Origin of the sequence: Streptomyces sp. NPDC006879, from assembly GCF_042869595.1 — a bacterium.
In the GTDB taxonomy this organism is placed as follows: domain Bacteria; phylum Actinomycetota; class Actinomycetes; order Streptomycetales; family Streptomycetaceae; genus Streptomyces.
The window spans coordinates 90,033-145,187 of record NZ_JBIAGC010000008.1; the positions used below are offsets into that span (position 1 = coordinate 90,033).

Annotated in this window: 55 protein-coding genes (2 of these 55 running past the window's edge); 30 read left to right on the forward strand and 25 right to left on the reverse strand. The window is 70.5% G+C overall.

Annotated features, from left to right (window positions below; all coding sequences use genetic code 11):
* From ACFYMC_RS09115 to ACFYMC_RS09135, 5 genes are all read right to left on the reverse strand, one after another.
* On the reverse strand, positions 1-473 hold the 5' portion of the coding sequence (locus ACFYMC_RS09115) for a hypothetical protein (protein WP_388521120.1). It extends 19 nt beyond the left edge of the window; only the first 473 of its 492 coding nucleotides appear in the window; its start codon is at positions 471-473; its stop codon lies beyond the left edge, outside the window.
* 156 nt (positions 474-629) lie between these two features.
* Positions 630-3,035, reverse strand: a complete 2,406-nt coding sequence (locus ACFYMC_RS09120) for a glycoside hydrolase family 65 protein (RefSeq protein ID WP_388521122.1) — start codon at positions 3,033-3,035, stop codon at positions 630-632.
* Positions 3,032-3,787, reverse strand: a complete 756-nt coding sequence (locus tag ACFYMC_RS09125) for an HAD family hydrolase (RefSeq protein ID WP_388521125.1) — start codon at positions 3,785-3,787, stop codon at positions 3,032-3,034. The genes ACFYMC_RS09120 and ACFYMC_RS09125 overlap by 4 nt, the downstream gene beginning before the upstream one ends.
* Entirely contained in the window at positions 3,784-4,464 is a 681-nt protein-coding gene (locus ACFYMC_RS09130; RefSeq protein WP_388521128.1) for a helix-turn-helix domain-containing protein, read from the reverse strand. The genes ACFYMC_RS09125 and ACFYMC_RS09130 overlap by 4 nt, the downstream gene beginning before the upstream one ends.
* Before the next feature lie 21 nt (positions 4,465-4,485).
* Positions 4,486-5,559: a zinc-dependent alcohol dehydrogenase family protein gene (locus ACFYMC_RS09135; protein ID WP_388521131.1), complete on the reverse strand. Its 1,074-nt coding sequence runs from the start codon at positions 5,557-5,559 to the stop codon at positions 4,486-4,488.
* A gap of 551 nt (positions 5,560-6,110) precedes the next feature.
* On the opposite strand from ACFYMC_RS09135, the gene ACFYMC_RS09140 reads away from it, so the two are divergent.
* A complete protein-coding gene (locus tag ACFYMC_RS09140; protein ID WP_388521134.1) occupies positions 6,111-6,764 on the forward strand; it encodes a CBS domain-containing protein in 654 nt (217 codons plus the stop codon).
* A 211-nt stretch (positions 6,765-6,975) separates the two neighbouring features.
* Here the strand turns inward: ACFYMC_RS09140 and ACFYMC_RS09145 are convergent, their stop codons facing one another.
* The 4 genes from ACFYMC_RS09145 to ACFYMC_RS09160 form a co-directional block, all read right to left on the reverse strand.
* The gene (locus ACFYMC_RS09145) at positions 6,976-7,185 is read right to left on the reverse strand and encodes a DUF2180 family protein (protein ID WP_388521137.1); all 210 of its coding nucleotides are present in this window, start codon (positions 7,183-7,185) and stop codon (positions 6,976-6,978) included.
* Positions 7,186-7,449: 264 nt separating this feature from the next.
* Complete coding sequence (locus ACFYMC_RS09150) at positions 7,450-8,421, reverse strand: slipin family protein (RefSeq protein ID WP_388521140.1); 972 nt, start codon at positions 8,419-8,421, stop codon at positions 7,450-7,452.
* A gap of 140 nt (positions 8,422-8,561) precedes the next feature.
* Positions 8,562-10,133: an MFS transporter gene (locus ACFYMC_RS09155; RefSeq protein ID WP_388521142.1), complete on the reverse strand. Its 1,572-nt coding sequence runs from the start codon at positions 10,131-10,133 to the stop codon at positions 8,562-8,564.
* 423 nt (positions 10,134-10,556) lie between these two features.
* Positions 10,557-12,809 (reverse strand): hypothetical protein, encoded by a 2,253-nt coding sequence (locus ACFYMC_RS09160; RefSeq protein ID WP_388521144.1) that lies wholly within the window; start codon positions 12,807-12,809, stop codon positions 10,557-10,559.
* Positions 12,810-13,013: 204 nt separating this feature from the next.
* Here ACFYMC_RS09160 and ACFYMC_RS09165 point away from each other — a divergent pair, with 204 nt between their 5' ends.
* From ACFYMC_RS09165 to ACFYMC_RS09175, 3 genes are read left to right on the forward strand one after another with little or no spacing between them, the layout of a single operon-like run.
* Positions 13,014-13,154: a hypothetical protein gene (locus ACFYMC_RS09165; RefSeq protein WP_388521146.1), complete on the forward strand. Its 141-nt coding sequence runs from the start codon at positions 13,014-13,016 to the stop codon at positions 13,152-13,154.
* 3 nt (positions 13,155-13,157) lie between these two features.
* A complete protein-coding gene (locus tag ACFYMC_RS09170) occupies positions 13,158-13,718 on the forward strand; it encodes a PRC-barrel domain-containing protein (RefSeq protein WP_388521149.1) in 561 nt (186 codons plus the stop codon).
* Positions 13,718-14,149 (forward strand): PRC-barrel domain-containing protein, encoded by a 432-nt coding sequence (locus ACFYMC_RS09175; protein ID WP_388521152.1) that lies wholly within the window; start codon positions 13,718-13,720, stop codon positions 14,147-14,149. Before ACFYMC_RS09170 ends, ACFYMC_RS09175 begins: the two co-directional genes overlap by 1 nt.
* Positions 14,150-14,318: 169 nt before the next feature.
* On the opposite strand, the gene ACFYMC_RS09180 is transcribed toward ACFYMC_RS09175, so the two are convergent.
* Complete coding sequence (locus ACFYMC_RS09180; RefSeq protein ID WP_388521155.1) at positions 14,319-15,602, reverse strand: cation:proton antiporter; 1,284 nt, start codon at positions 15,600-15,602, stop codon at positions 14,319-14,321.
* A gap of 435 nt (positions 15,603-16,037) precedes the next feature.
* Here ACFYMC_RS09180 and ACFYMC_RS09185 point away from each other — a divergent pair, with 435 nt between their 5' ends.
* Positions 16,038-18,116: a discoidin domain-containing protein gene (locus ACFYMC_RS09185; RefSeq protein ID WP_388521158.1), complete on the forward strand. Its 2,079-nt coding sequence runs from the start codon at positions 16,038-16,040 to the stop codon at positions 18,114-18,116.
* A gap of 87 nt (positions 18,117-18,203) precedes the next feature.
* Positions 18,204-18,815, forward strand: coding sequence for a TetR/AcrR family transcriptional regulator (locus ACFYMC_RS09190; RefSeq protein WP_388521161.1), 612 nt, complete (start codon positions 18,204-18,206; stop codon positions 18,813-18,815).
* Positions 18,816-18,964: 149 nt separating this feature from the next.
* Here the strand turns inward: ACFYMC_RS09190 and ACFYMC_RS09195 are convergent, their stop codons facing one another.
* The gene (locus ACFYMC_RS09195; protein WP_388521163.1) at positions 18,965-19,219 is read right to left on the reverse strand and encodes a hypothetical protein; all 255 of its coding nucleotides are present in this window, start codon (positions 19,217-19,219) and stop codon (positions 18,965-18,967) included.
* A 590-nt stretch (positions 19,220-19,809) separates the two neighbouring features.
* Between ACFYMC_RS09195 and ACFYMC_RS09200 the strand changes: the two genes are divergently transcribed.
* The 4 genes from ACFYMC_RS09200 (at position 19,810) to ACFYMC_RS09215 (ending at position 21,530) form a co-directional block, all read left to right on the forward strand.
* Complete coding sequence (locus ACFYMC_RS09200; protein WP_388521166.1) at positions 19,810-20,205, forward strand: pyridoxamine 5'-phosphate oxidase family protein; 396 nt, start codon at positions 19,810-19,812, stop codon at positions 20,203-20,205.
* The gene (locus ACFYMC_RS09205) at positions 20,202-20,630 is read left to right on the forward strand and encodes an ATP-binding protein (RefSeq protein ID WP_388521169.1); all 429 of its coding nucleotides are present in this window, start codon (positions 20,202-20,204) and stop codon (positions 20,628-20,630) included. Before ACFYMC_RS09200 ends, ACFYMC_RS09205 begins: the two co-directional genes overlap by 4 nt.
* A 106-nt stretch (positions 20,631-20,736) precedes the next feature.
* A complete protein-coding gene (locus tag ACFYMC_RS09210) occupies positions 20,737-20,958 on the forward strand; it encodes an alkylphosphonate utilization protein (RefSeq protein WP_388521171.1) in 222 nt (73 codons plus the stop codon).
* A 182-nt stretch (positions 20,959-21,140) separates the two neighbouring features.
* On the forward strand, positions 21,141-21,530 hold the full coding sequence (locus tag ACFYMC_RS09215) for an ArsR/SmtB family transcription factor (protein WP_388521175.1): 390 nt from the start codon (positions 21,141-21,143) through the stop codon (positions 21,528-21,530).
* A gap of 105 nt (positions 21,531-21,635) precedes the next feature.
* Here ACFYMC_RS09215 and ACFYMC_RS09220 read toward each other — a convergent pair whose 3' ends face one another.
* Entirely contained in the window at positions 21,636-22,514 is an 879-nt protein-coding gene (locus ACFYMC_RS09220; protein WP_388521178.1) for a universal stress protein, read from the reverse strand.
* 310 nt (positions 22,515-22,824) lie between these two features.
* Here ACFYMC_RS09220 and ACFYMC_RS09225 point away from each other — a divergent pair, with 310 nt between their 5' ends.
* The 3 genes from ACFYMC_RS09225 to ACFYMC_RS09235 all read left to right on the forward strand — a co-directional run bounded on the left by ACFYMC_RS09225 (position 22,825) and on the right by ACFYMC_RS09235 (position 27,286).
* A complete protein-coding gene (locus ACFYMC_RS09225) occupies positions 22,825-25,179 on the forward strand; it encodes a phosphoketolase (RefSeq protein WP_388521181.1) in 2,355 nt (784 codons plus the stop codon).
* 298 nt (positions 25,180-25,477) lie between these two features.
* Positions 25,478-26,119: a DUF4389 domain-containing protein gene (locus ACFYMC_RS09230; protein ID WP_388521184.1), complete on the forward strand. Its 642-nt coding sequence runs from the start codon at positions 25,478-25,480 to the stop codon at positions 26,117-26,119.
* A gap of 177 nt (positions 26,120-26,296) precedes the next feature.
* Positions 26,297-27,286 carry an Acg family FMN-binding oxidoreductase gene (locus tag ACFYMC_RS09235; protein WP_388521187.1) on the forward strand — a complete coding sequence of 330 codons (990 nt, stop codon included), beginning with the start codon at positions 26,297-26,299 and terminating at the stop codon, positions 27,284-27,286.
* A 39-nt stretch (positions 27,287-27,325) separates the two neighbouring features.
* Here the strand turns inward: ACFYMC_RS09235 and ACFYMC_RS09240 are convergent, their stop codons facing one another.
* Positions 27,326-28,147 carry an ABC transporter permease subunit gene (locus ACFYMC_RS09240; protein ID WP_388521190.1) on the reverse strand — a complete coding sequence of 274 codons (822 nt, stop codon included), beginning with the start codon at positions 28,145-28,147 and terminating at the stop codon, positions 27,326-27,328.
* Positions 28,144-29,058: an ABC transporter ATP-binding protein gene (locus ACFYMC_RS09245; protein WP_388521193.1), complete on the reverse strand. Its 915-nt coding sequence runs from the start codon at positions 29,056-29,058 to the stop codon at positions 28,144-28,146. The genes ACFYMC_RS09240 and ACFYMC_RS09245 overlap by 4 nt, the downstream gene beginning before the upstream one ends.
* A 174-nt stretch (positions 29,059-29,232) precedes the next feature.
* Here ACFYMC_RS09245 and ACFYMC_RS09250 point away from each other — a divergent pair, with 174 nt between their 5' ends.
* From ACFYMC_RS09250 to ACFYMC_RS09270, 5 genes are all read left to right on the forward strand, one after another.
* On the forward strand, positions 29,233-29,664 hold the full coding sequence (locus ACFYMC_RS09250; protein WP_388521391.1) for a BlaI/MecI/CopY family transcriptional regulator: 432 nt from the start codon (positions 29,233-29,235) through the stop codon (positions 29,662-29,664).
* Between the two features lie 4 nt (positions 29,665-29,668).
* Positions 29,669-30,595 (forward strand): M56 family metallopeptidase, encoded by a 927-nt coding sequence (locus ACFYMC_RS09255; protein WP_388521196.1) that lies wholly within the window; start codon positions 29,669-29,671, stop codon positions 30,593-30,595.
* 127 nt (positions 30,596-30,722) lie between these two features.
* Positions 30,723-31,286: a TetR/AcrR family transcriptional regulator gene (locus ACFYMC_RS09260; protein ID WP_388521198.1), complete on the forward strand. Its 564-nt coding sequence runs from the start codon at positions 30,723-30,725 to the stop codon at positions 31,284-31,286.
* Positions 31,287-31,326: 40 nt separating this feature from the next.
* Positions 31,327-32,364 (forward strand): NAD-dependent epimerase/dehydratase family protein, encoded by a 1,038-nt coding sequence (locus ACFYMC_RS09265; RefSeq protein WP_388521201.1) that lies wholly within the window; start codon positions 31,327-31,329, stop codon positions 32,362-32,364.
* Complete coding sequence (locus ACFYMC_RS09270; RefSeq protein WP_388521204.1) at positions 32,361-32,936, forward strand: peroxiredoxin-like family protein; 576 nt, start codon at positions 32,361-32,363, stop codon at positions 32,934-32,936. Before ACFYMC_RS09265 ends, ACFYMC_RS09270 begins: the two co-directional genes overlap by 4 nt.
* Positions 32,937-33,134: 198 nt before the next feature.
* Here the strand turns inward: ACFYMC_RS09270 and ACFYMC_RS09275 are convergent, their stop codons facing one another.
* Entirely contained in the window at positions 33,135-33,590 is a 456-nt protein-coding gene (locus tag ACFYMC_RS09275; RefSeq protein ID WP_388521207.1) for a tellurite resistance TerB family protein, read from the reverse strand.
* A gap of 268 nt (positions 33,591-33,858) precedes the next feature.
* Positions 33,859-34,077 carry a hypothetical protein gene (locus ACFYMC_RS09280; protein WP_388521210.1) on the reverse strand — a complete coding sequence of 73 codons (219 nt, stop codon included), beginning with the start codon at positions 34,075-34,077 and terminating at the stop codon, positions 33,859-33,861.
* Between the two features lie 687 nt (positions 34,078-34,764).
* Here ACFYMC_RS09280 and ACFYMC_RS09285 point away from each other — a divergent pair.
* The 6 genes from ACFYMC_RS09285 (at position 34,765) to ACFYMC_RS09310 (ending at position 40,586) form a co-directional block, all read left to right on the forward strand.
* Positions 34,765-35,004 carry a chaplin gene (locus ACFYMC_RS09285; protein ID WP_388521213.1) on the forward strand — a complete coding sequence of 80 codons (240 nt, stop codon included), beginning with the start codon at positions 34,765-34,767 and terminating at the stop codon, positions 35,002-35,004.
* Between the two features lie 181 nt (positions 35,005-35,185).
* On the forward strand, positions 35,186-36,445 hold the full coding sequence (locus ACFYMC_RS09290; protein ID WP_388521216.1) for an NAD(P)/FAD-dependent oxidoreductase: 1,260 nt from the start codon (positions 35,186-35,188) through the stop codon (positions 36,443-36,445).
* A gap of 71 nt (positions 36,446-36,516) precedes the next feature.
* The gene (locus ACFYMC_RS09295; protein ID WP_388521219.1) at positions 36,517-37,218 is read left to right on the forward strand and encodes a DUF1365 domain-containing protein; all 702 of its coding nucleotides are present in this window, start codon (positions 36,517-36,519) and stop codon (positions 37,216-37,218) included.
* Positions 37,215-38,468 (forward strand): class I SAM-dependent methyltransferase, encoded by a 1,254-nt coding sequence (locus tag ACFYMC_RS09300; protein ID WP_388521225.1) that lies wholly within the window; start codon positions 37,215-37,217, stop codon positions 38,466-38,468. Before ACFYMC_RS09295 ends, ACFYMC_RS09300 begins: the two co-directional genes overlap by 4 nt.
* Positions 38,465-39,754, forward strand: coding sequence for a class I SAM-dependent methyltransferase (locus tag ACFYMC_RS09305; RefSeq protein ID WP_388521228.1), 1,290 nt, complete (start codon positions 38,465-38,467; stop codon positions 39,752-39,754). The genes ACFYMC_RS09300 and ACFYMC_RS09305 overlap by 4 nt, the downstream gene beginning before the upstream one ends.
* 154 nt (positions 39,755-39,908) lie before the next feature.
* Entirely contained in the window at positions 39,909-40,586 is a 678-nt protein-coding gene (locus ACFYMC_RS09310; protein ID WP_388521394.1) for an alpha/beta fold hydrolase, read from the forward strand.
* Between the two features lie 34 nt (positions 40,587-40,620).
* Here the strand turns inward: ACFYMC_RS09310 and ACFYMC_RS09315 are convergent, their stop codons facing one another.
* Together ACFYMC_RS09315 and ACFYMC_RS09320 are read right to left on the reverse strand one after the other, a co-directional pair.
* Positions 40,621-41,814 (reverse strand): aromatic amino acid transaminase, encoded by a 1,194-nt coding sequence (locus ACFYMC_RS09315; RefSeq protein WP_388521231.1) that lies wholly within the window; start codon positions 41,812-41,814, stop codon positions 40,621-40,623.
* A complete protein-coding gene (locus ACFYMC_RS09320; protein WP_388521234.1) occupies positions 41,807-42,694 on the reverse strand; it encodes a DMT family transporter in 888 nt (295 codons plus the stop codon). Before ACFYMC_RS09320 ends, ACFYMC_RS09315 begins: the two co-directional genes overlap by 8 nt.
* Before the next feature lie 214 nt (positions 42,695-42,908).
* On the opposite strand from ACFYMC_RS09320, the gene ACFYMC_RS09325 reads away from it, so the two are divergent.
* The gene (locus tag ACFYMC_RS09325) at positions 42,909-43,367 is read left to right on the forward strand and encodes an Lrp/AsnC family transcriptional regulator (protein WP_388521237.1); all 459 of its coding nucleotides are present in this window, start codon (positions 42,909-42,911) and stop codon (positions 43,365-43,367) included.
* 73 nt (positions 43,368-43,440) lie between these two features.
* On the opposite strand, the gene ACFYMC_RS09330 is transcribed toward ACFYMC_RS09325, so the two are convergent.
* Positions 43,441-44,235 (reverse strand): LysR family substrate-binding domain-containing protein, encoded by a 795-nt coding sequence (locus tag ACFYMC_RS09330; RefSeq protein WP_388521240.1) that lies wholly within the window; start codon positions 44,233-44,235, stop codon positions 43,441-43,443.
* A gap of 58 nt (positions 44,236-44,293) precedes the next feature.
* Between ACFYMC_RS09330 and ACFYMC_RS09335 the strand changes: the two genes are divergently transcribed.
* Positions 44,294-44,698, forward strand: a complete 405-nt coding sequence (locus ACFYMC_RS09335) for a DUF5997 family protein (RefSeq protein ID WP_388521243.1) — start codon at positions 44,294-44,296, stop codon at positions 44,696-44,698.
* A 108-nt stretch (positions 44,699-44,806) separates the two neighbouring features.
* Here the strand turns inward: ACFYMC_RS09335 and ACFYMC_RS09340 are convergent, their stop codons facing one another.
* Positions 44,807-45,439 carry a cysteine hydrolase family protein gene (locus ACFYMC_RS09340; RefSeq protein WP_388521245.1) on the reverse strand — a complete coding sequence of 211 codons (633 nt, stop codon included), beginning with the start codon at positions 45,437-45,439 and terminating at the stop codon, positions 44,807-44,809.
* Between the two features lie 71 nt (positions 45,440-45,510).
* Between ACFYMC_RS09340 and ACFYMC_RS09345 the strand changes: the two genes are divergently transcribed.
* Positions 45,511-46,491, forward strand: coding sequence for a GlxA family transcriptional regulator (locus tag ACFYMC_RS09345; protein ID WP_388521248.1), 981 nt, complete (start codon positions 45,511-45,513; stop codon positions 46,489-46,491).
* Positions 46,492-46,589: 98 nt separating this feature from the next.
* On the opposite strand, the gene zwf is transcribed toward ACFYMC_RS09345, so the two are convergent.
* The 3 genes from zwf to ACFYMC_RS09360 form a co-directional block, all read right to left on the reverse strand.
* Positions 46,590-48,050, reverse strand: coding sequence for a glucose-6-phosphate dehydrogenase (zwf, locus tag ACFYMC_RS09350; protein ID WP_388521250.1), 1,461 nt, complete (start codon positions 48,048-48,050; stop codon positions 46,590-46,592).
* A 3-nt stretch (positions 48,051-48,053) separates the two neighbouring features.
* Complete coding sequence (gene gnd / locus ACFYMC_RS09355; RefSeq protein ID WP_388521253.1) at positions 48,054-49,085, reverse strand: phosphogluconate dehydrogenase (NAD(+)-dependent, decarboxylating); 1,032 nt, start codon at positions 49,083-49,085, stop codon at positions 48,054-48,056.
* 436 nt (positions 49,086-49,521) lie between these two features.
* Positions 49,522-50,373, reverse strand: coding sequence for a universal stress protein (locus ACFYMC_RS09360; protein ID WP_388521255.1), 852 nt, complete (start codon positions 50,371-50,373; stop codon positions 49,522-49,524).
* A 568-nt stretch (positions 50,374-50,941) separates the two neighbouring features.
* Here ACFYMC_RS09360 and ACFYMC_RS09365 point away from each other — a divergent pair.
* Positions 50,942-52,624 (forward strand): GAF domain-containing protein, encoded by a 1,683-nt coding sequence (locus tag ACFYMC_RS09365; RefSeq protein WP_388521397.1) that lies wholly within the window; start codon positions 50,942-50,944, stop codon positions 52,622-52,624.
* Positions 52,625-52,725: 101 nt separating this feature from the next.
* On the opposite strand, the gene ACFYMC_RS09370 is transcribed toward ACFYMC_RS09365, so the two are convergent.
* Both ACFYMC_RS09370 and ACFYMC_RS09375 read right to left on the reverse strand, forming a co-directional pair.
* Positions 52,726-53,211 (reverse strand): pyridoxamine 5'-phosphate oxidase family protein, encoded by a 486-nt coding sequence (locus tag ACFYMC_RS09370; protein WP_388521257.1) that lies wholly within the window; start codon positions 53,209-53,211, stop codon positions 52,726-52,728.
* 121 nt (positions 53,212-53,332) lie between these two features.
* Complete coding sequence (locus ACFYMC_RS09375; protein ID WP_388521260.1) at positions 53,333-53,659, reverse strand: STAS domain-containing protein; 327 nt, start codon at positions 53,657-53,659, stop codon at positions 53,333-53,335.
* A gap of 243 nt (positions 53,660-53,902) precedes the next feature.
* On the opposite strand from ACFYMC_RS09375, the gene ACFYMC_RS09380 reads away from it, so the two are divergent.
* Together ACFYMC_RS09380 and ACFYMC_RS09385 are read left to right on the forward strand one after the other, a co-directional pair.
* On the forward strand, positions 53,903-54,634 hold the full coding sequence (locus ACFYMC_RS09380) for a response regulator (RefSeq protein WP_388521263.1): 732 nt from the start codon (positions 53,903-53,905) through the stop codon (positions 54,632-54,634).
* A 463-nt stretch (positions 54,635-55,097) separates the two neighbouring features.
* Positions 55,098-55,155 carry the 5' end (the start) of a hypothetical protein gene (locus ACFYMC_RS09385; protein WP_388521266.1) on the forward strand. 401 nt of this gene lie beyond the right edge of the window, so only the first 58 of its 459 coding nucleotides appear in the window; the start codon lies at positions 55,098-55,100; its stop codon lies off the right edge, out of view.

A 55,155-nucleotide genomic window follows, 5' to 3' on the forward strand; every position in this document is an offset into this window, starting at 1 on the left:
GCCAGGGCGTCCGCGACCGCCCGGCGGAAGGTGGGGTAGGCGAACACCATGTTCCGAAGCCCCTCGACCGGTACCTCGTTCGCGACGGCGACAGCCAGCCCGAAGAGGACCTCTCCTCCGGTCGGGCCGACCGAGGTGGCCCCGACGAGGACGCCACGGTCGGCGTCCTCGACGAGTTTGACCAGCCCGTCGTTGCCGGCCTTGTGGATCCAGCCGCGCGCTGAGGCAGGCACCAGCGCGGTACCGCTGCGCACCCGCACCCCCAGGTCGCGGGCGGCGCGCTCGGTCAGCCCCACGGAGCCGACCTCCGGATCGCTGAAGGTCACCCGGGGGACAGCGCGGTAGTCGGCATCGGGGCCCGGCCGGCCGAGGATGTCACGGACGGCGATCTCGGCCTGGTACATCGCCATATGGGTGAACAGCCCACGACCGGTGACGTCGCCGATGCCCCACACACCCGGCTCGACGCGCATCTGGCCGTCTACGGGCAGGGCACGCGAGTCGGGGTCGACCCCGACCGCTGCCTACCCGGCCCGCACCAGCCCTCAAAGGGCCCGACGGACCGGGTCACCCGGGTGGCGGGTGGCGGGTGGGGCCCGCCACCGCGGGCAAGAAGAGCTCGGGGCGAACTACGGGAGGGCGCCGAGGCGGAACCAGCGCTGCTGCCCGGCAGGTACCGTCACCGACCGGCCCCCAGGTAGATGCACGGTCAGGGGGCTGACGTCCACCGCGGCGGGAACGCTGATCCCCACCCGGCCGGGCAGGAGCTGGACCCGGATTCCCCGGTGACCGCGACAGCAGACGGTGAAGGAGGCACGCGGCACCTCCCGGAGCGGGACGGGATCGATGCGCAGGCCGTCGGGCCCCGTTTCCAGGCCTGCGATGCCTCGCTCGATGAGGTCGAGGGTGCCCGCCATGGCACCCAGGTGAATGCCCTCCCCCGTGGTTCCCCCCTGGATGTCGTTCACGTCGCTGCGCAGCGCTTCTTCGCAGTACCGCCAAGCCTGGACGCCCTGCTGCCCGGCGAGGATCCAGCCGTGGACCAGCCCGCTGAGCGTCGACCCGTGGCTGGTTCGTCGTAGGTAGTACGAGACCGTCGCGCGCCACACGTCCTCGTCGAGCCGGTAGCCGAGGCGCCCGAAGAGCGCTTGGAGTTCCGGCGGGCGGAACAGGTATCCGAGCATCAGGGTGTCGGCCTGCTTCGATGCCTGGTACCGGTTGACTGCGTCCCCTTCCGCTTCCAGGATCCGGTCCAGGCGCCGGATCTGCGGGTAGCGGGCGCGGTAGGCGTCCCAGTCGAGTTCAGCGAGTTCGCCGTATCCTTCGAACTGGCTGATGACGCCTCGGTGGAAGGGGATGTACAGGCGGCGCGAGACGTCTTCCCAGCGCTCCAGCACGTCCTCCTCCAGCCCGATCTGCTGCACCAGTTCGCTTCGGCGTGCCGGAGGCAGGGAGTCGAGGAGTTCCCTGGCCCTGGTCAGGACCCAGGCGGCGGTGACGTTGGTGTAGGTGTTGTCGTCGATGCCCGGACGAGCGGCATCGGGGTAGGCGTCGTGGTACTCATCCGGCCCCATCACACCGCGGATCCGGTAGCGGCCCAGGCAATCGTCGTAGGTGGCGATGCTGCCCCAGAACCGGGCCACGTTCAGCAGGAGTTCCGCCCCGGGCCCCTGGATGAAGCCTTCGTCGGCGGTGGTTCGACCGTAGCGCCACACGTTCCATGCGATGGCGGAGCACACATGGCGCTGGGTGTGCGAGTGGTCGGGTAGCCAGCGGCCCGACCTCGGGTTCAGGTGCAGGGCCTGCGTCTCCTCCTGGCCCGTGCTACCGCTCTGCCAGGGGAACATGGCACCGCGCAGGCCCGCCCGAAGCGCGGCAGCGCGTGCCTGGGGCAGTCGGCGGTGTCGGTACGTCAGGACGGCTCGTGCCACGTCGGGGAAGTGCAGCGTGAGGTAGGGCAGCACGAACAGCTCGTCCCAGAAGACGTGCCCGCGGTACGCCTCGCCGTGCAGTCCCCGCGCCGGAACACCGGCATCGAGGTCAGCGGTGTGGGGCGAGAGGGTCTGCAGGACGTGGAAGAGGTGGAGCCGAAGGATACGGCCGGCCGCCCCAGGCACTTTGAGCTCGCCCTGGCTCCACAGCCGCGCCCAGGTGGCACGCTGTGAAGCGAGCAGCGTCCCGAAGTCCGGTGCGTGGGCGGCCTGTTCCCTCGCCTGCGTGAGCGGGTCGACGAAGGGTCGGTCCAAGGAGGTGTACAGGGCGGCGGACTTCACGAGTTTCACCGGCCGGCTACGGGAGATCGGCAGTTGGAGGGTCTGGGTCATCTTGGGTCCCGAGGAGGCGACTTCCACACCCCCGAGGGGACGGGCCACGGTACGCACCGCCATGCCGACGACGATCCGTGAGGTGCGCGTCCGGCAGCGGATCCAGGCGGTGCCGTTCCCGTCCGAGCCCCACTCCTGGGGCGTCAGGTGTTCGCCGTTGAGATCGCGGTAGCGCTCGACGCCCGTGTTGGAGACCGCGCCGTCGAGGACGCTCTGGACCTCGACGGTCCCGCTCCAGCCGAAAGCACGGAAGGTGCTCTGCTGAGCTGCGAGGTGCGGCTCGGCCATGTGGACGAGCCTGGTGTGGGTGACGCTCAGCCGACGACCGGCTGCGTCCTGGAAGAGCATTCTGCGGGTGAGAACACCGCCCCGCAGGTCGAGCAGCACGTGGTGGTGGCGCAGGCTCGGATGATCGGGCGAGAGCCATTCTCCTCGCGGCCCGTCCTGTGGGTGGCAGCGGTAGCGCAGGCGCGTCCAGTCGGGCAGCCGGACCATGTCCTCGTTGCCGACTTCCCGGCCCGCGACCTGGGAGGCGAGCCAGTTGTAGCAGCCGGCTGCATAGGTGCCCGGGTAGTGGATGGTGTCCGCGCTGTTCTCGGGTGCGGAGCCACGGGTGGCGAAGCGGCCGTTGCCCAGGGTGCACAGGGCTTCGGTGGTGCGTTCCCGTTGGGGGTCGTAGCCGTCGAACGCCCAGATCCAGGGTGCGTTCAAGGCCGTTCTCCGATCAGCTCGCGGACGACGGCCAGGAGGTCCTCAGCCACCGCGCCAGCCCCGTGGGCGCGCAGGGCCGCACCGGAGCGGACCGCGCCCGTGCGGTCGACACCGACGACCATGGCGAAACCGCCCCGCTGCCCCGCCTCCACTCCCGCCAGGGCGTCTTCCACCACGGCTGATTCGGCGGGATCAACCCGCAGCCGCGCCGCCGCGGTCAAGAACAGGGCGGGGTCGGGCTTGCCCGGCAGCTTGAGCCGCGCCGCGTCCACCCCGTCCACCGTCTCGTCGAAGAGATCGGTCAGGCCCGCGCTGGCGAGCAGGTCGCGGGCGTGTCGAGAGGCAGACACGGCAGCGCACCGCAGCCCATGGGAGCGCGCCTGCTGCAGGGCCGGACGCACCTCCGGGAACGGTTCGACTCCGCCCGCCCGCAGCGACCGGGTGAAGGCCTGCTCCTTGCGGCCCGCGACCGCCCACACGGTCGCGCAACCCGGTGGGTCCTGCGGCGTCCCTAGGGGCAGCTCGATCCCGCGGGATTCCAGGAAGGCGAGAGCGCCGTCAAGGCGGCTCTTGCCGTCCACCAGCTCGCGGTACTCCCGCTCGGCGTCGAAGGGTGCTTGCGGCGGTCCGCCCGCGGCGCAGGCCTCGGCGAGACAGCCGTCGAAGGCCTCCTTCCAAGCCTGGGCGTGCAGTGCCGCGGAGTCCAGCAGGACGCCGTCGGTGTCGAGGACCACCGCACGCAGCGGCTTCACCGCTGCACCACGCGGCGCCCCGAGATGCGGGAAGTAACGATCTTCATCCAATGGGTGCGCGGGCCTCCCGCCCAGGGGCGGGAGAAGGCGAGGGCAGAGAGCCTGCCGAGCTCCTCGGCGTCCGTGACCCCGGCCACCATGCCCACCGCCATGACGCTCCAGCCCGTGCGCAGGGCGTCGTCGATGCGGTCGATCTCGAAGGCCACCTCCGTTCCCGCAGCGGTTGCCATCAACGCGTCCTCTGAGGTCCGGAAGGCGATGTCCTTGCCCGCCACCACGTAGTTCACCGGGAAGATGGCCGGCCCCTCACGGGTGAAGAGGGCGATCCTGCCGACGCCATGAGTGGACAGCAGCCGGCGGCACTGACCTTCGGAGAGCTTTACGAGACGGGTGTTTTGCAGGGCCGCGGTCCTGCCCGCCGGGTACTCGCTCGCCGCGCCGGTCAGTTCCGCCACGGTGATGCCCAGCGCGTCGGCGAGGCGGATGAGAGAGCCGATCGCGGGTGCGGCGGCGTGTTCTTCAAGGTAGGCGATGTAGGAGCCGTCCGCCCCGCAGCGTTCGCCCACCTCCTCCCGGCTGAGACCCAGTTCCTGTCGGCGGGCGGCCAGGCGCCGCCCGAGGTCGGTGCGCCCCACGGTCACCTGGGCGTTGCCCACTCCGGGTCCGGTTTCGCTCATGGTCCTCACGTCCTGTCCGAGTCACGGTTGGGCGGCAACGCTGAGGGTGTCGTGCCGCGGGCCCCCCAGCGCCACCTTGAGTGCACCGGTATCGCCCGCGTGGGAGAACACGTCGTACGCCTCCTCCATCAGCCGCAGCTCGAAACGGTGGGTGATCAGGGAGGCGGCGGGGAGACGGCCGGCGGCCAACATCCGTAGCAGCATCGGGGTCGAGTACGTGTCGACCAGACCGGTGGTCAAGGTGACATCCTTGATCCACAGGTCTTCGAGGTGCAGGAGCGCCGGTTTGCCGTGGACCCCGATGTTCGCCACCCGCCCGCCGGGGCGAACCATGCGGGTGCACATCTCGAAGGACTCGGGCTCCCCCACCGCCTCGATGACGACATCGGCGCCGAGCCCCTCGGTCAGGTCCTCGACCAGCCGCTCCGGGCCCTCCGCGGCGTTCACGGTCGCTTCCGCTCCCAGGGAACGGGCAGCGGCCAGCCGGGGCTCCGCCAAGTCGACGGCGATGATCCGACCCGGGCTGTACAGGCCCGCGGTGGTGATGGCGGCGAGTCCGATCGGGCCGGCACCGACCACGACGACGGTGTCCCCGGGGCGGACCTGACCGTTGAGCACCCCCACCTCGTAGGCGGTGGGGTAGATGTCCGCGAGCAGCATCGCGTCAAAGCTGTCCACGGTGCTCGGCAGCGGGTGTACGGACAGATCGGCGAAGGGCACCCGCACGTACTCGGCCTGGGTGCCGTCCACGGTGTGGCCGAGCACCCAGCCTCCGCCGCCGCGGCACTGACCGTAGCGGGCCTCACGACAGAAGCGGCACCGGCCGCACGAGGAGATGCAGGAGATCAGCACGCGGTCTCCGGGGCGGACCGTGCGGACGTCACCGCCGGTTTCCACCACCGTGCCCACGGCCTCGTGCCCCAGGACCCGCCCGGGTGTCACCTCGGGCACGTCCCCCTTGACGATGTGGAGGTCGGTTCCGCAGATGGTGACGGTGTCCACGCGGACGACGGCGTCAGCGGCGTCCTTGAGGCTCGGGTCCGCGACGTCCTGCCACGCGATGTGACCTGGTCCCTGGAAGACGAGTGCCTTCATGACATCGTCCCTCTTCCTGTCTTCTCGTTCCGGTCCCTACGTCCGTGGCCGCACTGCAAGGCTGCCCCGCATCGGGCTGGTGGAGCAGGGGCCGGTCGGCCCCCGGGCGGGGCCTGTCGGTCCATCCCGATCCCGCCGCCGGAGTGTGAGGGTGGTAAGCATCCCGTCGGAAGGAGGGCCGGGATCCCCATGGCCACCTGCTCTCGGACTGACCCGCACGGCTTCGGCTGCGCCGGACCGTCACCTGACGAAGAGGCGTCAGCACCAGCCGTCCCACGCGGGGCGAGCGACGGTACCTGCGCCGGTCGGCACGGTTGCCCGCCCTTCCAGGGTTTCGCAGACCCTCATCAGCGCAACCGGGGGACTCTGCCCTGCACGATTCGCGCCCGCCGAAGACGCCGGCCCCTGACGGGCTGCGGAGGGGCCGGTGTGCTCCGGGGTCCCCCGCTGGCCGACGCGCCCCCTGGATCCAGGACACGCCCGCACAGCCGATTTTGTTCGCCCCCACGGCGACGGCAAGCCGCTCGCCCGCGCCCGCCGAGGACCCCACCATGACCGCTCGCCCGTTCACCGTCAACGACGTGATGACCAGGAGCGTCATCGCCGTCATGCCCACCGCGGAGTTCAAGGAGATCGTCGCCGCCATGCAGCGGTGGAAGGTCACCGCGGTCCCCGTCGTCGAGGGGGAGGGGCACGTGGTCGGCGTCGTCTCCGAGGCGGATCTGCTGCCCAAGGAGGAGTTCCGCGAACACGGCCCGGCCTTCGCCGAACGCATCCGCCGTCTCGGCGACACCGCGAAGGCAGGGTCGGTGCGGGCCGAGGAGCTGATGACCAGCCCGGCCGTCACCATCGGTCCGGACGCCACCTTGCCGGAGGCAGCCCGCCTGATGACCGACCGGCTCATCAAGCGCCTCCCGGTGGTCGACTCACAAGGTACTTTGAAAGGCATCGTCAGCCGCGTCGACCTCCTCAAGGTCTTTCTGCGTACCGACGAGGAGCTCGCCGCCGAGGTCCGCGAGGACGTCGTCGAGCCGCTCTTTCCCCTCTCCCACCGGGTCGTCACCGTGGAGGTCACGCGCGGTGTGGTGACCCTGACGGGACAGGTGCGCGACACTTCTCTGTTGCCGCTGGCCGTGCGCCTCGCGCGCGGCATCGAGGGCGTGGTCGCGGTGAACTGCGAGCTCACCGAGTTGCCCACGGTCTGAGCTCGCCCTCCGGCAGACGTCGAGGTACTGGTACCAGCCCGGGACAGATCGCTCGGCGCCCCGATGCCTCAGGTCTGATGCACGCCTGGTCCACGCCTGTCTTCCGCGCCGCCGCGGACCGGCCCGTAGAACGGGCTACGGCTGCCTGCTTGTTGCCGGTCGTGTGGCGTGCGTCGTCGTGACGCCTGACCTGCAAGGCGTCGACCACCCGTCACTCGCTGCGCTCCGCCTGTTCACAGACGGGGCACACGATCCGTCGGGCCGGCAACCGGCTGGTGCTTCTTCCCAACCCGGCCGGATGGTGCAGCTCAGTCGTCTCGACGCGCAGGTGTTCCGCACAGAGCCCCACTCCGCACTGACGGCAGACCGCCTCGGCGGTCCGCACGGTCTGGGAGAGCTGTCGGCATTCGAAGCAGTTCATCGCTACCTCCGAGGTCTTCAGCGTAGGGGCTGCCGTAGCTCCCGGCGGGGCCCGCTGCACATTCCCCTCCCGCTCCGGCGACTTCCGGCCACCGATGTCCATTCGGCCGCCGGGCCCACCGTAGACCGCCTCCGGCGGGCGGGCACGCCACCGCTGCCGGCTGCGCCCCGTACCGCCCTGCCAAACGAGCGGCCCCGACCGTCCTGATGAAACGGCTGCCCGGGCCAACGACAACGGGAGCGTTACCGCTCGGCACGCGGGCGCTCAGGCGGAACTCCGCTCGGGCCGGGCCGTCGGCACCCCGGGCTCGAACTCCTGCTCGGCGGGGGTGGCCGGTGCCTCCAGGGACAAGGACTCAAGCGCATCCGCTCCGGTAGCCTGCGCGTCCTGCAGGTCCTCGGCGCCCCCTCCTGCGCGCTGCGGCGACGAAGGGGCGTGGCCGTGGTGCGCGGCGTCTTCCTGCGTGATGCGTTGGGACGGGGTGGCCCGCTCCAGGAAACGCAGGAGTTCCACCGGGAAGGGCAGGACCAGCGTGGAGTTCTTCTCGGCCGCCACCGCGACGACGGTCTGGAGCAGCCGGAGCTGGAGGGCGGCCGGCTGCTCCGACATCACTCCTGCCGCCTCGGCGAGCTTCCGGGAAGCCTGCAGCTCGGCGTCCGCGTTGATCAGACGGGCCCGCCGCTCACGGTTGGCCTCCGCCTGGCGGGCCATGGAGCGCTTCATGGTCTCGGGCAGGGAAACGTCCTTGATCTCGACCCGGTCGATGGTGACGCCCCATTCGACGGCCGGGCTGTCCATCATCAGCTCCAAGCCCTGGTTGAGCTTCTCCCGGTTGGAGAGCAGCTCGTCCAGGTCGCTCTTGCCGAGGATCGATCGCAGCGAGGTCTGAGCCATCTGGGAGACGGCGAACCGGTAGTCCTCGACCCGGATGATCGCGTCAACGGGATCGACCACCTTGAAGTAGATCACTGCGTCCACCCGTACGGTGACGTTGTCCCGGGTGATGCCGTCCTGTGCGGGCACCGGCATCGTGACGATCTGCATGTTTACCTTGTGCATCCGGTCCACGCCAGGGACGATCATGGCGAATCCAGGACCCCGGACGTTGCCGCGCAACCGACCGAAGCGCAGGACCACGCCACGTTCGTACTGCCGGACCACGCGGGCCGCCGCCGCCACGTACAACAAGCCGGCCGTGCCCGCGAGTGCCAACGCAGTCAGCAGTTCCTGGACCATGGCTGGCCGCCTTCCTCCGGAAAGCACTCCCTTCTTAATCTTATGCCCCTATTTGCACATATTTGACCCTTACGGGTGATGGCGGCCCGCCGGCCACCCACCACCTGAGCGGAGACCCGAGCGCGCCGGTGAGCCCCGGCCTACGCCTTGCTCCTGCCCTCCGTGGACGACGGGGCAGCCGGAACCCGCCAGATCAAGGGCAGGGCCAGGGCGGCCAGGGTCGCGATCACCCCGGCCAGGACGATGGCGTGGCCGGTGCCGACGGCAGCGACCTCGCGGTAAGCCGTGGAGATGGCCTCGCGCGTGGCAGCGTCCACCGATCCCAGGATCTGGTTGGCGAGCTTCGAGTCGGTCACCGCGTTGCTCAGTTCGTTGACGTCGGAGTCGGACAGCCCAGCGGCTCTGGCCCGGCTGACGGCTTGCTCGGTCTCCCATGCCTGCTCCACCGCCACCAGCACGGCGACGCCGAAGGCCCCGCCCAGCATGCTGGTCACCTTGAACATGCCCGACGCTGTGCCGGCGAGCTCTTCGGGCGGACCAGCCACCGCCGTGTTCGACAGGGGAATCGACATCAGACCCAGCCCGCTACCGAGGACGAGCAGGCCGGCGACCACGAGGGCGTAGACGAACTCGCGAGCGACGAGGCCCGCCACCACGGTTCCGATGCCGAGCAACAGCACTCCCAGTCGTACGGGCAGCCGGGGGCCGTGGGTGCGTGCCACGCGCCCGCCCACCGGGTTGAACAACAAGATGGTGCTGATGGAGGGCAGCAGCATCAGACCGGTCACCAGGGGGCTGTAGCCGCGCGCGTCCTGGAGGTAGAGCGTGAGCAGGAAGCTGACTCCGGCGAAGACGAAGTTCATCACGAGGTTGGCCGTCAGGGCACCGCAGAACGGGCGTGAGCCGAAGAGCCGAAGATCGACCAGCGGATCGGACGCCCGGTTCTCCCACCAGAGGAAGAACGCCGCGAGGAGGACCGCACCGCAGAACAGACCGATGATCAGCGGGTCCGTGAAGCCGAGTGCCTGCCCGGCCGTGCACGCGTAGAGCAGACACAGCGCGGCCCCGGCGCTCGTGAAGAGCCCGGGCAGGTCGATGTGCCGCTTCGCGGTGGGGTCGGTGGACTCGATCGCGGCCCGCCGCACCAGGAAAAGGGCCGCCACTGCCAGCGGGACGTTGATCCAGAGGGTGGAACGCCAGCCGGCCAGGGCGGTCAGCACCCCTCCCACTGCCGGCCCGGCCGCCTGGCCGACCCATGCCACCGCCATCCAGACCCCGAAGGCGCGTGGCTGCTCCGCCACCGGGAACATCGGCGGGATCAACGCCAGGGTGGCCGGCAGGATCAACGCGGCGGCCACACCCATCAGGGCGCGCCCGACGATGAGCCCGAGGGTGTCGGGCGCCCATGCCGTGAGCAGGGAGAGCAGCCCGAGTCCCACCAGGCCGATGACCAGCATGCGTTTGCGACCGAAGACGTCTGCCATCCTTCCGGCCGACAGCACCGAAGCGCCTGCCGCGAGGCTGAAGGCGTTGTTCGCCCACTGGAGGTCGGTCAAGGACGCGGGGAGCTCACGGGAGACCGTGGGGGCCACCACGGCGAAGTCGGCGAAGGCCAGCCACACCATGGACGCGGCCAGGCACATCCCCATGAGCGCTTGCCAGCGCCGGGGCGGGTAGGAACGGTCCAACAAGGGGTTCGGCGGCATGGACATGTGGCGGGCTCCTACGTCAGCGACTCGGCCTCCTGGCCATGAGCTTCACCCGGGGGACCTGATCCGCGTCGCCACCGCCCCGTCCGTATGCGCCGAACGGGCACCGAACCCGCTCGGGCGGCGCAGGACGATGGCCGAGATCGTTCCCCACCCCTGGCGGGCGGTTTCCCAGCCACCTGGCAGCTCAAGGCCCGTCCCGCACCTACCTGGCGGACGCGCGGCCTTGCGATGCACAGCATCTGACGCCGCACGCTGATCCACCGGGCAGTGCGGGACAGCCCTCAGACATGGGTAGAACGGCTTCGAGGGCTGCCGCGTCACGGGCGCCGGCCCGCGGATCGGCCCAGTGCACGACGTCTTCGGCCCACGGCGGGCGGTGGCCCCGGGGGGCGCCCCGCGGTGAGACGTACGCGGGTACGAACTTCACGAGCCGCCGGGTTCCCCCGTGGACTCGCCCCGCTCGGAGTTGAGGACGTCGACGGCACGCAGGGCGTCACCGATCGTCACGTAGTCGACTGCGACGAAGTTGACCGGTCGTCCCCGCTCGGCAGCGCACCGGTGAGCCCGGTCCACGATGAAGGACGCACGGTTGACGCGGGCGGCAGCGGGCCTGCTGCCACCGGAGTCGGTGACGAAGTTGTTCATCAGGAACAGTTGCTTGTCGGTTCCGCCGCGGTGCGCCGCGCAGTCCATGAGTTCGGGACTGGCGTACGAATAGGGCGTCTCCATCGCGTACCGGTAGAAGTTCCGGTAGCGCGGATCAGGGCCGTCGGCCCGTTCGGCGAACACCACGAGGCGCTGGTCGGCGGCGATCATTTCGCGCAGCGTGGGCCACGGCCCGTCCTCCTCTTCGGGCGCCGTGGCCAGCATTCGCCCCAGGCCGGCCTCTTCGAGCGCCTGCACCATCTGCTGGCCGGTGATGGCGTCCTGGACGATGAGAGTGAGGACCTCATGGGGGTTGGCGTGCAGCCACGCCCCGATCGACCGGAGGGTGTCGACCAGGGGGATGGCTCCGGCTCGGCAGACGGAGTGACACAGCCACAGGCCCGGGCGGGCCGGCGCGTACCGGTCGATGAGCGATTCGACGATCCGCCGCTGGCGGTCGGTGAGTTCACCCGCAGTCAGTCGCCCCGCGATCTCGGCCTGGCTCTCCCACGTGTAGGTGTCCAGCATCAAGGCCCTTACACCCAAGTCGAGTTGTGTGCTGATGCTCGGATCCTGAAGGGGGCCGATGAAGTGAGCCGAAGTGGAGGACATCGCGTTGTGGGCCGTGAGATAGGCGACCTGGTCGTAGCCGCGGTCGCAGAGACCGACGGAGCCGTTGCAACGCAGCGCGCGGGCGGAGTGTCCGCTGGTCGGAGCCGGTATAAAGGCGGTCAGGGCGAGACTTGCCCCCACTGCCGCCGCCGCCATCCCGTTGTACGTCCGTGCCCGCGAGCGGTGCGTGGACCGTTCGTGACGGGCAGCCCTGCGAACGGCCCCCACCCCGACCGCGAGGAGCAGGGCGCCGGCGAGCACCGGCACGATCGCGGCCAGGATCCACAGACCGGCGAAGTCGCCGAGCGCGTCGGTCTGGACATCGTCGACCAGGGTGCGGACCGAGGGCGCCCAACCTCCCGTGTCGTTCGGGAGCAGCTCGGGCACCGCCGACCAGGTGAGCAGACAGACCGCCATGGAGAGCAGCCCTCCGACGGCGAGCGCGACACCGGGGCTGCGGAGTCGCCCCAGGCGTCGGGCGGACGAGGTCATCCACAGCGCCAACAGGCCCGCGCAGACGGCGAGACCGGCGAACAGGAGCGTTCCGTTCACGCTGTGGGCGGTGAGGGCCCGGATCTGTGGAAGCGGGCCGAGGTTGACCGAGGTGTCCTTCGCCCTCACGTCGATCACCAGGTCCCATGCCCGGCCGTCGCTCTGGGCGGCGAGGCCCGCCCGGGCGCCCTGCACGGCGCCGCGGAACGCGTCGGGAACCAGCAGGGCGACCACTTCGGCCGCGTCACCGCTCTCCAAAGCCGCCATCAACGCCGCCCGTAGCCCTGGTTCGCCGCTGGCCGGTAGCGCGCCGATGATCAGGTCGGCCACCGCCGGGACCGCCTCGGGGGCCACCCGCAACATGGGGATGCCCTCAGGGCTACGCCCCTCGGCGAGGGCGTCGAGGACCTTCTGTAGCCCGGCCACCAGCTCGGGGGCGTTGGCCGTGGTGATCGCAGGCACGTCCCCGATGAGGTCCCCCGCGAACACCTCGGCGAGCCCGGCGAGGTTGTTGACCACCGGCTTGAGGTCGATCAGGAAGTGGAGTTCCGCCACGTCACCCCGCAAGTAGGCGACTATTCCCTTTACCTGAGTGTCCGTCATGCCGTGCAAAGTGGCGGGTGGCAGCACCAGGCGCAGGTTGGAGGAGACCTGGTTGGCTGGGACCGGGAGCCGGGCCAGCAGATCCCGTCTGATGGTCTTGAGCTGCGGGTCGACCAGCACCTCGTCGTACACCCGGTGGTAGGCCCGCTGCCGTTCCAGGACCGAGCCGTACCAGTGACGGTCCAAGACGGTGACGCGGACCACCCCGAGCAAGGTGACCACCAAGATTCCCACGGCCACCACGAGGGCCGCGAGCGCACGCAGCGCCGCGCGTACGCGTCGAGCCTTGGCGCCCGTGGGGTTGCGCAGCGCCGAGAGGTCCATGCCGCACAGGAAACCGCAGTGGGGGCGGCTTGCACAGACACCGGCCCGTGCGCGTCCCGTGGGGACCACGGGCAGGCACGGCGCAGCGGCACCCCGTTCCCCCGTGCGCGCTGCTGCGCATCCGTCGACAGGGGTCAGGGGGCGCCGCATACTGGCCGTAGGGGTCCAGGGCGTTGTGGTGCGCGGGCTCCGGGAGGTGGCGTCGTGGACTGGTGGTTCTGGGTGGTCATCGCCCTCGTTGCCCTCGCGGCGCTGATCGTCACCACGTTGGCGGTGCAGGCCCGCCGGCGCGGCGGCGGCGTCATCGCCACGGGGCGGCGTCGGCGCAGCAGGAAGGGCACGTGAGCCATGAGCGGCTACGTACGGACCAGCGAGATCGTAAAACTCCCGGTGGTCACCCTGGGCGGAGAGGACGTCGCGCAGGTCAAGGACATCGTTTTCGACGGGAGCGGTGGACGCATCCGCTGTTTCACCCTCAGTGGTCGCGGTCTGCTGTCGGGACCCCTCAAACGCGACCTGCTGTGGCGCCACGTGCACGCGCTCGGCCCCGATGCGGTCATGATCCGCGACGAGAAGGCGCTCGCCGAGGACGATCAGGTGGCGCGGGAGGCCAGGTCTTCCGGTGGTGACGTGCTCGGGGCCCAACTGATGACTGAGGGCGGGACCCTGCTGGGGAAGGTGGTCGACGTCATCGTCGAGACCGGGCGGACCTCGGCGGTGGCTGGATACGAGGTGGAGTCTCCCGCGCAGGGCCACCCCAGGGTGCTTCTCCCCGTGGTCAAGCCCGTCGGCATCTCGGGGGAGATGGTCATCGTGGCCGATGTCGTCGGCGACTTCACGGCCGGTGACCTCACTGGTTTCCCCGAAGCTGCGAGCGGCCTGCGCGCACGGTTGGAGAAGGAGACCTGATGCTCTTCAGTCAGACCACGGGACGACCCGTGATCGCGCTGGTCACCGCGGAAACCCTTGCCACCGTGGCCGGGTTGACGATAGCTGCCGCTCCCGCACGGGTGGCGTCGATCCGACTCAAGTCGCACGGCGCGGGGACCTTGCTGAGCTGGGACCGCATCCAGGCCTTCGGCCCCGACGCGGTCACCGTCCGATCCGCGGAGAAGATCCAGAGCGAGAAGGACCTCGCCGACAGCCTGAAGGGGGGACTGCACGACCCCATCGGCAAGCGGATCCTGACGGAAGCCGGCGAGGACCTCGGCCCGCTCGACGACATCGAGTTCGACGAATCGACGGGCCAGATCACCCGCTTGATCACCGTGAGCCGCGAGATCCCGGGCGAGCAACTGCTCGGCTCGGGCTCCTACGCCGTCGTGGTCAGCGCTCCCTGAGCCCCCTGGGGCACGCCGCCGAGTCGGGTTCGTGCGATCGGCGGGACCTGTGATCGGCCGCGGGCTGGTCCGCGTGGGCCGGGTACGGCTCGGGGAAGCGGGCACCTGGCGCCTGGGGCTTCTGCCGCCCTGTCGCGGGCGCAGCCGGATCCCCCTCCCGCGGGAGCCGTCAGCGCGGGGCTCCGTCCGGCGCGAGTGCGTCCTCCCGCAGGTTCGGCGTGGCGCGGCGGGCTCCCTCGAACCACGCGCCGTAGCGGTCGCCCAGGAACGGGGCTGACGCTCCGTGGAGCAGAATGCTCATGCCCACGGTGACGGCGACGACGTCGCCCAACAGCGTCACCCCGGGCAGGTGCTCCTCGAAGGCGAGCAGACCGAAGACGAGGGAGGCCAGTCCCCGTGGTCCGAACCATCCGATGAAGGCTACGGAGGGAGGCCGCAGCCCGGCGCCGAACAGGGCGAGAGCGACCGGCAGCATGCGCACGACCGTCAGGCTGATCAGCGCGTAGACGACGGGCCGCCACGTCAGGTGCTCAAGTACCGGTCCCAGGATGACCGCTCCGAAGACCATGAAACTCAGCGAGGACAAGAGCAGCCCCAGGCGCTCGGTGAACCTTGTGCTCTTCGCGGGGTCGCTCTGCTGGGCGAGGACGCCCTCAGGGCCGGGAGCCCGGCTCAGGTGTACTGCGAAGGCCAGACCCGCGGTCCAGGCGCCGATGAAGCCGCTGCCCTCGCCCATGAGGCACAGCACGTACGCGATGGCCGGAACAGCGAGGACCAGGAACTGACGCCAGTCGGAGCCGCTCCACCCGCGTTTGAGGGACCAGCGCAACACGCTCGCCCCGGTCCAGCCAGCCGCGCATCCGATGGCGCCGCTCAGCAGCAACGCGCGCAGGAAGGTCTCGGCGATGCCCGGATGGCCCTGGCTCTCACCCGCCGCCGCGAGTGCCAGCACGAAGAACGGCAGCGCCAGGCCGTCGTTGACACCGGATTCGACGGACAGGCCACCACGGACCAGCGCCGGCACCCGTGGGTTGGAAACGGACTGCTGGCCCAGTGCCGCGTCCGTCGGAGCCAGGATGACCCCGACCAGGGCCAGCTCCCACACGCTCAGCCCGGGCAACAGGAGCCAGGCCAGGAGCCAGCCCAGTGCCATCGTCGCCGGTAGACCGACGGTGAGCAGCCTCAGGGGCAGGAACCCTTCGCGGCGCAGGTCGCGGGCACGGATCCGCGCGGCGTCCGTGAAGAGCAGGAGGACCAGTGCGCCTTCCAGCAGGGCGCGGGTGACTTCTGGGTCTCGTGCCCGGTCCAGGAGGTCCAGGCCGAGCGGTCCGATGCACAGACCACAGACCATGAACACCATGGGCCCCGAGACAACGGTGGTGGACAGGCGCCGCGAGGTCGCCCCGTAGGCGACGAGCACGCTCCCGGCGATCACGACGGCCCAGCCGTTCATCGGTGGTCCTTAAGGGGGTTGGCGGTCCAGGAGGACCGGGTGTGGCTGATCGGGCGTTGCCCTCGATGGCTCCGGGCAAGTGCGGGCACACGAGGACCGACCTTATGGCCGCTGGGGGACGCTCCACGTGATACCCGCTGCCAACGCGCCCCGCTCGGCTCGGTCGGCCTAACGGGCGCGGGACGGGCGAAAGCCACGGGCATCCGGGGGGGGCCACACTCAACGGGCTTGCTCAGTCGCCCACCTGCCGGCCCCGCGGTGGCGAACGCCCGATGGTGGATCAGGTCAAGCGTCCCGGACTCTTGACTCCACTGGCGGCAGTCGCGATTCTCAACGGCAAGCTTGCGTGGGACATGACAATCACCCGGGGTCGTCATGCCCCGGGAGTCCGCACCTTGTCCTCGACCGCGCCCCCCACCGACCGAGACATGAGTGATGACCGTGATCCGACATTCGCACAGCGGGCTACGGGGTCGACTACGGCCCCTCGCCCTGCTGTCCCTCTTCCTCACCCTGCTGGCCGTGGCGCTCGCGCCCTCGGCCGGCGCCACCGCCGACCCGGGCTGGTGGAACCCCGTGGCGCGACCCGCCCCCGATTCCGACATCAACGTCACGGGCGAACCCTTCAAGGGCACCGACGCCGAGGGCAACGTGCGCGGCTTCGTGGACGCGCACGATCACCTGATGTCCAACGAGGGGTTCGGCGGCCGACTCATCTGCGGCAAACCCTTCTCCGAGAAGGGTATCGCCGACGCCCTCAAGGACTGCCCGGAGCACTACCCCGACGGCTCCCTCGCCATCTTCGACTTCATCACCAACGGCGGCGACGGGAAGCACGACCCCAACGGGTGGCCCACCTTCAAGGACTGGCCGGCCCATGACTCCCGGACCCACCAGCAGAACTACTACGCCTGGGTCGAGCGGGCCTGGCGGGGAGGCCAGCGGGTACTCGTCAACGACCTGGTCACCAACGGGGTGATCTGCTCGGTCTACTTCTTCAAGGACCGCGGCTGCGACGAGATGACCGCCATCCGCCTGGAGGCGCAAAAGACGTACGACATGCAGAGCTACATCGACACGATGTACGGAGGGCCAGGAAAGGGCTGGTTCCGCATCGTGACCGATTCCGACCAGGCCCGCGAGGTCATCGAGCAGGGGAAGCTGGCCGTCATCCTCGGCGTCGAGACCTCCGAACCGTTCGGCTGCAAACAGATCCTGGACTTCGCGCAGTGCAGCAAGCAGGACATCGACCGCGGCCTCGACGAGCTGCACCAGCTCGGTGTGCGCAGCATGTTCCTGTGCCACAAGTTCGACAACGCCCTGTGCGGGGTGCGGTTCGACTCGGGGACCATCGGGACCGCGATCAACGTCGGCCAGTTCCTGTCCACCGGAACCTTCTGGAAGACGGAGAAGTGCACCGGGCCACAACATGACAACCCCATCGGCCTCGCCGCCGCGCCCGAGGCGCAGAAGGAGCTGCCACCGGGTGTGACGGTGCCCTCGTACGCCGCGGACGCACAGTGCAACACGCGTGGTCTGACCGACCTCGGCGAGTACGCGGTACGCGGGATGATGAAGCGCAAGATGATGCTCGAAGTCGACCACATGAGCGTCAAGGCCGCGGGGCGGGCCTTCGACATCCTTGAGTCAGCCTCCTACCCCGGAGTGATCTCCTCGCACAGCTGGATGGACAGCGGCTGGACAGAGCGCCTCTACAAGCTCGGCGGCTTCGCCACGAAGTACATGAACGGCGCCGAGTCCTTCACGGCCGAAGCCCGCCGCACCGCGGCACTCCGGGACAAGTACCAGGTCGGGTACGGGTACGGCACCGACATGAACGGCGTCGGCGGTTGGCCCGGTCCACGCGGAGCCGACACCCCCAATCCGGTGCGCTACCCCTTCCGCAGCGCGGACGGCGGGTCCGTCATCGACCGTCAGACCACCGGATCACGCACCTGGGACCTCAACGTGGACGGCGCGGCCCACTACGGGCTGGTCCCCGACTGGATCGAGGACATCCGCCAGGTCGGGGGCCAGGACGTGGTGGACGACCTGATGCGGGGCGCGGAATCGTACCTGCGCACCTGGAAGGCCTCGGAACAACACCAGGCCGGTGTGAACCTCGCCTCCCACGCCTCCGCTTCGGCCAGTTCCACGGAGTGGTGGAACCCGTTCACCAGCTACGCCCCCGGCCGCGCCGTGGACGGCCGCAGGGACACCCGCTGGGCCAGTTACTGGAGTGACGACCAGTGGCTCCGGATCGACCTCGGGTCACCGAACCTGATCAAGCGGGTCACCTTGGACTGGGAACGGGCCTACGGCAAGTCCTACCGCATCGAGGTCTCCTCGGACGGCAACAACTGGCGCTCGGTCTGGTCCACCAGCAATGGCGACGGCGGCCTGGACACCGCCCGGTTCGACGGGGTTTCGGCACGCTACCTGCGGGTGCACGGACTGGATCGCGGCACCCAGTGGGGCTACTCCCTACACGAAGTCGGCGTGTTCAGCAGCTGACCGCTCCAGCTCGTCCTGCCGTCCGGCCCGGTTCGGCCGGCCCGGACGGCACCTGCCGCGCGCCGGAGCGCCAACGAGGAGAGAACCATGGCACGCGTGCCCTCGGCGGAACGGCGCCGGCAACTGACCGAGGCGGCGATCCGGGCCATGACCCGCGACGGCGTCCCGCGGACCACCACCCGTTCCATCGCAGCCGAGGCCGGCGTGTCCCTGAGCGTCTTCCACTACTGCTTCGAATCCAAGCAGGCACTGGTGGAGTCGGTCATCGTGGCCATCACGGATCACTCCACTGCCGTGGTCACCGCGGCGATCCGACCGCGGGAGACGCTCCGGGCCACCATCAGAGCCGGTTTCCAGGCCTATTGGGACCATGTCGCGGCTCACCCCGGTGAGCACATGCTCACCTACGAGCTCACGCAGTACGCGCTGCGCCAGCCCGGTTTCGAGCACCTGGCACGCCGGCAGTACGCGTTGTACTGCCGGGCCTTCGAAACGCTCATCGAGCGGCTTTCCGAGACGGTCCGCCTCGAACCCAAAGTGCCGATCGGCGTGTTGGCCCGCTATCTGGCGGCCATGACGGACGGGTTGACCCTCCACTACCTGGTGCTCGGCGATGACGGCGCCGCGGCAGAACTCCTCGACACCCTCACCGATCACGTGACCTCACTGGTGGAGCCCGAGACACCGGGCGCTGCGTGACCGCCTCAGCGGTGCGCGGGTGAGTGGCCCAAAGCGCGGCTCGCCGCTCACCGCGCCCCCGAGGTGCTCACTGCCCGCAACGACACGGAGGACGGGGCGTTGCCCGCCCCCTCCGGAGTCCTTGCGCAGGGCTACCCACGCGGGGGAGGTCAGCGGCGGGGCACCGAGCGGCGTTCCGGGATCCCTGCTCGATGCAACGCCTGCTCGCCGAGGGCCTCGACAAGCGTCGTGATGTGCGGGCGGTCGCCCCGGCAAGCGGCGGAGCTGGAACCCGGCCCGACGGGCAGCGGGCCGTCGAAGTGGTAGGCGGGCGCGAGGTCGACGGCCCCTTGACGGACAAGGGGCAAGGTGTCCTCGGGCTCGCCCTCCCTGACGTGCACCAGGGTACGGGGACGGGGTGCCATGAGCCGAGGGAGAGCTCCAGGCAGCAGGTGCCTGCCGCCACTGGTGAAGGTGGCGACGGGGAGCCGTATGCGGCCCGCGCTGGGGCGCTCGACCTGCTGCTATGCCCGTCCGACCTCGGCTGCGACCGATTCCGCTGCCGCGACCATGATCCGGCCGGCCTGAGTGAGGGTGACCCGCGCGTACTGCGTGCCACCCGCCTGCTCCCGCACGCCGGTCGATCAAGGCCACCGGCTCCACGTCAAGCTTCCCCTCATGGGTCCACGCGCCGGCCGTGGGGCGCCGCCGCGCGCGGGCGTCCGGGTTAGATTGCAAATCTCTGCAATTCCATAGATCCTGAGGCGGCGGATGCACGAGAGCCGCCCCGGGCAGCGGTCGACTTCGGCTGCTCGCGGTGGAACGACGAGAAGGGGCGGGCGTGACGGTTGCGCGGATCCCGACCGGGGACGGTTCCCTCCGTCCTGCGGCGGAACGAGAGCGTCGCGCAGGCCACCGCAGACGTGACTCCAGCGGGCCCACGCCCCACCGCCGCCCTCGAAGCGCCACCGGATCGGAAGGCCGCGCCGTGACAGCCACCCCCCAGCACCGCCTCATGACCGAGCTCAGCGGCGCCGAGGCCCTATGGCTCCTCGGGGGCACAACCGAAGGCCGTCTCGTCTACCTACGGGGCGCACACGCCCAGGTCCGCCCCGGGCTCCACACCCTGGAACACGGGCTACTCGTCGTCCGCGCCCCCGTGCAGAGGGCGGTGGTCGGAAGGGAAACGCTGACTTACCACGCGGACAAGCCGGCCACGGCCGAGTCCGAGGGGTGGAGCGTCAGTGCGCATGGACCGGCCGAGGTCGTGGACGACCCCGACGAAGCCGCCCACTACCGCCGCACTCTGCCAGGCTGGGCTCACGGCCCCCACGACACCCTGGTGCGCATCCGACCCCAGAACGTGTCCGGGTTCCGCCTGACCCGCCCTCGCCTGGGGGCGCACCGGTGACCACCTCCCCTTCGCCGCAGCTGCCCTACCGTCACGTGCTGACCGTGCCGGCGGTCGGCGCGGCCGTCCGGATAGCTCGGGAGACCACCGAGCTGATCCTCGTCGAATGCGGCATCGGCCTCCGGCACCCGAGCGTGGGGCCCGCCCTGCTGATCGTGGCCGAACTGGTCACCAATGCCGTACGACACGCAGCCGCCGTATCACCGGTGATCACCATCAGCTACTCGCACGGGCCAGGGGTGCTGTCGGTGGACGTCCATGACCTGGACCCCTTCCTGCCGCCGCTGCACGGCGCGGCCAGCGGGGCTCCCGGCAGCGGTCTGGCCATCGTGGCCGAGCTGACCGGCGAGCTCGGCGGAACCGCAGCCGTGCGGCCCCACGCCGATGGGCGGGGCAAGAGCATCGAGGTCACCATTCCGCTGTGACCCCCCTGACCGGCGGGCCGGATGGGCACCTGACGCCCGTCCACCCGCGGGGCACACGGGCGCCGCCCCTGACCGAACCACCGAACCAATCTGCAAGGGAAAGACCATGAGCGAGATCACTGTCAAGGACTCGAACGGCACAGTGCTCCAGGACGGGGACTCCGTGACCCTGATCAAGGACCTGAAGGTCAAGGGCACCTCGGAAACCCTCAAGCGGGGGACGCTGGTCAAGAACATCCGCCTCACCTCTCGTCCCGGCGAGGTCGAGTGCAGTACGCGGAAGGTCAAGGGGCTCGTCCTGAAGACCGAGTTCCTGAAGAAGGCCTGATCGGCCGCGCCTCGCCCGGGGGCGGGCGGCGGGGGCCGGCGAGCCCCGCCGCCCTCGGGGGAGGCGCCCTCGAAGGCAGGTCCACGTGCCGGAAACCTGCGGGAATCTGCGAAGGTTGCGTCACACATGGAGATGGGGACGCATCGGGCCGTCCTCACAGCGGACGGTGTGGGGTGGACAAGGTGCCGAGGAAACGGGCCGAACAGCCGGGCGGTGCGGACGCGGGCAACCCAGAGGCGAGCAGGCCCCTCTACCAGCTCAAGGCCGAGTTCTTCAAGACACTCGGCCACCCGGTGCGCATCCGGGTCCTGGAGTTGCTGAGCCAGCGTGAACACGCGGTCGCCGAGATGCTGCCCGAAGTCGGCGTGGAGGCCGCGAGCCTCTCCCAGCAGCTTTCGATCCTGCGTAAGGCGAACCTCGTCCTCACTCGACGCGAAGGCGCCCACGTGTACTACCGGCTCACCAGCGAGGAGGTGGCGGAGCTGCTCCGCGTCGCGCGCAGCATCCTGTCGGGCGTCCTGGAAGGTCAGGCCGAGTTGTTGGCGGACCTACGCGCGGACGCTCCCCGGTAGCCGCGGCCGTCCCCCCAGGGACCGCGGCCACCGGGCGCGCGGCAGGCACCAGCCCCGAAACGGGGCCGCCTCGTGTCCTGCCAGCGGGGGCGCCATCGGCCCCGATCAGGGATGCGGCACGACAGCCACTGGACACAGCGCGTGGTGCAGGACCGCATGGGCTGCCGATCCGACCCTCGTTCCGATGGGAGACCGCCGCGCCCTGCGGCCGACCACCAGCAGATCCGCTCCGGCAGCAGCCGACAGGAGCACCTGCCCGGCGCTGCCGATCTCCACGTGCTCGGCCACCGGCACCTCGGGGAAGCGGTCCCGCCAGGGGGCGAGAGCCTGTTGGAGGGCCTTCCGCTCGAAGGGCTCCAAGCCGCCGGCCTCGTCGACCAGCCTCAGCGAACCGGGGCTGTAGGCGTAGATGGGCGGGAGGTTCCAGGCCCGTACCGCGCGGACGCCGGCCCCGCGCGCGGCAGCGGCTTGGAAGGCGAAGCCCAGCACCTCGGCGGATTCCTCGACGCCGCCCTGCTGTCCCACGACGATCTCGCCGCCGCGGGAAGTGGGCAGTTCGTTCCCGGGCGCCGGGGTACGCACGGACACGATCGGCCGCTCGGCCGCCGCGACGACCTGCTGCCCGGTGGATCCCAGGAGGGAGCCCGCGAGCGCACCGTGGCCCCGGGTCCCGATGACGGTCAGCTCGGCGTCGCGGGCAGCCGCCAGCAGCGAGGGCACCGGGGTGCCGGACACCACTTCGACGGAGAGGGAGATCTGCGGGTACCGCCGCCTGAGATCGGTCTCCACCGCCTTCACCAACACATCGGCGCGGGCCGCCTCACCGGCCGGGTCTTGTACCAGCGGCAGGTCCATGGGCTCCCAGCCCCAGGCGTGCAAGAGCTTCACCGGCAGGCCGCGGTGGACGGCCTCGGCGGCAGCCCAGTCGGCGGCAGCCGTGCTCTCCGGGGATCCGTCCACCCCCACGGCGATGGCTCTGGTCACTGATCGGCCCTCCGGCTGATTCGAGAAGGAACAAGGAGTGGGCGCGCGGCCCTGGGGGAGGAATCCCCCTTTCGCCCTTCCACCATCGGCCATCCACGACCCGCGGGTGCTGGGCCGAAGGTCCCGTCCTTTGGGCCGGTCATCCCCTGTCTGCACGCACCGGCCCCGCGCCAAGGTGCAAAGGACGGGGTCACCCGAGCGGCGTTCACCGGATCCACCCCGACAAGGAGCACAGTCTTCGCCACCCCGCTCCGCAGGAGCTTCATTTCCTCCCCGGCCTTCAGTCGGGGGTATCCACGAAGGAATCTCGATGACGAAGTACCCGGTCGCCGAACTGGACGCCCACTGGCGGGCCGCCAACTACCTTGCCGTGGGCCAGATCTACCTGCTTGACAACCCGCTCCTGAAGCGTCCGTTGCGCCCCGAGGACATCAAGCCCCGGCTCCTCGGCCATTGGGGCACCTCTCCCGGGCTCAACCTCGTCCACACCCATCTCAACCGGGTGATCAAGGAACGCTCCCTCGACGCCCTGTGCGTCTGGGGCCCCGGGCACGGCGGACCCGCCGTCCTCGCCAACTCCTGGCTGGAGGGCAGCTACTCCGAGACGTATCCGGACGTGAGCCGTGACGCGGCGGGGATGGCGCGCCTGTTCCAGCAGTTCTCCTACCCCGGTGGGGTGCCCAGTCACGTGGCGCCGGAGACTCCCGGGTCCATCCACGAGGGAGGTGAGCTCGGCTACTGCCTCTCGCACGCGTACGGGGCGGCCTTTGACAATCCGGGGCTGCTGGTCGCCTGCGTGATCGGTGACGGGGAGGCCGAGACCGGTCCGCTGGCAGCCTCCTGGCACTCGAACAAGTTCCTCGATCCGGTCCACGACGGCGCCGTCCTGCCGATCCTCCACCTCAACGGGTACAAGATCGCTAATCCGACGCTGCTCTCCCGCATTCCCGAGGCGGAACTCGACGCGCTGCTGCGCGGCTACGGTCACGAACCCCTGCACGTCTCGGGCAAGGACCCGCTGGCTGTCCACGAGGCCATGGCCGCCGCGATGGACAAGGCACTGGACTCCATCGCGCGGTACCAGCGCGAGGCGCGGACCAAGAGCAAGAGGCGGGAGCGGCCCCGGTGGCCGGTGATCGTGCTGCGCACGCCCAAGGGCTGGACGGGCCCGGGCCAGGTGGACGGAGATCCGGTGGAGGGAACCTGGCGCGCCCATCAGGTCCCCCTCGCGGGTGTCCGGGAGAACCCCGAGCACCTCGGGCAGTTGGAGCAGTGGCTGCGGTCCTACCGACCGCAGGAGCTCTTCGACGAGGAGGGCCGGCCGGTCCGGCAGGTCCTGACCCACGTTCCCGAGGGCGCCCGTCGGCTCGGTGCGACCGCCCACGCCAACGGGGGGCTGCTCCTGCGGTCGCTCCCCCTGCCCGACCTCGACGCACACGCCGTCCCCGTCAGCCGGCCCGGTGCCGGCATCCACCAGCCGACCAAGGTCCTGGGCGGCTTTCTCGCCCGGGTGATGGCGGACACCGCCGACCGCCGGGACTTCCGGGTGGTCGGTCCCGACGAGACGGCCTCCAACCGCCTCGATGCCCTGTACGAGGTCACCGCGAAGGCTTGGCAGGCGGCACCGGAGAGCACGGACGAGCACCTCTCCCAGGACGGGAGGGTGATGGAGATCCTCTCGGAACACACCTGTCAGGGCTGGCTGGAGGGCTACCTCCTGACCGGTCGGCACGGCCTCATCTCCACCTACGAGGCCTTCGCGCACATCGTGGACTCGATGGCCGGCCAGCACATCAAGTGGCTCCGGAGCTCCCGTGCCCTGCCGTGGCGGGCCCCCATCGCCTCGCTCAACTACCTCCTCACCTCGCACGTGTGGAGGCAGGACCACAACGGTTTCTCCCACCAGGACCCGGGCTTCGTCGACCACGTCCTCAACAAGAGTCCGGAGGTGGTACGCGTCTACCTGCCGCCGGACGCCAACACGCTGCTGGCCGTGGCCGACCACGTGCTGCGCAGTCGCGACCGGGTGAACGTCGTGGTGGCCGGCAAGCAGCCTTCCTTCGACTGGCTGTCGATGGAGCAGGCCCGTACGCACTGCACTCGTGGCGCGGGCATCTGGGAGTGGGCGGGTACCCAGGACGCAGGTCAGGAGCCCGATGTCGTCCTGGCCTGCGCCGGAGACGTGCCCACCATGGAGACGCTCGCCGCGGCGGCCCTGTTGCGCGAGCACCTGCCGGAGCTGTCCGTACGCGTCGTCAACGTGGTGGACCTGACGCGGCTGATGCCCCACGAGGACCATCCGCACGGTATGACGGACCTGGAGTACGACGCACTGTTCACCCGGGACAGGCCGGTGATCTTCGCCTACCACGGCTACCCGTGGCTCATCCACCGGCTGGCCTACCGCCGTCATGGCCATCCGAACCTGCACGTGCGCGGGTACAAGGAGTCCGGCACCACGACCACTCCGTTCGACATGGTCGTCCGCAATGACCTGGACCGGTTCCAGTTGGTGATGGACGTCCTGGACCGGGTGCCCGGGCTCTCGGGTCGGGCCACCGCGCTTCGTCAGCAGATGACAGACCACCGGATCCGCCACCACCGCTGGATCCGTGAGCACGGGGTGGACCTGCCCGAGGTGGCCGACTGGTCCTGGCCGTACTGACCTGGCCGCGGTTCGACGTAGGGGGCCTGGCTCGCCCGGTGTGCGGCGTACCGGGCGGGCCCGCTCTGCGTCCCTTCTGCGGGCTCCTCGGTTCGGGGGGAAGCCACCCGGGGGCGCACCTGGCCGGGTAGGCGGAGAATGACAGGAGAGCGCCGCTGACGGCCCGCTCGGGGCGGGATCCGGTGTGGGCGGGCTCGCGTTCGGTTTCCGTGGTGTTCCGCACCGGGAGGTGGATCGACCCGTTCGGCCACAGCCCACCGTGGCAGGGAGAGACAGGGAGCGGTGATATGTCATGTCCATGAGTAAGTCGTCGCCGGTCAGGGTGGACGCGGTGCTGGACACTCCGCTTTCACGCTGGCTGTGGCTGGTCAAGTGGATCCTCGCGATACCCCACTACCTCGTGCTGATCCTGCTGTGGATCGCCTTCCTCGTGGTGAGCGTGATCGCCTTCTTCGCGATCCTGTTCACCGAGCGCTACCCCAAGGCGCTGTTCGACTTCAACCTCGGCGTCCTGCGGTGGTCGTGGCGGGTCTCCTACTACGCGTACGGGGCCCTGGGCACCGACAGGTACCCGCCCTTCAGTCTCGGCGCCGAACCGGACTACCCGGCCCGTTTGGACATCGCCTACCCCGAGCGCCTCTCCCGTCCCCTGGTACTGGTCAAGTGGTGGCTGCTCGCCATCCCCCACTACCTCGTCATCGGCTTCTTCACGGGAGCACCACGCGGCGGCTGGTGGGGTGGCGGCCTCATCACCCTGCTGGCCCTCATCGCGGTGGTGACGCTCGCCTTCACCGAACGCTATCCCCGTGACCTGTTCGACCTGGTGATGGGCCTTAACCGGTGGGTGCTGCGCGTAGCTGCCTACGCGACCTTGATGACCGACGCCTACCCCCCCTTCCGCCTCGACATGGGTGGCGAAGAACCGCCGGACACCCCGTGAATCGAGGGCCGGTCGGCCCCGGTGGGAGGCCCGGTCGGCCCAGTCGGCCACCGGCCCCGGCCGTGATGCTGGTACGTGAGCACCTCGGGGCGCACCCAAGCGGCGCGGGGTGCACCCCGCGTCCCCGCACCGGCGGCCCGGCCGGACTGCCGATGCCGTACAGAACAGGACTCGATCATGCCCGCTCAGCCCCTCGACCCGGCGGTGGTGGCCTCCCTCGTCGAGGACGCCACCACCGCACCGTCGATGCACAACGCGCAACCCTGGAGATTCCTCTTCCGCACAGGCGGTCGAACGATCGAGCTCCACGCGGACCCCTCCCGCACCATGCCGCAGGCCGACCCGGACCACCGAGCGCTCCACCTGGGCTGCGCGGCAGCCCTCTTCAACCTTCAGGTGGCCGCCGTGCAGGCCGGCTGGGAGCCGGTCGTCCGGCTGCTACCGGAAGGGGACGACCCCTGGCACCTGGCCCAGGTCCAACTGCGCGAGCTCGATACCGCGGAACGTGAACTCGCGGCCCTCCACCCGGCCCTCCGGCGCCGGCACACCAGCCGGTTCCCGTTCAGCGACGAGGAGATCCCCGCACCGGTCCAGGACGAACTGCGGGCCGCAGCGCTCCTCGAAGGCTGCCGCCTGGTCCTGCCGGACGCCTGGCACACCGACGCCGTCCTGGACCTGGTGCACGATTCGGAATACCGGGAGGCCGACGACCCCGCGCTCCGCGCCGAGATGGCCGCTTGGACCCGTACCGGAGCAGCTGGCGAGGGGCCCTCGACGGAAGGCATCCCGACCGAGGCCTTCGGCCCGCGCCAGGACGGCGGCAGCGCGCCCGTCCGCGACTTCGGCGCCTGGAGGCCGGTACCGGGGCGCGATTCGCTACCCTTCGAAAAGCGCCCGCAGATCGCGATCCTGGGCACCTCCGCTGATACCCCGCTCGACTGGATGCGAGCTGGGCAAGCTCTGGAACGCGTCCTCCTCCAGGCCACCGTCGACGGCCTGGTTGCCTCGATGACCTCGCAGCCCCTGGAGTGGCCGGAGCTGCGCTGGGCCGCCCGTGACCCGAGTTCGGCGATGGGGCACGTGCACATGGTGATCCGTCTGGGCTACGGCCCGCAGGGACCGGCCACCCCTCGCCGTCCGGTCTCCGAGGTGCTCGACATCCGCTGAGACCCGGCAGCGACCGCCACCGCCCTCACCCCGGCGGTGCTACGGAGCCAGGTCGCGCCGCAACAGCAGGGCGTGCCCGAGAGCCAGACCGGCCACCCCGACAGCCAGGAGGACGCCCAGTTGCGGCCACAACACCTGCCCCTGGGCCAGCGCGTCCCCCGGCGTGTAGTAGTGGAACGGGCTGATGAACCGCAGCGGAGCCGCCTTCGACCACGCCAGGGCGATGAAGTTCACCGCGAAACCCACTGCTCCGAAGGCGATGCTCGCACCCACCACCTGAGCCCTCCGCCGGCCCCACGCCGAGACTGCCAGCGCCGGGCCACCCACGCACAGGGCGAAGGCAAAGCCCATCAGCCCGGCGGCCAGGACCCCGCCGACGGACACGTCCTGATGGATCTCCGGAGACAGAACCACCCCCACGGCGACGGTGAGCGTGGCCGCGGCGTTCAAAGCGAGGGAAGCGATCACCAGGGCGGCTGTTCGCTCCGCCAACAGCCGGGTCCGGCTGACCGGCCTCACCATCAGCAGCTCGATGGTGCCGGATTCGACGTCCGCCGCCACCGCGGCGGCAGCGAGCGAGCCGATCGCGGTGAGCTGCATGGCGATCCAGAACGGATGCACCAGCCCCGCGCCCAACAATCCCGGGTAACTGGCGATCGAGACCTCCCCGCTTGACCCGCTGAAGGCCCGGTAGGCGGAGGGGGTGCCCGTGCCGTTCGCCGAGAACAGCGGGCCGGGCGCGACCGTGTTCGCCACGACCACGATGAGCGACTCGAACACGATCATCCCCACGACCAGCACCCCGAGCATCCGGCGCCGCCGGTGCAGCGCCAACCACAGCAGGGGCCACCGGCGGCTCACGGCGGCGCTCCGGGGCCGTTGCGGTACAGGTCCAAGAAGGCCTCGTCGAGCCCGGACTCCTCCACCGTGACATCGGCCACCGGGAGGTCGAGCAGGCCCCGCAGGGCCACGACCACCTCGCTCGGCGGGACGAGCAGTTCCACTCGATCACCCCGCCACTGCGGGGACCACTGGTCCGCCTCGCCCAGACCCCGCACGCCCCTGCCGTCCCCGAAGACCAGTCGAATGCGTCGGGCTCGCGCCTCCCGCAAGGCAGCCACGCTCTCGACGGCCACCAGCCGGCCGTTGCGGACCACCGCCACCCGACCACAGGCCCGCTGCACCTCCGGCAGCACATGACTGGACAGCAGTACGGTCCGTCCCGAAGACGACGCCTCCGCGAGTAGTTCGAAGAAGGTCTCCTGCACCAGCGGGTCGAGCCCCTCGGTGGGCTCGTCGAGTATGAGAAGCCGCGGATCGTGCTGGAGCGCCTGTACGAGTCCGAGCTGCTGTTTCATCCCGCGCGAGTACCCTCCCACGGGCCGCGCGAGGGCCCGGTCCGTCAGGCCCAGCCGCTCGCACAACCGCGCGCGCCGGGGGGTGGGTATCCCGTGGAGCGAGGACAGCAACTCCAGGGTCTGCGCGCCCGTCAACTCCGGATAGAGGCGCAGTTCACCGGGCAGGTACCCCAGCTCGGGAGTCAGCCGTCGATGATCAGCGGACGGGTCCATGCCGAGCACCTGGACCTGCCCGGACGTGGGCCGCAGCAGCCCGGTCAGACACCGCAGGGTGGTCGTCTTCCCGGCCCCGTTCGGGCCGAGGAAGCCGAACACCTCGCCCGCGGTCACTTCCAGGCTCAGGTCCTGAACCCCGACGACCGGCCCGTACCGTTTGGTCAGGCCGCTCAGGGAGATGGCCGGCGTGCCACTCATAGAACCAGTCTGGGCCCGTTGCCGTCCGCACGCCCAGGGGCGGCCCGTCATCGGGGACTGGTCAGCGCACCCACGCCGCCGGAGGCGGTGCCCAGCACGACACAGTGGCGACGCGGCCCGCCTGCCGCCGCCGCACCCCTCACCGAGTCGGGGCACGGCTTCTTCGCGACTACGATGTACCGCCCCCGGGCGGGGCACGAGGACGGGCGGCTGGAGGACGAGCGGGTGAGAGACGGGGCACGGCGAAGGCGCGGCCAGGGTGAGCTGGAAGCGCAGGTGCTCGATGCGTTGCGGCAGGCCCCGGGGCCGGCGAGCACCGCTTGGGTGCAGGGTTGGATCGGAGGACACCTCGCCTACACCACGGTGATCACCATCCTCACGCGACTGCTGGCCAAGGGGGCGGTGACCCGCGAGAAGGCGGGTCGTTCGTTCGTGTGGCGGCCGGCGGCCGACGAAGCCGGGTTGGCGGCGCTTCGCATGCGCCGGGTGTTGGACGGAGAACGGGACCGGGAAGCAGTCCTGGCCAGTTTCGTGACGGCCCTGCCACCGGGTGACGAACGGCTGCTGCGGGATCTGCTGCGGCAGGCCGCGGAACCGGAGGGCTGAGGCCATGGGGGTCTTCGTCTTCCTTCCGCTGGTGCTGCCGCTGACCGTCTGGCCCGTCGCCCGGCTGGCCGAGCAGCACCTCCACCCGCGTACCGCTACCCGGCTCCTGTCGGCCGCGGCCGGGACGCTGGCGGTGTGCAGCACCCTGTGCCTGGCGCTGTTGATGGTGGTGGGGACGGCGCAACTCCCGGGAAATCCGCTGCCGGACGCCTGGTCCGATCCCGAAGTGCGCGAAGCACTGCCGTACGACGAGGTCGCCGGAAAGGTGGCCATCCCCGCGCTGCTGGCAGTCCTCACCGGTTGTTCCCGGGTGCTGTGGCAGCACCTGCGGGTGCGGCGGCGGGCCGGGCGCGCACTCGTCGGGCGGCCCGCCTCGACCGTGACCGTACTGCCCGACGGGGCACCCTACGCCTACGCCCTGCCCGGAAGGCGCGCCCGGGTGGTGGTGTCCACGGGGATGCTCTCGTGCCTGGAGGGTCCGGAGCGCAGGGCCTTGTTCGCCCACGAGCGGGCCCATCTGGCCTGGTCCCACCACCGGTACCTGGTCGTGGTGCGACTGGCCGCGCGGGCGAACCCCTTCCTGCGGCCACTGAGTACGACCGTGGGCTACACCGTTGAGCGGTGGGCGGACGAGGAGGCGGCCCGCGTGATCGGAAGCAGACGGGTGACGGCCAGGGCCATCGGGAAGGCCGCCCTCGTCTCCCGGGGTGCGCCGGCGGTGACGTTGGCGCACTTCGCGGCCGGGCCGGTGCCGCGGAGGGTGGCGGCCCTGCTCGGCCCGCCCCCCTCCGGCCTGAGTTGGCCGAGCGTCTTCACGAGGGTGGGACTGGCGGTGTGGACGGCGGCTGCGGGAACTGCGGCTTCGGCGTTGTCCTCCGCCAATGCGGCGGTCACCTTGTTCTTCGTGTTGAAGACGGCCACCGCACTTTGACCCAAGCCACGGGCCCCGCCCGACGGTTGCCGGTCGGGTGAACCCCCTTGCCCGACAGCAGTGTTCACCAGTGCTGCTGATTCAAGAGGGATTGACATCCACTCAGTTAGTTAGTTGACTAACTGACATGACGCGAACGGATACCGGGAAGCGCACCCGGCTGGTGCAGGCGGCGGTGAAGGTCGTCCACGAGCAGGGTTTCCACCGCACGACCTTGGCGGACATCGCTCGTGAGGCGGAGGTTCCGCTGGGCAACGTCTACTACTACTTCAAGACCAAGGACGACCTCGGGCAGGCCCTGATCGAGCAGCAAGCCAGCCACCAGGCAGACCTGCAACGACACTGGGAGACGCATGCCGACCCCCGGGCCGAGATCGACTCCTTCATCACCATGACCCTGGACAACCGCGACTCACTGGCGCGCAGCGGCTGCCCCATGGGCACGCTCTGCGCGGAACTCGGCAAGCACGGCGGCCCGCTGGCGCACAGCGCGAGCGACGTCTTCGCCGGGATCCTCGACTGGCTCACCGAGCGCTTCGGAGCCCTGGAAACCAACCAGGAGCCCCGCCAACTCGCGGTCCACCTACTGTCCGCCCTTCAGGGCGCGAGCCTGCTGGCCCACAGCTTCGGCGACCCCGCCATCGTCGAGGGCGAGGCCCAACGGCTCCGCCGCTGGCTGGTCGCGCTGTGAACCGGCACGCGGCCACGCCGGCCGGAACGGGAGGCGGCCGGTGACCGCGAACAACAACAGGACACGCGTACTGGTCACCGGGGCCACGGGGTTCCTCGGCAGCCACACCCTCTCCACGCTGGCCACGAACCCCCAGGTCGAACCAGTAGCCGCCTGCCGCACTCCAGAGCGCCTCCCCGCCGGCTTCCACGGAGAGGTACGGGTCGGGGACCTGATGGACCCTCGCTACCGGCGCGAAGTCGTCCAAGACATCGACGTGGTCTGCCACGCCGGCACCTGGGGGGCGTTCTGGGGGCATCGGCGCGAGGAGCACACCCGCTTCCTGGAGCCGGCCCTGGACCTCCTCGCCCGGGCACGGGCAGCGGGAGTGCGGCGCTTCGTGCTCGCCTCGACCGTCGCCGTCGGCACACCGTCCCTGGACGGCGAGCCCGTCGACGACTTCTCACCCCTGCGCCCCACCGGCTTCTGGCCGCACGCGGACCGACTGATCGACCTCGACGAACACATGCGCGAGGTGGCCGGCCACGGAACCGAGATGGTCGTACTGCGACTGGGGCACTTCGTGGGCGCCGGCAACTCCCTCGGCATGGTTCCCGCCCTCGTCCCCCGACTGCGGACCCGCATGGTGCCGTGGCTCGCCGGCGGACGCAGCCGGCTGGCACTGGTCGCCGACACCGACCTCGGGCAGGGCATGGCCCTGGCTGCGCTCGCCGAGGGCCTGGACCCTTACGAGTCCTTCCACATCTGCGGGCCCTCCTTCCCCACGATGCGCGAGGTACTGGATTTCATCGCCGCGGAGACGGGCCTGCCCGCACCCCGCCTCAGCGTCCCCTACCGGGCCGGATACGCCTTCGGCGGCCTCATGGAAGCGCTGCACCCGGTACTACCAGGGGCCGCCCCCTTCCTCACACGGTCCCTGGTGCACGTCGCGCGGGACTGGTACTGCCCCAGCGACCGCGCCGCACGCAAACTCGGATACGCCCCCACCAAGGACTGGCGCACCGCCGTGCGGGAAACGCTTGCGGCCAGGCCTCCGACGGGCTCCCCCTGGCCAAGGCTCTCCCAGGAGGCACCATGACGAGCGCCCCCCTCGACCCCCGTCAAGCCGGACGTACGCCAGGGCGGCTGGCACCGGGCGACGCGGTGACGCCACGTTCCCTGACCACGATCACCGGCGAACAGGTGCGCGTCCCCGCCCCGCACGCCTTGGTCCACCTACAGTTCCGGCGTTTTGCGGGGTGTCCGGTGTGCAACCTGCACCTCCGGTCCGTCGCCAGACGCCATCAGGAGATCCGGGACGCAGGCATCGTGGAGGTGGCCGTCTTCCACTCCACCGTCGAGGCAATGCTCCCCTACCAGGGCGATCTCCCCTTCGCCACCGTGGCCGACCCCGGCAAGGGGCTCTACCGGGCCTTCGGCGTCGAGGCGTCCCGGCGGGCGCTACTGGACCCGCGGGTCTGGCCCGCTCTGCTGCGCGGTGCCACCGCTCGGCGGCCCGGCGGGCCCGCGAGCGGGGAGAGCGCGCTCGGCCTGCCGGCTGACTTCCTGATCGGCCCGGACGGCCAGGTGCGGGCCCTTCGTTACGGTCGCCACGCGGACGACCAGTGGCCGGTGGACGCGCTCCTGCGTCTGGCAGCCGCGCACAGCTGAGGTCCACCGGGCAGCGCCCACGTGCCCGCCGGGAGGGGCGCAACGACCCCGAGAGGTCCGTTGTGCCCCTCCCGGCGGGTCTTGCGCGGCGTCAAATGCGGCGCACCGCACCGCCCAGGGGCACTCCCGGACGAGCCGACGACCAAGCGGGGCCTCGCAGTTGACATCGCTTGGCCGCTGTGTGGATACGGCGGCCGGTTAGAGGTCGAACTCGTGCGGAGGCAGGTCCAGGGTGTAGCAGGCTTCCCGGACCACGGCCTGCTCGGTCTTGTCGAAGTCGCCGTCGGCACCGCCGATCACGATCCCGATCTGGATGACGGCGCGGGCCTCGGCCGGCTTCTTCTTGGCCTTGGCGACCTCCTGGAGAACGCTGACCTTGCCGAAGTCGAAGTCCGTGGTGAGCTTGTTGAGGTTGTCCTCGAAGCGGCGACGCAGGTCGTCCGCGTCGAAGTTCTGCAGGACTTCGTTCGATGCGATGAGCTGGGCCACCCGGCGCCGCTCCATCGGGTCGATGGTGCCGTCGGCGGCGGCGACCAGCGCACACATGGCCATGCTCGCGTCCCGGAAGGCGCCGCTCTTGAGGTCGTTCTTCTTCGCCACCAGCTGGGTCTGCATCGTCGATGCGGACTCCTTGATGCGGTCCCACAGGGCCATGCCAACTCCGTTTGTCGAAAGACGTGTCGCGCGGGTCCGGAAGAGGGGCGACCCGCACGCCTTCATTTCTACATCACTGTAGAAGTTTGTGGCACGGGGCACCCCGCGGCATGCCCCCTCCCCCGCCGCCACATCTAGCCAGGCTCGACATGTACCCCACTCCGGATCGCCTGAGGCGCCGTCACGCCCGGTCAGCGCGGACGGCCCCGCGAACGACGAATCCCGCCACCCCGGAAGGGCGGCGGGACTCTCTGCGAGGGGGCGCCGATTACCTGGCCGCGTGCAGCGCCGCGAGCGCCTGTGCCCAGCGCACGTACTTCAACTCGGCGAGATCAGCCACGGTCTTGACTCCGAAGGCCTCGGCCAGCAGTTCGCCGTCGCGCTCGGAAACCCCCTTGAGCGCCCCCACCGGGGCGGCCAGGATCTCCGACAGGCTCTTGTCCGCCCAAGCCTTGTCCAGCACCTTCTCAAGATCGATCGCGGCCATGCGTGCCCTCCCAGGGAATGTACGGTGACGTCGCACGCCGAACGCCGCGATGGCGTGGCCATCGAGAGCCTTCGACGGCACGACCGGAACGACCGCGAAGGCCGTCCGGCCCGTCGAATTTCTACAACTTTGTAGAAGGATAGGGCTCTTGCGGCGAGCTTCGAGGGGATCTCGAACAGCTCTTGCGGAACGACCGAAAACCGACTCGGACTCCCGTGTGAGAACTTGGCGAAGTGCACTTCTTCCGCCGCGTCCCCTCGGGAAGCCGGCCCGCTAGTAGCCGCTCGTAACAGCTGCTCCGAGGCCTGCCCAGAGGCCGGCCGCCGCAATCCCGCCCGCACCAAAGGGCAATGGCGCAAAATCGCCTCCCCCAAGAGCGCCCTGACGAAGGCGTAGGCTGAGAACGCCGAACACCATTGGGAAGGTCCATCTTGGAGGCGACGCTCACGGCAGTCAGCCGCAACAGCGAGTACTCCTCCACCAAACTGAACCCGCGACCACCGGCGTGGGCCACCGACCCGGCCCCGCCCGCGTGCGGCAAGAGCGGCTGCTGCTCCGATCGAGGGAATCCGGCGGGTACCACCCAACCACCGCAGCGGTGACCACGAAGAAGCGCTGAGGGCCCGGAGCACCGGGTCCGCCGGCGGTCACGGCCACCGGCACCACAACTGCTGTGGAGGAACTGCGATGTCACGACTGTTCAAGGGTGCGGGACTGGCGCTGGCTGCCGGCGCGATGGTCTTCGGCGGCGCGGCGACCGCCGCCGCGGACGCCGGTGCGCAGGGCGTGGCCGCCCACTCACCCGGGGTGGCCTCCGGAAACCTGTTCCAGGTGCCGATCCACATCCCGATCAACGCCTGCGGCAACTCCGTCAGCCTGATCGGACTGCTCAGCCCGTCCTTCGGGAACACCTGCATCAACGCCTGAACCGTACGCCGTCCGGCCCGCTGCCTCGGGGAGGCAGCGGGCCGGCTCCCGTTCGGGCACCGGGCCCGCCACCGACCACCGCCCCGGCACCATCCGCACCAATCCGGCGCGCCGCCTGCTGCGAAGAAGGGGTGAACTGCCGCCACCGGGCGGCGTGGCGACTGGTGGGGAGCGACGCACTGTGGAACGCCGAAGAGTGGCCGTGATCGGCGGCGGCGTGGCGGGACTGACCGCCGCCTACGTCCTGCAGAAGGCGTGCGAGGTCACGCTCTACGAGGCCGAGCCCCGGCTGGGGGGCCATGCCCACACGCATGACCTGCCCGCGGATGGCGGCGGCACCCTCGGGGTCGACTCGGGATTCATCGTGCACAACGCGCGCACCTACCCGCACCTGCTGAGGCTCTTCAACGAACTGGGTGTACACACCCAGGACTCGGAAATGAGCATGTCCGTACGCTGTGACGGCTGCGCACTGGAGTACGCCGGCGCCCGGGGGCCGGCGTCCCTGTTCACCGGTAGGGCCGCCCTCCGGCCCCGGTACCTGCGTCTCCTCGCCGAAGTACCCCTCTTCCACCGCGCCGCCCGAAAGCTGCTGAAGCAGGGCGGCCCCGACCACCACACCCTCGGCGCCTTCCTGGGCGAGCACCGGTTCTCCCCGTACTTCGTCTCCCACTTCCTGACCCCCCTGGTGTCCGCCGTCTGGTCCTGCGCCGCAGCGGACGCCCTGCAGTACCCGGCTGCCTACCTGTTCCGCTTCCTCTCCCACCACGGTCTGCTCTCGATCAGCGGCTCCCCCCGCTGGCGGACCGTCACCGGGGGCTCCGCCGCCTACGTGCACAAGGTCGCCAAGGAAATCGGGACCACGATCACCGCGACCCCCGTGGTACGCGTCACCCGCGCGCCGGGGCGCGTCCAACTCGCCACCGGCGAAGGCGAAGAACAGACCTACGACGCGGTGGTCATCGCCACGCACCCGGACCAGGCACTGCGCATGCTCGCCGACCCCACCCCGGACGAATCCGCCGTACTCGGCGCCTTCCGCTACTCCTCCAACCCGACGGTCTTGCACACCGACACCAGCCTGCTGCCCCGCTCGACACGGGCCCGGGCCTCCTGGAACTACCACCTGCCGCACTGCGGTACCCCGGCGGCCGGCGTACGGGTCAGCTACGACATGACGCGACTCCAACGGCTCACCGGCGCCACCACCTACGTGGTGAGTCTGAACACGGCCGGGCAGGTGCCCTCCGAGCGGGTGCTGGCCCGTATGGAGTACGCCCATCCGCTCTACACCCCGCAGTCGGTGGCGGCGCAACGGATGCTGCCCCGCCTCAACACCGCCGTCACCGCCTTCGCCGGCGCCTACCACGGCTGGGGGTTCCACGAGGACGGCTGCCGCTCCGGTGTGCGGGCCGCCGCCGCGCTCGGGGTGCGCTGGTGATCTCGCCCCGGCGGGTCGTCAGAGGCGGCCGGCCGCCCGCGCCCGGGACGCCGGCACTCTACGAGTGCGTGGTGGCCCACGCTCGTACCTCACCCGTCCGGCACTCCTTTCGCCACCGCACCTACCTCTGGTTCGTCGACCTCGACGCGCTCCCAGAGCAGCCCCGCCCGTTGAGGGCGCTGGCCCGCTTCGAGGTGGGGGACCACTTCGAAGCGGGCACCCCCACCTTCCGGGCCGGAATCGACGCCTACCTGCGGTCCCGAGGAGTGAAGTCGGCGGACGGACGGGTGCTGATGCTCACGCACGCCCGGGTGTTCGGCTATGTGTTCAACCCGTTGACCCTTTACTGGTGTCACGACCGCGCCGGCTCCCTGGTGTGCGTCGTGGCAGAAGTGCACAACACCTACGGACAACGACACCGCTATCTACTGAGACCCGACCGAGGTGACCGGGCTGAGATCGCGAAGGAGTTCTACGTCTCGCCGTTCTTCCCCGTCGACGGCCACTACACCATGCGGCTGCCGGAGCCCGCGGAGCGGCTGGAGATCACCGTGACGCTCGCCCTCGCCGGGGACCGGGTGTTCACCGCGGTGCTGAGGGGCCGGCGTCGCCCGGCCGACACCGTGGGGCTGCTGCGGATGGCCGCACGCCGCCCGTGGTCGACCGCCGCTGTCTGGGCGGGCATCCACCGCCACGGCATCCAACTGTTCCTGCGCGGGCTGCCCGTCCAGCCCAGGCCCGTTCACGTTCCCCAGGAAGGTATCGCCCCGTGACCCTCTCCCTGCCCCCGTCGGCCCCCTCCACCCCGGTGTCCGCCCGGACCTGGCCGGACGTCCTACGGCGGCCGACGGCTCCGTTCGGACACACGGCCGTCGCCAGGGCGCTCGTACGACGCGCCCTTCTTGGACTACCGGTCCGCTGCCGCTTCGGTTCCGAGCCGGCCTCCGGCAGCGGCCCCTCGCTGACCGTGCACGCCCCCGACGCCTTCTTCCGACGCATCGCCGCCCAGGGGCTCATCGGGTTCGGTGAGTCCCACATGGCGGGCGAGTGGGACAGTGACGACCTGCCCGCCTTGCTCACCGTCCTGGCCGCGCACATCGAAGACCTCGTGCCGGCGCCGCTGCGCCGACTGCGCGGAGCGTGGACCAGGAGACGGCCCGCGGCACAGCGCAACACCCGCTCCGGCGCACGGGAGAACATCCAACGACACTACGACCTGTCCAACGACCTGTTCGCGCTCTTCCTCGACGAGACCCTCACCTACTCCTCGGCCGTCTTCTGCGCCTTTCCCGCCCGCCAGGAATCGCTGGCAGCGGCCCAGCACCGGAAGATCGACAGGCTCCTCTCCCTGGCAGCCGTCGGGGCCGGGACCCGACTTCTGGAAATCGGCACCGGCTGGGGCGAGCTGGCCCTACGGGCCGCCGCCCGGGGCGCACGAGTGACCACCGTGACGCTCTCGGCCGAGCAGCAGGACCTGGCGCGGCAGCGGATCGCCGCCGCCGGACTGTCCGACCGGGTGGACGTGCAGCTGTGCGACTACCGGGACGTCCAGGGGCAGTACGAGGCGGTGGTCAGTGTCGAGATGGTGGAGGCGGTGGGAGCGGAGTACTGGCCCGACTACTTCGACTCGCTGCACAGGGCACTGGCCCCGGGCGGGCGCGTCGCCCTCCAGGCCATCACCATGGGCCACCAGGAGATGCTGCGCACCGCCGACACCCACACCTGGATCAGCAAGTACGTCTTTCCTGGCGGCCTGATCCCCTCCCGGGAGGCCATCGAGGAGCACACGGCCCGGGCGGGCCTGGCCATCGTCTCGGACCAGGGCTACGGCGACCACTACGCCGAAACCCTACGCCTGTGGCGAGAACGGTTCACCGCCCGCGGCCAGGACGTCGCCGACCTCGGTTTCGACGCCGTCTTCAGCCGGATGTGGGAGTTCTACCTGGCCTACTCCGAAGCGGGCTTCCGTGCCCGCTACCTCGACGTGAGGCAGATCGTGCTCCGGGAAGGGGCGGCCCGATGAGGCCCGTGGCAGACCGTCTGATCGAGCTCCTGGGGCTCTTCTTCACCGGCCCGGCCCCGGTCCGCGTCCGTGCTTGGGACGGCACCGAGGCCGGCCCGCAGGACGCCCCGCTGGTGGTGTTGCGCTCCCCGGACGCACTGCGCCGGTTGCTGTGGCAGCCGGGAGAACTAGGACTGGCCGAGGCCTACATCTGCGGGGACCTCAACGTGTCGGGCGATCTCGCCGAAGGGCTCGGCCGGGCCTGGCAAGCTGTACGCGATCAAGGGACCGCCCGCCCACACCCGGCCACCTGGGCCCGGGCCGGCGCCCTCGCGCTCGGGCTGGGAGCGGCAGGGATGCCCCCGCCCGTGCCGGACGCACCCCGGGCCCGGCTGCGCGGGCGGCTGCACTCGTCCGCCCGGGACCGGGCGGCCATCAGTCATCACTACGACCTGTCGAACGAGTTCTACGCTCTGCTGTTGGACCCGTCGATGGCCTACTCCTGCGGCTACTGGACCCGCCCCGAGGCGTCCGGCTACACACTGGCAGACGCCCAGCGGGACAAGCTGGAACTGATCTGCCGCAAGCTCGGGCTCCACCAGGGTTCCCGTGTCCTGGACGTCGGCTGTGGCTGGGGCTCGTTCGCGCTCTACGCCGCCCGGGAGTACAAGGCCCAGGTCACCGCGGTGACCCTGTCACGCGCTCAGCGGGACGCCGTGTTGGAACGCGTCGCGCAGGAAGGGTTGGGCGATCTCGTCGAGGTACAGCTGCGCCACTACCGGCACGTCGAGGGCGGCGGGTACGACGCCGCGTGTGCCATCGAGATGGGCGAACACGTCGGCGCCGGCGAGTACCCCGCCTTCGTCTCGCTGTTGCACGACGCCCTACGTCCGCGGGGGCGCCTTTTGGTCCAGCAGATGTCCCGGGGCTCCAAGGCGCCCGGTGGCGGCGCCTTCATCGAGACGTACATCGCCCCGGACATGCACATGAGGCCGGTGGGGCGCACCGTGGACCTCCTGGAGGACGGCGGACTCGAAGTGCGGTCGGTCGAGGCACTGCGCGAGCACTACGCACGGACCATCGACGCCTGGAGGGCCACCTTGGAAGAACGTTGGGAGGACTTCGAAGCCCTCGTCGGTGAGACCACCGCGCGGGTATGGCGCCTGTACCTCGCCGGAAGCTCCCTCGCGTTCCGCGAGGGCCGCATGGGGGTGGACCAGATCCTCGCCGTACGGCCCACCCGGGACGGGCACTGTGCCATGCCGCTCACGCCCGCGGCCTGGTACGCGCGGGAGTCGCGCTCGTGAGCACGCCCCCTGCCTCGCGGCGGCGGGGCGGCGGAATCCCCCGCTTCCTGCCCGATACGAAGGCCGTAGGGTGGCGCCGGTGAGCCAGCAGCAACCTCCCCCCGTCGAGCCGGCCCGCGCCACCGCCGGCGCGGGCGCCCTGTCGGTCGTCGGGATGCCGTCCGCTCCGAGCGCCGCGGTGCTGGTGCTGCACGGCGGACGGGCGGACGGCCTCGGGCCACCGACTCGGCTGAACCTGCCTCGGCAGCGCATGCGCCCCTTCGTCCGGGGGTTGCTGAAGGTCGCCCCCTCGAAGCTCCTGGTGGCGCAGGTTCGCTACCGCTGTCGTGGTTGGAACGGCGAACGGCAGGACCCGGTGGGCGACGTCCGGCAGGCGTTGGAGGAGCTACGTGCGGCCGTCGGCCCGCTGCCGGTGGTCCTGGTCGGTCATTCGATGGGGGGCCGTGCCGCGTTGCGTGCCGCCGCGGACCCGGCTGTCCGCGGCGTGCTGGGCCTGGCCCCCTGGTGCCCGCCGGGTGAACCCGTCGGGCACCTGGCGCGCACCACGGTGGTCCTGCTCCATGACGAGGCTGACCGCGTCACCGATGCACGGGGCACCTGGGAGTTCCTCGGGCGGGCCCGGGAGGCCGGAGCCCGGGTGACGGGTGTGGCCATGGACCGCGGTGGTCACGCGATGCTGCGCGACGCACGGGTCTGGCACCGGGTGGCCGTCGAAGCCACCACGGGGCTCCTGGGGCTTGCCGAACTGCCGGAGGAGATGTTCGTGGCTGCGGTACCGGTCCGTTGCCGGGCGGACGGAACGATCGCGGGGCCAGGCGCCCCGCGTCGATGAGCTCCGGCCCGCCGCGGCGGCGGCTGCCGCGGGCTCAGCGGGCCGGCGTTCCCAGCACCTCGGCGATTCCCCGGGCGAGGTAGCAAACGCGCGACTGCGGGATGCCCGCGATGTTGATGCGCCCCGCGGTGGTCCCGTAGATGGCGAACTGGTTGCGCAACTGGAGCATCTGCGTCGCCGTGAGCGGCAACATCGAGAACATGCCCTTCTGCTGCGAGAGCGCCTGTGCCTCTCCCTCCCAGCCCAGTGCGCGCAGTTGGCTGGTCAACTCCGTCCGGTTGGCGGTGATCCGAGCCCGCATGAGGTCCAGTTCCTCCCGCCACAGAGCGCTCAGCTCCGCGTCTTCGAGGACGGTGGTCACGATGGCGGCCCCGTGCTCGGGCGGCATCGAGTAGAGCGTGCGGGCGGCGTTCTGCAGCGCCGTCTCGGCGTGGCGCAGCGCGGGCCGGGACGCGCCGACCACGAGGGCGCAGCCGGTGCGGTCGGCGTACAGGCCGAAGTTCTTCGAACAGCTGACGGCGATCAGCACCTCGGGCACTCGCCGGGCGAGCAGTCGGGTGGCGAAGAGGTCCTCGTCGAGCCCGTCGCCGAGCCCGTGGTAGGCAAGGTCGACGAAGGGTATCCAGCCGTCTCGGACGGCGAGTTCGGCGAGCTTCTCCCAGGTCTGCCGGGTGGGGTCGACACCGGTGGGGTTGTGACAGCAGCCCTGGAGCAGTACGACGTCGTCACGACCGGCTCCCCGCAGGTCGTGCAACATCCCCGACTCGTCGAAGCGCCCTTCGGAGTCGACCCACGCGTACGTGCGCACCTTCAGTCCGGCCGCTTCCATGATGGGCCGGTGGTTGACGTAGGCGGGGTCGCTGATCCAGACGGTGGAGCCGGGACGGGTTCGGCAGATCAGGTCGGCGAGCAGGCGCAACGCTCCGCTGCCGGCGACGGTCTGGACGGCCACAGCCCGTTCGACGGTGGCCTGGGCGCCCAGGACCATCGAGAGCATGGCCCGGTTGAAGGCCGCGTTACCGGAGAGACCGCGGTACTCCTTGGACGCGGAGCGCTCCGCGAGGCGCATCTCCGCCTCGCGGACGGCCGCCATGACGGGAGTGGTGTCGGTGTGGTCGCGGTACACCCCGAGTACCAGGTTCAAGCGCTCGGGCCGCGCATCAGCCTCGAAGGCCTCGGCGAGGTCCCACAGGGGGTCGACGGGTGGCGGCAGGAGGAGCTCAAGCATCTGCGGGAACCTCGGTGGGGGAAGGGGTGCGGGGACGCCGGTTGGCGAGGACGACGCCGGCGGTGATCAGGGGAACGCCCAGCAGGACGGCGGGGGTGGGTGACTCGTCGAGCAGGGGGATGGCGAGCAGGACGACGGCGACCGGGCTCAGGCTTCCGAAGACGGAGCTGCGCTCCGCGCCCAACCTGCGGATGGCGAAGGCGTAGAGCAGGCCGGCGCACAGCCCCACACCGAGCCCCTGCACCACCAGGAACAGCGCGATGTCCCCGGCGGTCGCGGAGGCGAGACCGGTGGGCAGCATGCCCGTCAGGGCCAGCAGCGCCATGATCGCGAAGGAGGGCAGGCAGAGCAGTCCGATCGACCCGACGGGGTCGAGGTCCACCTCGCGCAGTCCCACGGTGTACAGGGCCCACAGCCCGCTGGCGACCAGCAGCGTACCGGCCCCGGCCAGTACGTCGGTGTCCAGTGGGACCACGTAGCGCCAGACGAGGGCGAGCACGCCTACCGCGATGAGCCCCAGTCCCACGCTCTGGACGCCCCTGGGCAGGCCGCGACCAGCCGCGACCATGAGAGCCGCGACGAACAGCGGAACCATCCCGGGGATCAGGGAGCCGACGAAGGCGGCGGAGGTGAGGGCGCCGCCGTGCATGGCCGCTAGGAAGAAGGGCACTCCGGCGCCGCAAATGATCTTCGCGGCAGCCGCCGGGCGCACAGCGGCGATCTTCCGGCGACGGCGCCACAGAGCGGGCGCGAGGACCAGCAGGGGCACTCCGAAGCGCAGGAGGGCGGCGTCGGCGGGCTTGAGGGAGGAGGCACTGAGCGCTCGGGCACTGAGCGCGAAGGCCGCCCAGATCGTCACGGTGACCAGGAGCGCCGCCATGCCTTGCGCCTGCGGGGAGAGCCGTGGGCGCCCGGCGCCCCGAAGCGTCGGTGGCGACGCTGTGGGCGCGGTGTTCATCGTGACCAAGGAAAGCCCTCCAGCTTTGAAGGCCGGAATCGGCCGATAAGCAACGCTAGGACTTTTCCCGAGGCAGCCGATTGCCAGTTCTGCCCTTGAGGGTTAGCTTGAGGGCAGAATCTGCCAAGGAGTGACCATGGACGCCGTCGATCTGCACATCATCCGGGAACTGCAGGCCGACGGGCGGCTCTCCAACCAGGACCTCGCCGACCGCGTCCGACTCTCCCCCTCCCCTTGCCTGCGTCGCGTACGCCGGCTGGAGGAGGCGGGTCTGATCAGCGGCTACACGGCGATGGTCGACCAGGTCGCCTTCGGACTACCCATCACGGTGTTCGTCCGGATACGACTGGAACGTCACACCGGGGAAGCGGTTCGGATCTTCGAAGAACACGTAGCGGTCATCGAACACATCCAGGACTGCTACCTGATGGCCGGCAGCAGCGACTACCTGCTCCGGGTCGTCATCGAGAGCCTTGAGGCGTACGAGGCCCTGGTGCGCCACCGCATCCACGCCATCCCCGGCATCGCATCGATCGAGTCGAGCTTCGCCTTCGGCAGCGTGAAACAGTCCCGGATCTACCCGCAGCCCACTTGAGGGGTCGGACGCCACCGCGCTGCGATCCAAACGGCGCACCACGGACGGCGGGACCCTCGCCGAGCCGGGAGTCTCAGGGGCGCCGGCGGGGCCTTGCGCCCTTGGCTCCCTTACCGCCCTTCGTGCCCTTCGTGCCCTTCGTGCCGCCAGCACCTTGACCGCGGGGCTTCTTCCCGGTCGCCTTACCGGCTGCCGCCTTGCGCTGCCCTCCGCCGCGCTGGGCGCGTTCGCGTTCCCTGGGCTGGGGCGCGGCCGGGGTGCGCCCCCGGGTGCTGTTGACGGTTCGGCCACGGACGATCCCGATGAAGTCCTCAACCATGTCGGTGGTGCGGTCCTCCGGCCAGGACAGCGCGACCCGTGACTGTGGGGCATCCGTGACCGGCCGGTAGGTCAGGTCCTTGCGGTGGTGCAGTCGCGCCAGCGACTGCGGGACCACCAGCAGCCCGACCCCCGCCGCCACCAGTTCGACGGCGTCCGCCGTGGTGGCCGGCCGTTCCGTCGCGGGCAGCCCCGGCGGGCGCTGCCAGCCGAGGGTGTCGTCGAGGGGGTGCAGGACGATCTCCTCGGCCAGGTCCTCGGCGCTGACTTCCTCGACGGCCGCCACGAGGTGGTCCTTCGGGACCACCACCACGGTCGTCTCCGTGTACAGCGGGATGGCGCTGAGGTCCGTCCGCTCGATCGGCAGCCGTACGAAACCCGCGTCCGCCACGCCGTCACGCAGCGCCTGGGGGGCCTCCCCAGGCGCCACCGCGACGAGGGTCAACGCGATGTCGGGCAGTCGCTCGTTCCAGATGCGCACCCACTTCGTCGGAGTCACGCCCGGAACGTAGGCGAGCCGGAACGCAGGGGATGCTTCGGAGCCTGTCACTACGCCAGGTTACCGGTCGTGGTCAGAGCCCTCGCACACGCTCGCTACTCTTGACGGCATGACGTCACACCCGAGCACCCAGACCATGAAGCCCGCCACGGCGGCGAAGAAGCTGGGTGTGTACCTCGAAGCCACCCCTGCCGAGTTCCAGGAGGGCGTGGTCTCGCGCAGTGAGCTGAACGCGCTCCAGACCTCCCCACCCGAGTGGCTGCTGGAACTGCGGCGCAACGGCCCGCACCCGCGGCCGGTGGTGGCGGCGAAGCTGGGCGTGTCCATCGCGGGTCTCGCCCGTGGTGGAGTCACCGAGGCGCTCACCACCGAGCAGATCGAAGCCCTGAAGAGCGAGTCTCCCCAGTGGCTGCTAAAGGAACGCGCCACCCAGGCCGAGGTACGCAAGGAAGCGGTGCGGATCAAGGAGCGCAACGCCGAACGGGCCGCTCGGCCCGACCAGACGCGCTCCTGATCCTCGCGTCCGCCTTCCCGGACGGCCGTGGCGCCCGGGCGCACCTGTGGTCGGATGGTCGTGGCCCCGGCCCGAAGGCCGGGGCACCCTCGAAGCGACCCGGTGGGCTCATGCCCCCACGGGCTGGTCGCTTGGCCCCGGGACCATGGCTGCCGCCTCAAGCACCGCCTCGGTCCGGACCACCTGGGCGAATCCGGCCCGGTGCAGGACCGCCGCGGTGACCCGGGCCAACTCCGCGGCCGGGATGGTGACCCCGTCCGGGCCCGCCATGTCGAAGGTGTGCATGGCGTCGATGGGGAAGAGCACGTCGTACCCGAGGTTGCCGGCCATCCGGGCCGTGGTCTCGTTGCAGACGTTGGTCATGATGCCTGCGATGACGACCTGTCGGGCACCCCGTTCCCGGAGCCAGGCGTGCAGGTCCGGAGTTCCGTAGAAGGCGCTGTTGACGGTCTTGGTGACGTGCAGTTCTACCGGTACCTGGGCGATCTGTGGCTTCAGCGCGTGTCCCGGCGTCCCCGGAGTCAGCGGTCCGCGAACGGAGTCGTGCTGGACGGTGACGATGGGCCTGCCGGTCGCCCGCCAGGCCTCGATCAGGGCGACCATGTGCCGTTCGGCATCGGGGTTGTCCCGCGGGCCCCAGTACTCCTGGTCCTCGAAGCCCTGCTGCACGTCGACCAGCAGAAGGACGGCGTCAAGGTCGAGGGGGGCGAGGGCTGCGCCTGGCGCGTTGGTGTGTGTCATGGCCTCATCCTGCGATGGCGAGGGCGGGGGCGGTGACCAGTGCGGGCGCCTGCGATCGATACATTCCCGCCATGAGCGCTCCGTCCTTCCGCACCATCGGTTGCCTGGTCTTCGACGGTGTACGCGCCTTCGACTACGCGGTGATCAGCGAGGTCTGGGCGGACCGCGGGGCCCTTGCCGACGCTCCGCCCTACGAGCTCAGGGTGTGCGGCCCGGGCTCCGCCCGGGTGCGCCTGAGCGGCGGGCTCGAACGCGTCCCGGACCACGCCCTGGAGGCCCTGCTCGACTGCGACCTGGTGCTCGTACCGGGCGTCGAGGACCCGTCGGCGCCGCGTGACCCCGCGGTCCTGGAGGTGCTCCGCCGGGTCCATGCCGCCGGGATCCCGCTCGCCTCACTGTGTGCGGGCGCCTTCGTCCTGGCAGAAGCCGGCCTGTTGGACGGCCGCAGGGCGACCACCCACTGGGCCCACACCGAGCAGCTCCAGGCCCGGTACCCGGCGGTGCGGGTGCGATCGGAGGTGCTGTTCACGGGGGACCGCGGGATCTGGACGTCGGCGGGGGTCGCCGCCGGCATCGACCTGTGCCTGCACCTGGTGCGCACCGCCGACGGTCAGCGAGCCGCCGCCGGTATCGCCCGCTCCATGGTCACCGCGCCCTTCCGAGCCGGTGGCCAGGCCCAGTTCATCCCCTCGCCGGTGCCGGAGGGAGTCGACTCCCAGGACGACCCCGTGGCGCGGGTCCGCCAGAGGGTGCTCTCGGGGCTCGACCTGCCGTGGACGGTGCGCCGGATGGCCGAGCTCGCGCTGATGTCGGAGCGGTCCTTCGCCCGCCGTTTCGTGGCCGCCACCGGCACCACTCCGTTGCGCTGGTTGATCGAACAGCGGGTCCTGGCCGCACAGCACCTGCTGGAGGAAACCGACCTGCCGGTAGACGAGATCGCCGTGCGGTGCGGGTTCGCCTCCGCGGTCTCCCTGCGCCCTCCCTTCGTCCGCCGCCTGGGTTCGGCGCCACGTGAGTACCGCAAGGACTTTCGGGAGCGCACGTCCACCTGAGGAGCCGCCCCCCGGGGCGGTGTGTCCCGGGCGGACCCGAGCAGGCGGCGCGTCGGTGCGCCTGCGCCCGGGGTCCGCCCTTTCCACAGCGGTGCGAATCAGTCTGCCTCGGGCAGGAACCAGCGGTAGGGAGCGATGAGTTCCTGGGCGGCCTGCGGCCCCCAGGAACCAACGGGGTACGGGAGCACCGGCGGCGGATCCTGCAACAGAGGGGTTGCGGCCTCCCACAGCCGCTCGATCCCGTCGGAGCGCGTGAAGAGGGACTGGTCGCCGAGCATGGCGTCCAGGATCAGTCGCTCGTAGCCCAGGAGCGCGTGCATGCTGTTGAAGGACTCGGCGTAGCTGAAGACCATCTCGGCCTGCGCGAGCCTCATCGAAGGGCCGGGGACCTTCGCAAGGAAGCGGGCGAGGATGCGACCAGGATCATCGAAGTCGATGACCAGTTCGTTGGTCCGGTTGTCGACGTGCTCCGGTGCGGCCATCGGGAACATCCGCAGCACCGGCTCCCGGAAGCCGAGCGTCACCACGTGCCGGCCCGCCCCCAACGCCTTGCCCGAGCGAAGGTAGAAGGGCACGCCGGCCCAGCGCCAGTTGTCGAGTTCGACACGCAGCGCCACGAAAGTCTCGGTGTCCGACTCGGGGTCGACCCCCGCCTCCTGCCGGTAGCCCTGGTACTGGCCGCGCACCACCTGCGCGGGATCCAGGGGCCTCATGGACTGGAAGACCTTCTCCTTCTCGTCCCTGAGAGCCTGAGCCCGCAGGGCGGTCGGCGGCTCCATCGCGACGAAGGCCATCAGTTGGAAGAGGTGGGTGACGATCATGTCCCGGAAGGTGCCCGTCCCTTCGAAGAACGCGGCGCGGCCCTCGATGCTGAGGTGTTCCGGGACGTCGATCTGCACATGACTGATGTGATCACGGTTCCAGACGGGCTCCAGCAGGCCGTTGGCGAAGCGGAGGGCGAGGATATTGTCCACCGACTCCTTACCGAGGAAGTGGTCGATGCGGAAGACGCGTGACTCGTCGAAGACGCTGTGGATGGTCTCGTTGAGGGATCGGGCCGAGGGGAGGTCCGTCCCGAAGGGCTTCTCCACGATCACCCGGCCGCCCTCGGCGAGTTTGCTCGTACCCAACAGCTCGATGACGGAGGCGAAGGCCGCCGGCGGTACCGCGAGGTGGAAGAGCCGTCGGGGACTACCGCCGATGGCGCGCTCCGCCGACTCCACCGCTTCCACCAACGGCTCGTAGGCATCGGGGTCAGCCGAACCGAAGGAAAGGCTCTCCTCGAACCGCTGCCACTGCGGGCCCTGCGCCTTGGACCGGCCGAAGGTGGACACGGCCTCCCGTGCGTGGCGCCGGAACTCCTCCTCAGTGAGAGCGGCTTGGGCGGGAGCGGACCCGATGATGCGGTACCGGGCCGGCAGCAGACCCGCTTTGGCGAGGTGGAAGAGCCCCGGTAGCAGTTTCCGCCGGGCCAGGTCCCCCGTTGCTCCGAAGAGGACGATCACATGCTCGTCCGGGGCGGGCCCGTGCGTGTCCGCCCGTTCGCCTTGGGCTGCCATGCCTCAGCCCGCCTTCTCGGCGTGACCGCCGAACTCCCCGCGCATTGCGGACAGTACCTTCGCAGTGAACTCACCCAGGTCACGGGATTCGTAGCGCTGGGCCAGCGCTGCGCTGATGACGGGGGCGGGTACGCTCTCGTCGACCGCCGCCAGTACCGTCCAGCGCCCCTCCCCCGAGTCCGAGACCCGGCCGGTGAACTCCGCGAGTTCCGGGGAGCGCGCCAGCGCGTCGGCCACCAGGTCCACCAGCCAGGAGCCGACGACCGATCCCCGCCTCCACACTTCGGCCACTTCGGCGACGTCGATCTCGTACTGGTAGGCCTCCGGCTCGCGCAGCGGGGCGGTCTCGGCATCGGCGGTTCGGCTCCGCAGGCCGGCATCGGCGTGCCGGATGATGCTCAGGCCCTCGGCGATGGCGGCCATCATCCCGTACTCCACACCGTTGTGGACCATCTTCACGAAGTGCCCCGCTCCACTGGGACCGCAGTGCAGATAGCCGTCGGGAGCGGTGCCGTCGGTGCGGACCCTGCCCGGTGTGGCCTGTGCGTCTCCGGCTCCGGGGGCGATGGTCCGAAAGATCGGATCGAGTCGTGTCACCGGCGCCGCCTCACCGCCGATCATCAGGCAGTAGCCGCGCTCAAGGCCCCACACGCCGCCGGACGTTCCGCAGTCCACGTAGTGGATGCCACGGGGCATGAGCTGCTCGGAGCGGGCCATGTCGTCCCGGTAGTAGGAGTTGCCGCCGTCGATCACGGTGTCGTCTGCCTCCAACCGTCCCTTGAGCTCGTCGACGGCCGGCTGCACCACTGCCGCGGGCAGCATCAGCCAGATGTTGCGCGGCTTTTCCAGCTTTGCGACGAGGTCCTCAAGGGAGTCCGCTGCGGTGGCTCCCTCCTCCCGGAGCGCTTGCACCGCGCCCTCGTCGAGGTCGTAGACGACACAGCGGTGGCCGTCGCGCATCAGCCGGCGCACGAGGTTCGCGCCCATCCGGCCGAGCCCGATCATGCCGAGCTGCATGGGTGTGTCCGTGGTCATGGGCGCTCTCCCGGTCTCTCAAGACTTCCCGCCGCCACTCGCCGACCCGATCTGGGGCGACCCCACAGCGGGAGCCTCACCGGCCCTCCCGCGGCCCCGCCCCGTCTCGGCGTGCACGCCCGCCCCCGGTGGGCGCCGGGGAGGGCTGTCGCCACCGGCGGGCTTCGCGGCCCTCCGGGGGCGAGCTTCGCTCGGCGGTCGGCTGCGGACCGCCTACCGGCGGCGCCGTCCACGCCTCGGGGCGCAGGGCACGGTCTGGCGGTCGGGCATGGGCGCGATCCGATCTCGACGATCTGCTGGTATCACCAGTACACGCCCCATCGACCCGGGCCGCACCCGGACACTTGTGACCAGGTCAGCAGTGGTGTGCGAGGGAGAGTCCGGGGGCCGTCGGTCGCGCACCGAGGGGCGGGGCCGCAGGGGCCCCGCCCCTCGGTCAGGCATGCGGTACGACGACGACGGGGCAGGGGGCGTGGTGGATCACCGCATGGGTCACGGAGCCGATGTGCGGTCCCAGGGTCGCGGACCGGCTGCGACGCCCGACGACCACGGTTCCCGCTCCGGCGGCAGCCTCCACCAGATGGCGCCCGGCCCGACCGGCCAACGCCTGTTCCTCCACCTGCACGTGCGGGAACCTGTCGCGATAGGGGCGCACCACCGTCGAGAGCGCGTCCCTGCCCTGCTCGGCTTCCCGTTCGTCGTCGCCACCCGATGCCTCGCGGTGCAGGGCGGGCAGGTACCAGGTGTGCACGATCCGCAGCGGCGCCCGGCGACGGGCAGCGAAGTCGAACGCGAAGTCCAGGAGTTCGTCAGCGAAGTGGCGCACGTCCAGTCCCAGCACCACACGTCCCTCGGGCCGGCCCGCCGCCGCCCCCGTGCGCACCAGGGCCACCGGACCGGTGGCCTGGGCCACCACCTCCTGACCGACCGAGCCCACGAGGAAGCCGGTGCCACCGCTGAGTCCCTGGGAGCCCACGACCAGCAGCTCCGCTTCGGCTGCGGCGCCCAGAAGGACGGTGGTGGGCGCGTCCTCGACCTCCTCGCGGGTGGTCGTGACTTCGGGCCGACGTGCACGGACTCGCTCGGCCATCGAGTCGAGCAGGCCCTGGGCCAGGGTGTTGCGCTCCTCGCGGGTGGGTTGGACGGCCACGATGCCGTGCGCCTGCCACAGGGAGGCATTGACCAGCCGCAGTTCGACCTGGCGCAGCGCTGCCTCGTCCGCGGCCCAGTCCACCGCCCCCGAGCTCTCGTCGGAGCCGTCGACTCCCACCGCGATGTGTCCCGCCATGGCGCATCTCCTCGTTTCGTGGGTCTTGCGATCGAAGCCGCTGCTGCGTGCGCAAGAGTCCATTCATGGGCGAAATGCATTCTTCACAATGAACCATTTCATTTGGAACATTACGGAGGGTGCGGCGCGCGCCCGGTCGGGGCTGACCCGGATGAGCCTGGTGCCAGCCCACTCGGTGGACCGCCGCAGGACACGGAGAGGTGGCCTGGCGACCAGAGGTGTCCGAGCATGGTCGCCCGGTCCACACGGCTGGTGGGGGCGCGGCGTAAGATGGCCGCCGCCCTTGAGGCCGCTCACGAGGCCGGACTCGGCGGCCGTTGGTAGGTGGGACACCAGCAGGTGCACGTCTTCGCCCTCGCCGTCGAAAGCGAACACTCGGCGTCGAAGTCCTCGCACGTCTTTGCCGTGATCGCCGCGTACACGGTGCGGAAGCTGGATGTATCCCGCCGTCGTGGGGGGCGAGTTGTCACCGGAAGCGCACAGTGCCGATACGCTTCGGTACGCAGGGTGAAGCACGGTGGAGGGGCTGGTAGGCGTGGCGGAGTCGGGGCTGTCGCAGGTACCTCGAATGCGGCTGGACGAGCTGCTGGACGAGTTGCAGACGCGGATCGACGCCGTGCGCGGCACTCGGGACCGCGTCCACAGCCTGCTGGAGGCCGTGGTCTCCGTCGGGCGCGAGCTGGACCTGTCCCAGGTGCTCAGGCGCATCGTCGAAGCGGCGGCTCTCCTCGTCGACGCGGAGTACGGCGCTCTGGGTGTGATCGGTCCGGACGGCCGCACGCTGTCCCAGTTCCTGACGGTCGGCCTGACCGACGAGGAGATCGCGGAGATCGGCCCCCTCCCCGCGGGCCACGGGCTACTCGGTGAGGTCATCCGCCACCCCGAACCACTGCGGCTCACCGATCTGGGCACGCATTCCTCCTCGTACGGCTTCCCCGCCCACCATCCGCCGATGCGCACCTTCCTGGGCGTGCCCATCCGAGTGCGCGACGAGGTTTTCGGCAACCTCTACCTCACGGACAAGCACGGCGGGTTCGACTTCGACATCGAGGACGAGGCGGTGATCAGCATGCTCTCGGTCGCCGCCGGGGTAGCGATCGACAACGCCCGCCTCTACGAAAGTTCCCAACGTCAGCAGCGCTGGCTGTCGGCGAACGCCGAAATCACCAACAGCCTGCTCTCCGGAAGTCCGCGACCGGCCGTACTGGAGCTCATCGCCCGCCGGGCACAGGAGATCACCGGCGCCGCCCTCGCCGACATCGCCATGCCGCTGCCGGGTACCGACGATCTGGTGGTCGAGCTCGCGGTGGGCGCCGACAGCGACGACCGGCGCGGCATGGTCCTGCCGATGGCCGGCACACTGGCCGGCGCCGCCCACCAGGCGGGCAGCCCGGCCGTGTCCTCCAGCTTGGCCACCGACGACCGCTATGCGGGCGATCCCCAGGCCTCGGCCTCCCTCGGGCCGGCGGTGGCGGTCTCACTGGGTACCCGGGCCGGCGAACACCGGGGAGTGCTGCTGCTGGCGCGCGCTACGACCGAGCCGGTCTTCACCGAAGGCGAGCTGGAGCCGCTCATCGCCTTCGCCGGCCAGGCGGCGCTCGCCCTGGAGCTGGCCGAGCGCCGACGTGACGCCGAGCAGATCGCTCTCCTCGAAGACCGCGACCGCATCGCCCGCGACCTCCACGACCTGGCCATCCAGCGGCTGTTCGCCACCGGCATGACGCTCCAGAGCGCTGCTCGCCTGGTCACTCACGAAGGGGCGGCCGAACGGGTGACGCGCGCCGTCGAGGACCTGGACGAGACCATCAAGATCATCAGGTCCACCATTTTCGGCCTCCGCGCCAGCGACCGTGCGGGCGACCCCGGACTGCGCGCCCGGGCCGCCCGCACGGTCGGCGAGGCGAGCACCGCGCTCGGTCACGCCCCGCAGCTGAGCATGGAGGGGCTGCTCGACACCGATGTACCGGCCCATGTGGCCGACCACGTCATGGCTGCCCTCGGTGAGCTGCTCAGCAACGCGGCCCGGCACGCCCACGCGACCCGAGTCCGAGTCGCCCTGCGGGCCACCGCCGAGGAGGTGGTCCTCACGGTGGAGGACAACGGCAGGGGGGTCCCCGCCCAAGGACGACGCAGCGGCCTCCGGAACCTGGACGCGCGAGCCCGTAGCCTCGGCGGCAGCTTCGCGATCCAGTGCCCCGCGGAGGGGGGCAGTCACCTGGTGTGGCGGGCGCCGCTCACCTCGAAGGACTGAGGGCTCGGCGTCCAGCGGCCATTGCCCAAGGCGCCGTGCCGGGCGGACCGCGCCGACCGCGGGCGCTGCCCCTTCCGAGGCGGACGGGCGCACCCCGCACGTCAAGCACTACGCGCTCGGTAGGCTTCCGATTCGGCGCTGAGCCAGAACCCGCTGACCAGGTCGGGGCGGATCCGCAGCGTCCCCGGGGTGAGGTGCGCCCCCCAGCACCGCGGCTGCCCGTGGTACCGGTCCGTCAGGTGCGGGCCCTCCTCGATCTGCTCGGCGAAGCCGGTGACGACCACGCTCCAGCCGAGATGGCTCACCGGATCAATGGCGTCCGCCTGGTAGGCGACGACGACACCGGGCACTTCCGCCGGGGCCGTCAGCGAGGTGAGGATACCGGCGTCCTGGATGGGCACGATGATGTCTTCCCCGTCAAGGAGATGGCTGACGGGACGGACGGCGGGCAAGGCCCGTTCGGTGAACACGATGCGCCCGAGCGACACCGTCCCAAGGAGCCGCAACGCCTCCGCTCGGTCCAACTGCCGCATCCGGCGTGGGGCCGCCGCCTGCCGCTCCCGCGACCACTCAGCCCTGCCGTCCATCGATTGCACCCCTTGCTTGGGCTCCTGAGGCCGGTCGGCGAACCGGCTCCCTTCAGTGTCCCGACCACGTGGGTGCTGCGGCAGGGCCGGATGGACCCCATCGCCCGCGCCTAGCCGACGCTCAGGCGTAGGTGCAGGACAGCACACGATCGGCGCCGAGCATGCGCAGGGCCCGGGCGGTACGGGCGGGGACACGGATCAGCCGCAGCACGATGCTCGCGGCGAGGCACCTTCGGTGCAACTGCAAGAAGAAGTCGACGCCCGAGCTGTCGCAGAAGGTCAGTCCCGACAGGTCCAGGAAGATCTCCTGTCCACCTGCGCCGATCAGACCTGCCAGCTCCTTTTCGACCTTGGTGGTCGTGTGTATGTCGAGTTCGCCGACGATGGCCACGCCCAGGAGCAACTGGGTGCACACGGTGGGTTCCACAGCGATCAGGGCCGTGCTCATGGCAACTCCTTGCAGATGTGGACCTCGGCGGTACCGCCGCGTCGTCCGCTTGACGGGGTCCAGTTCACCGCAAGCGGCGCTTCGGCGAAACGGACCGCAAGCCCTTGCCCTCGGCCCGAAGGTCCCTCTTTGCCGAGGGGCGCAAGAGGGCCATACGGCCCTGTCCTTTCGGCCCGGATACCGCGACCATGGCTCCGGGGTGTGTCCAGAGCGGATTCAGCCCCGTTGAAACGGAGTGATGTGATGACGGACAGCGGTGGCGGCACCGAGGCGAAAGGTCCCGTCCGCGTCTTTCTCCTGGACGACCACGAAGTGGTCAGACGGGGCGTGTACGACCTCCTGGACGCTGAGTCCGACCTCACCGTGGTCGGCGAGGCGGCCACCGCGGAACAGGCCCGGGTGCGCGTTCCCGCGCTGCGTCCGGACGTGGCCATCTTGGACGTCAGGCTGCAGGACGGCGACGGGGTGAGCCTCTGCCGGGAACTGCGTTCCCAGATGCCGCAGCTCGCCTGCCTGATCCTGACCTCCTTCGACGACGAGGAGGCCCTGCTGGACGCGATCATGGCTGGGGCCGCCGGCTACGTCCTCAAGCAGATCAGTGGAACGGACCTGGTCACCGCGGTGCGGACGGTGGCTTCCGGGCAGTCCATGCTGGACCCCGGGGCCACCACGCGCCTTATGGCCCGGCTGCGGGGTGAGGAGTCCAAGGCGGACCCCGAGCCCCAAGGTCTGCCCACTCTGACCGAACGGGAACGCGAGATCCTGCTCATGGTGAGCGAGGGACTGACCAACCGGCAGATCGGAGAGCGCCTGTTCCTGTCCGAGAAGACGGTGAAGAACGTGATCTCACGGCTGTTCACGAAGCTCGGCGTGGAGCGCCGGGTACAGGCCGCGGTCATCGCCAGCCAGCACCTCGGGGTGCCGGGCCAGCAGGAGTGGACGGTCAACCGGCCCGAAGCGGATCGCTCACGCTGAGGCATCGGGCCCCTGGCCGCCAGAAGCTCCAGGGGCCCGAACACCTCAGCGGCTTGACGCTGCGGACCCTGCTCGCCCCCCAACCGGGGGACGGCTGCACAGAGGGGCCACGGGGGAGGAGACCCCTCTGCACCTCCAGGGTGCCCGAGTCGCCGCCGCCCCACAGGGGCCATTGGTCCCTCCCCGGGGGACCGGTCCTCCCTTCCCGTACCGGGCGGCCCGCGGGGAGGCTCGATGCCCGGCCCGTACCCGTCCGACCGGTTGCGGGGCACAGCCGCCCGCTCCCGCGCCGCGCCCTCGGACACAGAGTCGAGCAAGGTCCGACACGCCGATGCAGGTCCATCGAATGCTCGGTGGAGATGCGCATCGCGATTCCTGGAGTGACGGTTGGTCACGTCGCCTCTGTGATTCGTCGGCCGACATCGTGTCGGCTGCCGCGGAGTGCGACGGAAGGAGCGTCTCCATGCGTTCTACTCGTCTCCTGCTGGCTGCTGCTGCCGCCACCGGCGCGCTGGCCCTCT

Excerpts from the sequence above, each read along its gene's own strand:
- ACFYMC_RS09315 (WP_388521231.1), bottom strand. The coding sequence starts at position 41,814 with ATGCTTGAGCTCCTCCTGCCGCCACCCGTCGACCCCCTGTGGGACCTC.
- ACFYMC_RS09360 (WP_388521255.1), bottom strand. The coding sequence starts at position 50,373 with ATGGCGGGACACATCGCGGTGGGAGTCGACGGCTCCGACGAGAGCTCG.
- ACFYMC_RS09140 (WP_388521134.1), top strand. The coding sequence starts at position 6,111 with ATGACCGCTCGCCCGTTCACCGTCAACGACGTGATGACCAGGAGCGTC.
- ACFYMC_RS09155 (WP_388521142.1), bottom strand. The coding sequence starts at position 10,133 with ATGTCCATGCCGCCGAACCCCTTGTTGGACCGTTCCTACCCGCCCCGG.
- ACFYMC_RS09270 (WP_388521204.1), top strand. The coding sequence starts at position 32,361 with ATGACGAGCGCCCCCCTCGACCCCCGTCAAGCCGGACGTACGCCAGGG.
- ACFYMC_RS09160 (WP_388521144.1), bottom strand. The coding sequence starts at position 12,809 with ATGGACCTCTCGGCGCTGCGCAACCCCACGGGCGCCAAGGCTCGACGC.
- ACFYMC_RS09305 (WP_388521228.1), top strand. The coding sequence starts at position 38,465 with ATGAGGCCCGTGGCAGACCGTCTGATCGAGCTCCTGGGGCTCTTCTTC.
- ACFYMC_RS09320 (WP_388521234.1), bottom strand. The coding sequence starts at position 42,694 with ATGGCGGCGCTCCTGGTCACCGTGACGATCTGGGCGGCCTTCGCGCTC.
- ACFYMC_RS09260 (WP_388521198.1), top strand. The coding sequence starts at position 30,723 with ATGACGCGAACGGATACCGGGAAGCGCACCCGGCTGGTGCAGGCGGCG.
- ACFYMC_RS09180 (WP_388521155.1), bottom strand. The coding sequence starts at position 15,602 with ATGAACGGCTGGGCCGTCGTGATCGCCGGGAGCGTGCTCGTCGCCTAC.
- ACFYMC_RS09380 (WP_388521263.1), top strand. The coding sequence starts at position 53,903 with ATGACGGACAGCGGTGGCGGCACCGAGGCGAAAGGTCCCGTCCGCGTC.
- ACFYMC_RS09150 (WP_388521140.1), bottom strand. The coding sequence starts at position 8,421 with ATGGTCCAGGAACTGCTGACTGCGTTGGCACTCGCGGGCACGGCCGGC.
- ACFYMC_RS09335 (WP_388521243.1), top strand. The coding sequence starts at position 44,294 with ATGACGTCACACCCGAGCACCCAGACCATGAAGCCCGCCACGGCGGCG.
- ACFYMC_RS09145 (WP_388521137.1), bottom strand. The coding sequence starts at position 7,185 with ATGAACTGCTTCGAATGCCGACAGCTCTCCCAGACCGTGCGGACCGCC.
- ACFYMC_RS09210 (WP_388521171.1), top strand. The coding sequence starts at position 20,737 with ATGAGCGAGATCACTGTCAAGGACTCGAACGGCACAGTGCTCCAGGAC.
- ACFYMC_RS09135 (WP_388521131.1), bottom strand. The coding sequence starts at position 5,559 with ATGAAGGCACTCGTCTTCCAGGGACCAGGTCACATCGCGTGGCAGGAC.
- ACFYMC_RS09285 (WP_388521213.1), top strand. The coding sequence starts at position 34,765 with ATGTCACGACTGTTCAAGGGTGCGGGACTGGCGCTGGCTGCCGGCGCG.
- ACFYMC_RS09280 (WP_388521210.1), bottom strand. The coding sequence starts at position 34,077 with ATGGCCGCGATCGATCTTGAGAAGGTGCTGGACAAGGCTTGGGCGGAC.
- ACFYMC_RS09190 (WP_388521161.1), top strand. The coding sequence starts at position 18,204 with ATGGCACGCGTGCCCTCGGCGGAACGGCGCCGGCAACTGACCGAGGCG.
- ACFYMC_RS09185 (WP_388521158.1), top strand. The coding sequence starts at position 16,038 with ATGACCGTGATCCGACATTCGCACAGCGGGCTACGGGGTCGACTACGG.
- ACFYMC_RS09200 (WP_388521166.1), top strand. The coding sequence starts at position 19,810 with ATGACCGAGCTCAGCGGCGCCGAGGCCCTATGGCTCCTCGGGGGCACA.
- ACFYMC_RS09195 (WP_388521163.1), bottom strand. The coding sequence starts at position 19,219 with ATGGCACCCCGTCCCCGTACCCTGGTGCACGTCAGGGAGGGCGAGCCC.
- ACFYMC_RS09275 (WP_388521207.1), bottom strand. The coding sequence starts at position 33,590 with ATGGCCCTGTGGGACCGCATCAAGGAGTCCGCATCGACGATGCAGACC.
- ACFYMC_RS09340 (WP_388521245.1), bottom strand. The coding sequence starts at position 45,439 with ATGACACACACCAACGCGCCAGGCGCAGCCCTCGCCCCCCTCGACCTT.
- ACFYMC_RS09250 (WP_388521391.1), top strand. The coding sequence starts at position 29,233 with ATGTACCGCCCCCGGGCGGGGCACGAGGACGGGCGGCTGGAGGACGAG.
- ACFYMC_RS09375 (WP_388521260.1), bottom strand. The coding sequence starts at position 53,659 with ATGAGCACGGCCCTGATCGCTGTGGAACCCACCGTGTGCACCCAGTTG.
- ACFYMC_RS09345 (WP_388521248.1), top strand. The coding sequence starts at position 45,511 with ATGAGCGCTCCGTCCTTCCGCACCATCGGTTGCCTGGTCTTCGACGGT.
- ACFYMC_RS09130 (WP_388521128.1), bottom strand. The coding sequence starts at position 4,464 with ATGAGCGAAACCGGACCCGGAGTGGGCAACGCCCAGGTGACCGTGGGG.
- gnd (WP_388521253.1), bottom strand. The coding sequence starts at position 49,085 with ATGACCACGGACACACCCATGCAGCTCGGCATGATCGGGCTCGGCCGG.
- ACFYMC_RS09310 (WP_388521394.1), top strand. The coding sequence starts at position 39,909 with ATGCCGTCCGCTCCGAGCGCCGCGGTGCTGGTGCTGCACGGCGGACGG.
- ACFYMC_RS09370 (WP_388521257.1), bottom strand. The coding sequence starts at position 53,211 with ATGGACGGCAGGGCTGAGTGGTCGCGGGAGCGGCAGGCGGCGGCCCCA.
- ACFYMC_RS09225 (WP_388521181.1), top strand. The coding sequence starts at position 22,825 with ATGACGAAGTACCCGGTCGCCGAACTGGACGCCCACTGGCGGGCCGCC.
- ACFYMC_RS09170 (WP_388521149.1), top strand. The coding sequence starts at position 13,158 with ATGAGCGGCTACGTACGGACCAGCGAGATCGTAAAACTCCCGGTGGTC.
- ACFYMC_RS09365 (WP_388521397.1), top strand. The coding sequence starts at position 50,942 with ATGCGGCTGGACGAGCTGCTGGACGAGTTGCAGACGCGGATCGACGCC.
- zwf (WP_388521250.1), bottom strand. The coding sequence starts at position 48,050 with ATGGCAGCCCAAGGCGAACGGGCGGACACGCACGGGCCCGCCCCGGAC.
- ACFYMC_RS09255 (WP_388521196.1), top strand. The coding sequence starts at position 29,669 with ATGGGGGTCTTCGTCTTCCTTCCGCTGGTGCTGCCGCTGACCGTCTGG.
- ACFYMC_RS09235 (WP_388521187.1), top strand. The coding sequence starts at position 26,297 with ATGCCCGCTCAGCCCCTCGACCCGGCGGTGGTGGCCTCCCTCGTCGAG.
- ACFYMC_RS09325 (WP_388521237.1), top strand. The coding sequence starts at position 42,909 with ATGGACGCCGTCGATCTGCACATCATCCGGGAACTGCAGGCCGACGGG.
- ACFYMC_RS09230 (WP_388521184.1), top strand. The coding sequence starts at position 25,478 with ATGAGTAAGTCGTCGCCGGTCAGGGTGGACGCGGTGCTGGACACTCCG.
- ACFYMC_RS09175 (WP_388521152.1), top strand. The coding sequence starts at position 13,718 with ATGCTCTTCAGTCAGACCACGGGACGACCCGTGATCGCGCTGGTCACC.
- ACFYMC_RS09245 (WP_388521193.1), bottom strand. The coding sequence starts at position 29,058 with ATGAGTGGCACGCCGGCCATCTCCCTGAGCGGCCTGACCAAACGGTAC.